The following is a 57,671-nucleotide window of genomic DNA, read 5'->3' as shown; positions in this document are numbered from 1 at the left end:
CGAGCGTGAAGGCGTACGAACTCGCCCGCGAGCGGGTGTCGGCGGTCAACGCCGACCTCCAGGAGTCGGTCTCCGGACTGCTGATCCTGCAGGCGTTCCGGCGCGAGCGCTCGGGCGCGCAGCGGTTCGCGGAGGGCAGCGACAGCTACCGCAAGGCGCGCACCCGCGGCCAGTGGCTGATATCGATCTACTTCCCCTTCGTGCAGTTGCTGTCGTCCGTCGCGGCGGCGGCCGTGCTGATCGTGGGCGCGCACCGGGTGGACGCCGGCACCCTCACGACGGGCGCGCTGGTCGCCTACCTCCTCTACATCGACCTGTTCTTCGCGCCCGTGCAGCAGCTCTCGCAGGTCTTCGACGGCTACCAGCAGGCCACGGTCTCGCTGGGCCGCATCCAGGAACTGCTCCAGGAGCCGACCTCGACGAAGGCCGCCGACGAACCGCTGGAGGTCCTCTCCCTGCGGGGCGACATCGCCTTCGAGGACGTCGACTTCGCCTACGGCTCCGCCGCCGAGGCAGACGCAGAGGAGGCGCTCAGCGCCGTCTCGCTGAGCATCCCGGCCGGACAGACCGTCGCCTTCGTCGGCGAGACCGGCGCGGGCAAGTCGACGCTGGTGAAGCTGGTCGCCCGGTTCTACGACCCGACGGGCGGGCGGGTGACGGTCGACGGCACGGATCTGCGCTCGCTCGACCTGACCTCGTACCGGCACCGGCTCGGCGTCGTCCCCCAGGAGGCGTACCTCTTCCAGGGGACCGTCCGGGACGCCATCGCCTACGGGCGCCCCGACGCCACGGACGCCGAGGTGGAGGCCGCGGCCCGCGCGGTCGGCGCCCACGACATGATCGCCACGCTCGACGGCGGCTATCTCCACGAGGTCGCCGAGCGCGGTCGCAACCTCTCCGCCGGCCAGCGCCAGCTGATCGCCCTGGCCCGCGCCGAACTCGTGGACCCGGACGTGCTGCTCCTCGACGAGGCGACGGCGGCGCTGGACCTGGCGACGGAGGCCCTGGTCAACCAGGCCACCGACCGCCTCGCCGGCCGCCGTACGACCCTCGTCGTCGCCCACCGTCTGACGACGGCCGCCCGTGCCGACCGGGTCGTGGTCATGGACCACGGCCGCGTCGCCGAGGACGGCACCCACGACGAACTCCTCCAACGGGGCGGCCACTACGCGGAGTTGTGGAGGACGTTCGTCGGAGCCCCGGAGGAGGAAGAGCCGGTTCCCTCATCGGCCTGAATTCAGCTCTTCGCCTTGATGTCGGAGATCTTCTTCGTGGCCAGGTCCGACTGCACGGTCAGATAGGTGTACGTGGGGTGCTGGGCGGAGCCCCAGGTGAGGCGCACCGTCGACCAGGTGTGGCCCGCGCCGCTGTCTCCCGCCGTCACCTTCCACGCCCGCGGCACGTCCTGCGCGCGCAGCACCCCGTCGGCGTGCTCGCGGCTCTCCCACTTGGCCAGGCGGGTGCGGAGATCCTTGGTCAGGTAGAAGGTGCGCAGCTGGGAGCCGAGGTGACCGCTTCCCTCCTCGGTGACCGCGTCGATGTAGGCGCCGTAGAAGTTCGCCACCCGGTCGTAGGCGGGACCGTTGGCGCCGCTGCGGGCGGGCGGGGGAGCGCTGGAGCCGGCGAACGCGGGCACGGAGGCACCCGCCGTGGCGAGGAGCGCCGCGGCGACGAGCGCGCCGACGGCCGTACGTGAACGTGACGTGCGGGACATGGATGAGTACCTTTCGTTCGGTTTTCTGACCGGTTGGACCCCGAACAAAGGGGTGTGGTTGCCCCAAACGCGGAAGAAAACCTCTCTCGGGTGAAGGCAACCATCCGATGTACGTCCTGCGTCCGTACACCAGTACGCTGAATGGCCGGGGGAGGACGACAGTGGACCGTGGTGGTGCGATACGCCGGCGCCTGGCGCTGGGGCTTGCGGTGTTGACCGCAGCGGGGCTGATGGCGTTGATGAGTCCGGGCAGCGCGCAGGCCGCCGACTCTTACTGCTCGGGGCGCAAGGTCAGAACGCTCAGTTTCTCGACCGGCTCCGTCCAGATCTACAAGCGCGACGGCTATGTCTGCGCGATGACCGTCCCGAAGAATCAGCAGTCCCGCAAACGGACGATGTCCGTCAGCGTGCAGGCGCGCGGCAGCCGACCCGTGGTCGACCGGGGCAACTTCTCGCATCACGCCGGCCCGGTGACCGTCCACGCGGGCCACCGCTGCGTCCGCGTCGAGGGCTCGGTCGGCTCGGGCTCGGTGAGCTCGAACTGGATCCTCTGCTGAACCAGCCGAGTGCTGAACCGGTCGAGTGCTTAACCGGCCGAGTGCCGAGTCGGCCGAGACACCGCCTTCCCATAGGGTTTTCCCCATCTCCCCTGGTGCGCCTGTGAGTTGCTCCGATAGCTTCCAGCGCACATCCGTTTCACAGGGGAGTGTGCATGCGCAAGGCGCTCAGATGGCTGCTGGCGCTCACGGTGCTCATAGGCACGTTGAGCACGGCCGGGGCGGCCACCGCCGCCCAGCCGGAGGCCGCACCAGGCACCACAAGCACGGACACCGACATCAAGGACCGGCTGCTCGCGATACCGGGCATGAGCCTGATCCAGGAGAAGCCGTACACCGGCTACCGCTTCTTCGTTCTGAACTACACCCAGCCGATCGACCACCGGCACCCGTCCAAGGGCACGTTCCAGCAGCGGATCACCGTGCTGCACAAGGACGTCTCCCGCCCGACGGTCTTCTACACCGGCGGCTACAACGTCTCCACGAACCCCGGCCGCCGTGAGCCCACCCAGATCGTGGACGGCAACCAGGTCTCGATGGAGTACCGCTTCTTCACCCCGTCCCGGCCCGATCCGGCCGACTGGTCGAAGCTCGACATCTGGCAGGCGGCGAGCGACCAGCACCGCATCTTCGAGGCGCTCAAGCCGATCTACCGCCAGAAGTGGCTCTCCACGGGCGGCTCGAAGGGCGGCATGACCGCCACGTACTACGAGCGCTTCTACCCGCGCGACATGGACGGCGTCGTCGCCTACGTCGCCCCCAACGACGTGGTGAACAACGAGGACTCGGCGTACGACCGCTTCTTCGAGAACGTCGGCACCAAGGAGTGCCGCGACAAGCTGAACGCCGTGCAGCGCGAGGCGCTGGTGCGGCGCGAACCGCTGGAGAAGAAGTACGAGGCGTACGCCGCCGACAACGGCTACACCTTCACCACCATCGGAAGCCTCGACAAGGCGTACGAGGCGGTCGTCCTCGACTACGTGTGGGGCTTCTGGCAGTACAGCCTGCTCTCGGACTGCGCCTCGATCCCGGCCGACGCGGCCCACGCCACCGACGACGCGATCTGGGACTCCGTCGACACCATCTCCGGCTTCTCGGCCTACGCCGACCAGGGCCTGGAGACGTACACGCCGTACTACTACCAGGCGGGTACGCAGCTCGGCGCGCCCACGATCCACTTCCCGACCATCGAGAAGAAGTACATCCGCTACGGCTACCAGCCGCCGCGGAACTTCGTGCCGCGCTCGATCCCGATGAGGTTCCAGCCGTGGGCCATGGCGGACGTGGACTCCTGGGTCCGCCACCACGCCGACCACATGCTCTTCGTCTACGGCCAGAACGACCCCTGGGGTGCGGAGCGCTTCCGCCTCGGCAAGGGCGCGCGTGACTCGTACGTCTTCACCGCCCCCGGTCTGAACCACGGTGCCAACGTCGCCGGGCTCGTCCCCGACGAGAAGGCACTCGCGACGGCCCGCATCCTGGAGTGGGCGGGTGTCGCCTCGGCGACGGTCCAGGAGAACCCGTCGGCGGCCAGGCCGCTCGCGAAGTTCGACGCGAAGCTGGACCAGCGCGACATCGAGCGCGAGCCCGCGCTGCGACCGTAACCCGGTTCACCGGCTGCAACCCGGTCCACCGGCTGCGTCCGCCCCTCGGCTACACGGGGCGGGCGCAGCCCACCGGTCTGCTGCCGCCCAGTTGGACGTAGAGGGCCGTGGACGACGGGCACTCGGCGCGGTCGACGACCGCCGAGGTCACCTTGTAGTCCGGGGGCTTCTTGCCCTTGCCGTCGCACGCGGTCTCCCGCACCTGCCCGTCACCGGAGTTGTAGACGCAGTCGCCGACGATGGTGCGGGGCCCGCCGCCTCCGCCCGGATCGCCGGGGTGCGGGGCCTCCAGCTTGCGCATGCAGGCGTAACCCTGGGGGACCACCCCGTCGCCGTTCTCGTCGGAAGCGGGCCGGGTCTCGCTGATGTGCAGCACGAAGTCCGTGGTCGCGGGGCACAGCGGCCCGTCGGCCACCTTGCCGTCGTAACGGGCGATCACCCGCGCGGCGGCCCGTTCGCTGCTGCAGGGCACCTCGGTGAAGCTGGTCGTCCCGAAGGAACTGCACTCGTCGACCGCGAGGAACACCGCCCCGTAGCCCGAGGGTTGCGTCGACGTCGTCCCCGCGCCGGGCTCGGCGCTCCCCGAGTCCGACCAGCGGTCGCACCCCGCGAGCGCGACGAGGACCAGCAGCAGCGCGCACACCACCCCAACGGAACGCCGACCCGACGAGCTGGCTCGCATGGCTTCCCCCCGATACCCCCGTCCAGCGTGACCCGTCGCGACGGGCACACGCCAGACATCCGGGGTGCTTTGCGCCCTTTGGGGGTGGTGCGCCGGGTGTGCGGCGTAGGGCCTGTACGTCAAACCCCCACCCGGGGCGGTACGTCAGCCCTTACCGGACCTAGTACGTCAATCCGTACCCGATCGGATACAGCGCCTCCGTCGGGTCGTCCGCCCGCTGCACCTCCACCGGCAGCCTCCCGCGGGGCCTCGCGCTGCCCGCGATCACGCGGGCGGCGGCGCGCAGTTCGACGTCCGTCCAGGAGTAGGTCGCCAAGTAAGCGCGCACATCAGGGAGTTGAGCCACATCGTACGGGTTGCGGATCGCGATCGCGACCACCGGGACGCCGGTGGCGACGAGCCGCTCGACGAGGGTCTTCTGCGACCCGGTCGCCGTCACGTTGTACGTGCCGACGACGACCGCGTCCACGCCCCCGGCCGCCACCACCGCGTTGTCGATGCTCGCCGCGGAGGGTGCCGTTCCGGTGGACAGTGCCGTCGCCGTGAACCCCAGCTCGGTGAGGGCGGTCGCGAGGACGGTCGTGGGCGGTCCGTCGGTACCGGACGGCGAGGCGGGATCGGCGCCGACGACGAGGACGCGCGGGGTGCTCCGGCGCGAGAGCGGGAGCAGGCGCTCCTCGTTGACCAGCAGCGTCGTCGTGCGCTCGGCGATCCGGTCGGCCGCCCTGCGGTGCGCGGCGGTGCCGACCGTGTGGTTGACGCCGGAGTCGCTGACGTACGGATTCTCCAGCAGGCCCAGCTTGGCCTTGAGGCGCAGGACGCGCAGGACGGACTCGTCGAGCCGGGCCTCGGTGAGCTCGCCGCCGTGCACGGCGTCCAGGACCGCGTTCCAGGCCACGTGGATGGACGGCGGATTGAGGAGCTGGTCGACACCGGCCTTGAGCGCCAGTACGGGGACGCGGTCGTCGCCGTACTTCGTCCGGACGCCCTCCATGCCGAGCGAGTCGGTCACCACGAGCCCGTCGTAGCCGAGTTCCTCGCGCAGGATGCCGGTGAGGATCGGGTGGGAGAGCGTCGCGGGGTCCCCGGACGGGTCGAGCGCCGGGACCATGATGTGGGCGGTCATGACCGAGTCGATGCCGGCGCGGACGGCGGCCCGGAAGGGCACGGCGTCGAGGGACGACCACAGCTCGCGGCTGTGCGTGATGACGGGGAAGCCGAAGTGGCTGTCGACGGCGGTGTCCCCGTGCCCCGGGAAGTGCTTCGCCGTGGCCGCGACCCCGACGCTCTGATAGCCCTTCACCTCGGCCGTCACCAGCCCGGCCACGGCGTCCGGATCGGCGCCGAAGGAGCGTACGCCGATGACCGGGTTGGCCGGGTTGACGTTCACGTCGGCGACCGGCGAGTAGTCCTGTCGGATGCCGAGGGCGCGCAGCTCGGCGCCGCCGAGGCGCCCGATCGTACGGGCGTCCTCCCGCGAGCCGCCCGCGCCCAGTGCCATCGCGCCCGGGAACAGCGTCGCGGGCTTGCCCACCCGAGCCACCGCTCCGTACTCCTGGTCGGTGGAGATGAGGACGGGCAGCCCGCGCGGCTGGTCGAGGGAGACCTTCTGGATGCCGTTCGAGAGGGCGGCGATCTGGTGCGGGTCACGGGTGTTGTGCGCCCAGGTGAAGTAGATGATCCCGCCGACGCGGTACCTGGCGATCAGCTCGGCGGCCGTCCTGACGCCGAGCTCCTCGAGGTTGGTGTCGATGTCGGCCTGGTCGGGCGCGGTGGCCGAGTGCCCGTACACCCGCATCACGAAGAGCTGGCCGACCTTCTCCTCCAGCGTCATACGGGAGACGAGCGCCCGGAGTGACGATTCGTCAGGTCTCTCCTCGGCCGCCCGGACGGAGGTGGTGCTCAAGGTCAGGGCCGCGGTGGTCCCGGCGGTGGCGGCGAGAACGGTACGTCTGGACGGTCTGGAAGAACTCGATGGCCCCACGTGCGCTCCTCCCTCATGAAGGAAACTTCCGAGGAGTCACGAATATCCGGGAAGTTTCTTCCAGTCAAGGGTGTGCACAGTATCCCGAGGAGGGGCCGTCACCGGCGCAGTTGGAGGGGGGCGCGCCGGTGACGGCGTGCTGCCGGCCGCAGGCGGCGGAGAGGGTGGTCAGCGTTCGCAGCCAGCAGCGAGGCCGACACCGCTCTGCGGAGACTCATCCGGCAGTATGCGGATTGGACGAACCGGTGCGGGTCGGGGTTCCCCGGTTTTCGCCGGTTCGGGGAATTGGTGCGGGTGGGGCGAATGGGTGGGACGGTTCGACACCGGGCTCGCACGGACAGGTCCATTTGGCGGACGTTCCCGCGCCGGACCGGGTCGGGCAGCGAGCATGAGGACATGGCCGTCGTCGACATCCCCGGTTCCAAGTCCATCACCGCGCGTGCGCTCTTCCTCGCGGCGGCGGCCGACGGGGTCACGACCCTCGTGCGGCCGCTCCGGTCGGACGACACGGAAGGCTTCACGGAGGGCCTGACCCGGCTCGGCTACCGCGTCGGCCGCACCCCGCACGCCTGGCAGATCGACGGCCGCCCTCAGGGCCCGGCGGCCACCGACGCCGACGTGTACTGCCGCGACGGCGCGACCACCGCCCGCTTCCTGCCGACCCTCGCCGCCGCCGGACACGGCACCTACCGCTTCGACGCCTCCCCGCAGATGCGCCGCCGCCCGCTGCTCCCGCTCACCCGCGCCCTGCGCGACCTCGGCGTCGACCTGCGGCATGACGAGGCGGAGGGCCACCATCCGCTGCGGATCGCGGCGGCCGGCGTGGAGGGCGGTGACGTGACGCTCGACGCGGGCCAGTCCTCGCAGTACCTGACCGCCCTCCTGCTGCTCGGCCCGCTGACCCGGAGGGGCCTGCGCATCACCGTCACGGACCTGGTCTCGGCGCCGTACGTCGAGATCACGCTCGCGATGATGCGGACGTTCGGCGCGTCCGTGCGCCGGGAGGGCGAGGTGTTCGTGGTCTCGCCCGGCGGCTACCGCGCCACCACCTACGCCGTCGAGCCCGACGCCTCCACCGCGAGCTACTTCTTCGCCGCGGCCGCCCTGACCGGGCGCGAGGTGACGGTCCCCGGCCTGGGCACCGGGGCGCTCCAGGGCGACCTGGGCTTCGTCGACGTACTGCGGCGGATGGGGGCGCGGGTGGAGGTCGGCTCCGGCGGGACGACGGTCGCGGGCACCGGCGAACTGCGCGGCCTCACGGTCAACATGCGGGACATCTCCGACACCATGCCGACGCTGGCCGCGATCGCGCCCTTCGCCTCGGGCCCGGTCCGCATCGAGGACGTCGCCAACACCCGCGTGAAGGAGTGCGACCGCCTGGACGCCTGCGCGGAGAACCTCCGGCGGTTGGGCGTACGGGTGGAGACCGGGGCCGACTGGATCGAGATCCACCCCGGTACGGAGCCCGTTCCGGGCGCGGAGATCAAGACGTACGGTGACCACCGCATCGTCATGTCCTTCGCGGTGACCGGACTCCGCGCGCCGGGCGGCGTCTCGTTCGACGACCCCGGCTGCGTACGGAAGACGTTCCCCGCCTTCCACGAGACCTTCGCCGCCTGGGCCGGCCCGCTGGGGTGATCAGCGAGGGGTGATCAGTGGGGGATGTCGTCGATCAGTTCGCGGGCGCCCTGGCGCAACAGGGCGACGGCGACCGACGTGCCGAGCGTCGCGGCGTCGAGGCGGCCCGCCCACTCGTGGGCGTTCAGTACGGTCTTGCCGTCCGGGGTGAACACGCAGGCACGCAGGGACAGTTCGCCACTGCGGTCGGCCTTCGCGAAACCGGCGATCGGTGAGTTGCAGTGGCCCTGGAGGACGTGCAGGAACATCCGCTCCGCCGTGGCCTCGCGGTGCGTGTTCGGGTCACCGAGGTCGCTGATCGTCTCGATCACGTCGGTGTCGCCCTCCCGGCACTGGAGGGCGAGGATGCCCGCCCCGATCGGCGGCATCATCGTCTCGGGCGACAGGATCTCCGTGATCACGTCCGCCCGGCCGATCCGCTCCAGCCCCGACACCGCCAGCAGCAGCGCGTCCGCCTCACCCGCCGCCAGCTTCTCCAGTCGCCGGTTGGCGTTCCCCCGGAACGGCACGCACTCCAAGTGCGGATGCGAGGCGGCCAGCTGAGCGCCCCGCCGTACCGACGAGGTGCCGATCCGCGTCCCCTGCGGCAGCTCGTCCAGCGTGAGCCCGCCCGGGTGCACGAGGGCGTCCCGGATGTCGTCCCGCGCCAGGAACGCGGCGAACATCGTCCCCGCCGGGAGGGGACGGTCCGCGGGGATGTCCTTGACGCAGTGCACCGCGAGATCGGCCTCACCGGCCAGCAGCGCCGCGTCGACCTCCTTGGTGAACGCGCCCTTCCCCTCGACCTTGGCCAGGTCGCCCATCCACTTGTCACCGGTCGTCTTCACGGGCACGACCTCGGTACGGATGTGCGGATGGAGCGCGCCCAACTCGGCACGGACGCGCTCCACTTGGGCCAGGGCCATGGGCGAGTCGCGGGAGACGATACGGATCAGTTCCGGTGCCGACATGCGCTCCACGATAGCCCGTCGGCGAGGGGCGGCGGGCCGCGGGACGCCCGCCCGGGCGTGTGCGCGCGTCGCCGGAACCGGTCCTAGGCGGAGTCGTTCAGCAGGCGCCCGAGGTGCTCCCGACCCGGTCCCAGCAGCTCAGGCAGCGGCGCGGCCTCCTCGTACCACCGCTTCTCGTACTCCCAGCACAGCCAGCCGTCCCAGCCCTCCCGGGAGAGGAGTTCCACACAGTCGGCGAGGGGCAGGACGCCCGCGCCGAGGGGGAGCGGGGTGGTGTCCTCGGCGGAGGCGATGTCCTTGACCTGGAGGTAGCCGAGGTAGGTGCACAGGGCCGCGTAGGTCTCCGCCGGCTCCTCGCCGCCGAGCCAGGTGTGCATGACGTCCCACAGCGAGCCCACGTGGTGGTGGCCGACCAGGCCCAGGATCCTGATCGCGTCCGCGCCGGTGCGGTGCGAGTCATGGGTCTCCAGCAGGATCCGTACGCCCAGGTCGGCGGCGTACTCCGCGGCCGTGCCGAGCCGCCGAGCCGCCGTCGCGTCCGCATCCTCGACACTCTGCTCGGGACTCGCGCCCGGGAAGACGCGTACGAACGGGGCGCCCAGGTCGTGGGCGAGGTCGAGGAGCTCCTTGATCTCGGCGACGACGGTGTCGTCGTCGCCCGGCGCCGCCACCCGCGCGTAGCCCGCCACGCCCAGGATCTCGATGCCGCCCGCCTTGAACTCGGCGACCACCTCGGCCCGCTCGGCCGCCCCGATCCCGGGGTGCACCGGCTCCTCGGGATGCGCGCGCAGCTCCACGCCGTGGTAGCCGTGCGCGGCGGCGAGTCGTACGACGTCGGGGATGGGGAGCCCGGGTACGCCGAGCGTGGAGAAGGCCAGCTTCATGTGCATGGACCCTACTCGCGTGCCGATGTCGGCCGTTGTCGATCAAAGGAGAGTCGACAGGAAAATCGGTGGCGGGTGGTTCGGGAGGTCCTTTTCCACAAGCACTACGACGTGCCCTTTGTGTCGCTAAGATGCCGAAATCACCGGCGTGCGGGGGGGAAGCATGCGACTTGACATCGAAGTGCTCGAAGACGACGGGAGACAGCTTCGCGCACTGCAGCGCTGGCTGATGCGGGATCCGGACACGGCGGGGGCGAGCCCTTCCCTGCGGGACCGTCAGGAACGACCGGGCACCATGGGCGGCGGCCTGGAACTGATCAACGTGGTGCTCAGCAACGCCGTGGGCCTCGGCGGACTGCTCCTCGCCGTCGCCAACTGGCGTCAGTCGCGGGGGAACGGGCCCGAGGTACGGGTGGAGCACCGGGGTGTCACCGTGACCGTGAGCGGAGCCGACCCGCGGCACATCGAGCGGTTGGTACGGCAGCTCACCGGGCCGGACTCCGGGGCCGACGACGGAACGCCGGATGCCGTGACGCCGGATGCCGTCACGCCAGCCCCTGGCATGCCCGACCGAGGCATGCTCGACCGACCCCGGACATGACCGAGACCACGACCGGGATCACGACCGACACATGACCGAACTCTCCAATCCGGCCCGCAGTCGGGCCCTGCTGATCGGTGCCCACTCCTTCACCGACCCGGATCTCGAACCGCTGCCCGCGGTCGCGCGCAACCTCGACCGGCTCGCCGAACTGTTGCGTGACTTCCTGGCGGGAGGTGATGGCATCTTGGCGACCGACAAGGCCGACCTGGCCGACGGCGACATCTGCACCGTCGGCGGTGCCTTCCCCGATGCGGTCGACTCGGCCGGGACCTTCATCAAGGACTACAAGAAGGCTGGCTACAAGACCCCTTACGGCCCGTTCGGCGGCTATGCCTATGACGCGACCCTGGCCCTGATCCACGCCTTCAAGTCAGTCCACGTCAGCCCCCTCGGCACGACTGTGCCCTCGACCAAACGCGAGAGCCTGCGAGCGGTGGTGGGAGACGTCGACTTCGACGGGGCGATGGGAAAGGTCCGCTTCGACGCGAACGGCGATGTCCTGTCCCCGGTGGTGACCGTCTACCGGATGAGTGGCGGCTCCTGGAAGGCGGTGAAAGCGTGACCTGTCACTCCTGAGCGCCGTGCAGATCCAACCGCCAGTCCTGGCCCAGCAGGTCCGCTCCGAACGAGCGGTGCGGTTTCTCGGCGACGAGGACGAAACCGTGGCGTTGGTAGATGCGGCGGGCGGCGGAGAGCACGTCGTTGGTCCACAGGACCAGGTCCCGGTAGCCGCCGTCCCGCGCGAAGTCGATGACGGCCTCGACCAGCCGGTCGCCGATGCGCAGCCCGCGCGCGTCGGGCTCGACGAGGAGGAGCCGGAGGCGGGCGGTCCCGGGCGCGTCGTCGCGCACGCACATCACGCAGCCCACCGGCCGGCCGTCCAGCTCGGCGATCCACACCCGCTCCAGGTGCGGATCGTGGTCCTCGGCGAAGTCCGCCACGATCCGGGCGACCAGGCCCTCGTAGTCGGCGTTCCAGCCGTACTCGGCGGCGTACAGCGCGGCGTTGCGCTGCACGATCCAGCCGAGGTCGCCGGGCCCGGGGTCGCGCAGGACGACGTCCTCGCTGCGTGGTGGGCGCCCGGAGGAGAGCAGCGTGCGCACGGTCCGCATCGCCTCGGCGAGCCGGGGGCGGTCGTCGGCCGGCACGGTCGCCAGCAGCGCCCCCACCGATTCCCGTGAGCGCTCGTCCAGCAGGGCCGCCGTGTCCCTGCCCTGTGTCGTGAGCGTGATACGGCGCCGCCGCGGGTCCCGCTCCGAGGGCGTCCGCTCGATCAGGCCGTCCTGCTCGAACTTGTTCAGGATGCGGCTCAGGTAACCGGCGTCCAGGGACAGTTCGCCGCGGAGGTCGGCGGCGTCGGTGCGGGGGGAGTGGGCGAGCTCGTACAGCACACGGGACTCGGTGAGGGTGTAGGGGGCGTAGAGGTGGCGGCCGTAGTCGAGGGCCCCGATGACGTTCGTGTAGAAGCGGTTGAAGGAGCGGATGTCCTGGACGGTCATGATCACTCAACCCCGGATGATCGGCTCGGCCGGTTCGGCTCTGGCTTTCTGGCTGGCTCTGGATAGTTGACTCAGTCAGAGGTAGTTGTCGAGCCTACGACTTCGGCCAAGCCTGGGCAACGGTCGGGCAACTCCCCGGCGTCCCCGGCGGGTACGCCGGACGAGTTCGTCCAGGGGCTGCCCATCGGAGGCGTTCGACCACACCTCGGCGCTGCAGTGGTCGCGACCCTTCCGAAGCCGACGCATCGCGGGCCCCGGTGGGTGGGTGGGTCGGGGCCGTGGCGGTGCGTCGAGCCCGTCGCCGCCGGATCAGACGTGGACCGGGCAAGCGAGCCGCTGCTCGATCCGAACGTAAGCGACGCGCTTGCGACGCACCGCCACGGCCCCTTCCGTGTGTCCCCGGCTGCGGGTGAGTGGGCATGGGGGTGGGGGCAGGGGCGCAGCCCCGCCCCCACCCAGGGGCGCGGGGAACTGCGCGCCAAGCCCCCACCGGCCTGCAGCCGAGAGCCCACCCGGGGGTCTGGGGGGGCGGAGCCCCCAGGTACTGATGGGACGGGTAGGGGCGGAGGGGGCGAAAACCCCACGTTCAGACTCGCGGCACCCCCGTGGACCCCCGCACCATCAACTCCCCCCGCACCGTCGCGATCCCGCCCGGCGGCGGCTCCTCGCGGCCCATCGCGATACGCCCGGCCCGAGCCCCCGCCTCCGAGAGGGGCAACCGCACCGTCGTGAGCGCGGGGACGGCGTCGATGCTGAAGGGAAGGTCGTCGAAGCCGACGACGGACACGTCGTCGGGGATACGCAGGCCCGCCTCACGCAGCGCGGCACACGCGCCGAGCGCGACGGTGTCGTTGGCGGCGACGACAGCCGTCAACGACGGGTCACGGCGCAGGAGTTCGAGGGTCGCCTCGTAGCCGGCGCGACGGTCGTAGCGTCCGTGCACCGTGCGGCGCGGATCGTCCTCGATGTCGTGCGCGGCGAGCGCGGCGCGGTGCCCCTCGAGGCGGTGCCGGGTCGTCGTCCGCTCCTCCGGGCCCGCGATGTAGCCGAGCCTGCGGTGGCCGAGCCCTATCAGATGCTCGGTGAGCTGTTGTCCGCCGCCCCGGTTGTCGAAGGTGAGCGCGATCGCCTCGGGGGCGTCGGGCGCGGGCGGCCGTCCGCACAGGACCACCTGGGTCCCCGCGTCCCCGAGTTTGCGCAGCTTCGCCGCGACCGCCGCCGCGTGCGGCGCGTCCTCGACGGCGCCGCCCGTCAGGACGACCGCGGCGGCGCGCTGGCGCTGAAGGAGCGTGAGGTAGGTCAGCTCGCGCTCCGGGGAGCCGCCGGTGTTGCACACGACCCCGAGCCGTTCGCCGCCCGCACGTCCCCCCGGTCCGCCGATCTCCGACTGGATCGCGGCCGCCATGATTCCGAAGAAGGGGTCGGCGATGTCGTTCACCAGGATGCCGACCAGGTCGGAGGTGGCGGCGGCCAGCGAACTCGCGGGTCCGTTCAGTACGTAGTCCAGGTCGTCCACCGCGCGCAGCACCCGCTCGCGCGTGGACGCCGCGACGGGATAGTTCCCGTTCAGCACCCGGGACACGGTCGCGGGCGAGACCTGCGCACGCGCCGCCACGTCCGCCAGGGTCACGGTCATCTCGTCGTCCTCCGGTCACGCATCTCGTAGCACCTCATCGTGCTTCTCGTGCTCGCTGTGCTCTTTGGCCTGCCGTACCCGTCGTACCCGGCGTACCTGTCGTGCTCGTATTGCTCGTAGTGCTCCATCCGACCGTGCCACGCCCCCTACGTCCAGCCGTCCGGACGGTCGAACATCTCGTCGTCCGTATGGTCTTGTCCAATCGGCTCGACAGAGGCTAACTTCTTCTTGTGTAGAAAGCGCTTGCTGTCACGTTCACCAGTGGGGCGTACGCGGCGCGGAACCCGCGTACGAAGGGAATCACGTGACACGCAAGACGGTGCGAATCGCCATGAACGGCGTGACGGGGCGCATGGGCTACCGCCAGCACCTCGTCCGCTCGATTCTCGCCCTGCGCGACCAGGGCGGCCTCGACCTCGGCGACGGCACGGTGCTGTGGCCCGAGCCGGTCCTCCTCGGCCGCCGCGAGCACGCGCTGAAGGCGCTCGCCGAGCAGCACGGCCTGGAGCACTGGTCGACGGACGTGGACGAGGTCCTCGCCGACCCGACCGTGGACATCTACTTCGACGCCCAGGTGACCTCCGCCCGCGAGGAGGCCATCAAGAAGGCCATCGCGGCGGGCAAGCACATCTACACCGAGAAGCCCACCGCCACCGGCCTCGACGGCGCCCTGGAGCTGGCCCGCCTCGCCCACGAGAAGGGCATCAAGCACGGGGTCGTGCAGGACAAGCTCTTCCTCCCGGGGCTGCTGAAACTCAAGCGGCTCATCGACGGGGGCTTCTTCGGGCGGATCCTGTCCATCCGCGGGGAGTTCGGGTACTGGGTCTTCGAGGGCGACTGGCAGAGCGCCCAGCGGCCCTCCTGGAACTATCGCGCGGAGGACGGCGGCGGCATCGTCGTCGACATGTTCCCGCACTGGGAGTACGTGCTCCACGAGCTGTTCGGCCGGGTCACCTCCGTCCAGGCGCTCACCGCCACCCACATCCCGCAGCGCTGGGACGAGCAGGACAAGCCGTACGACGCCACGGCCGACGACGCCGCGTACGGCGTCTTCGAGCTGGAGGGCGGCGCCATCGCCCAGATCAACTCCTCCTGGGCGGTGCGCGTCAACCGCGACGAACTCGTCGAGTTCCAGGTCGACGGGACGGAGGGGTCGGCCGTCGCCGGTCTGCGCAACTGCCGCGTCCAGCACCGGTCCGCCACCCCCAAGCCGGTCTGGAACCCCGACATCCCGGCCACCTACTCCTTCCGTGACCAGTGGCAGGAGATCCCCGACAACGCCGAGTTCGACAACGGCTTCAAGGCGCAGTGGGAGCTGTTCCTGCGGCATGTGTACGCCGACGCCCCCTACCACTGGGACCTCCTCGCCGGCGCCCGCGGCGTCCAGCTCGCCGAACTGGGGCTGAAGTCCTCGGCCGAGGGCCGCCGTCTCGACGTGCCGGAGATCTCGCTGTGACCCTTCGACTGCCGGACACGAACGGCGCGTTGAGGGCCTATGAGCCGCGTGCCGTCCCGCTCGCCCTCACCACCGGCGCGCCCTTCACCTCCCGTACGGTCTTCTCGGCCGCGCACGTGGTCGCCGACCCGTTCGCGGACGTCTCGCCCGACTCGGCCGCCGCCGTCGACTGGGACGCCACCCTCGCCTTCCGCCGCCACCTGTGGTCCCACGGGCTCGGCGTCGCCGAGGCGATGGACACCGCGCAGCGCGGGATGGGCCTGGACTGGGCGGGCGCGGCGGAACTCATCCGCCGGTCCGCGGCGGAGGCGAAGGCGGTCGGGGGCCGTATCGCGTGCGGTGTCGGCACCGATCAGCTCACCGGTCCGGCATCCCTGGAGGAGGTGCGGACGGCGTACGAGGAGCAGCTCGCCCTCGTCGAGGAGTCGGGGGCGCAGGCCATCCTCATGGCCTCCCGGGCGCTGGCGGCGACCGCGAAGGGGCCCGAGGACTACCTGGAGGTCTATGGGCATCTGCTCCGCCAGGCGGCCGAGCCCGTGGTCCTGCACTGGCTCGGCCCCATGTTCGACCCCGCCCTGGAGGGCTACTGGGGGTCGGGCGACCTGGACGCGGCCACGGACGTGTTCCTGGAGGTCATCGCCGCCCACCCGGACAAGGTCGACGGCATCAAGGTCTCCCTCCTCGACGCCCAGCGCGAGGTCGACCTGCGCTGCCGCCTGCCGCAGGGCGTCCGCTGCTACACGGGCGACGACTTCAACTACCCCGAGCTGATCGCGGGCGACGAGCAGGGCTTCAGCCACGCCCTGCTCGGCATCTTCGATCCGCTGGGTCCGCTCGCGGCGGAGGCGGTACGGGTGCTCGACACCGGTGACGTGAAGGGCTTCCGTGAGCTTCTCGACCCCACCGTCGAGCTCTCCCGCCATCTCTTCGAGGCTCCGACCCGGTTCTACAAGACGGGCGTTGTCCTGCTGGCGTGGCTGGCCGGGCACCAGGAACACTTCACCATGGTCGGCGGGCTCCAGTCGGCCCGCTCGCTGCCGCACTTCGCGCGGGCGTACGAGCTGGCGGACACCCTGGGCCTGTTCCCGAACCCGGAGCTCGCCGAGGCCCGGATGAAGACCCTGCTGGCTCTGTACGGAGTGACCTCATGAGCCGTCTCGCCCGTTTCTCCATCAACCAGATGACGGTCAAGCAGCTGTCGATGCCCGAACTGGTCGAGTCCTGCCTCGAGCTGGGGATCCCGGGCGTCGGACTCTGGCGTGAACCCGTCCAGTCGTACGGCCTGGACGCCACCGCCAAACTCGTCCGCGACGCCGGTCTGGCCGTCACCACGCTCTGCCGTGGCGGCTTCTTCACGGCGATCGACCCGCAGGAGCGGGCCCGCGCCCTGGACGACAACCGTGCGGCCGTCGACGAGGCCGCGACCCTCGGCACCGACACCCTGGTTCTGGTCTCCGGGGGGCTGCCGGCCGGCTCGAAGGACCTGCACGGCGCGCGGGAGCGGATCGCCGACGCGCTGGGGGAGCTGGGCCCGTACGCCGCCGAGCGGGGCGTGCGGCTGGCCATCGAGCCCCTCCACCCCATGTACGCCGCGGACCGTTGTGTGGTGTCCACCCTCGCCCAGGCCCTGGACCTCGCGGAACGCTTCCCGGCGGACCAGGTGGGCGTCACCGTCGACACGTACCACATCTGGTGGGACGACACGGCTCCCGCCCAGATCGCCCGGGCGGGCGCCGGCGGCCGTATCCACACCTTCCAGCTCGCCGACTGGACGACTCCGCTGCCCGAGGGCGTCCTCAACGGCCGCGGTCAGATCGGCGACGGTTCGATCGACATGCGGGAGTGGCGGGGGTACGTCGAGGCGGCGGGATATTCCGGGCCGATCGAGGTCGAGCTGTTCAACGACGGGCTGTGGGCGCGGGACGGGCGGGAGGTGCTGGCGGAGACGGCGGCGCGGTTCGTGGAGCACGCCGGGTAGCCCCGCGATCTCCTGGAGCATCCCGAAAAAATCTCGGAAGGCCGTGCAACCCTTCCCCCACCCAGCGTGTCGTACTTGGCATCAGGACTTCTGGAGGGGGATCCGGGGGGATCGCGGGGGTTCTGATGTCGGAGGGGAAATCCGAGGGGCCTGGTCGACGGACCGGGCCCCTCGAAGCATGTCGAACACCAACTAGAAGAAGACCCCGCACCGCAGCAGCACATTCGCGTACGGCCGTGCCTCTCCCGTGCGGACAATCAGCTTCGCGCCCGCCGACAGCGACTTCAGTTCCTCGTGCGGGACCGTCGACAGCGTGGGGAAACGGGCGTCCAGCAGGGCCGTCGCCTCCGGGTTCGCCCCGCGGACCTCGTGCGCGGCCGTGGCGCCCTCCACCACGAGTTCCTCCAGCAGCCCGTCGAGCACCTCGGCGAAGGACGGCACCCCGGCCCGGAAGGCCAGGTCCACGACGCGCGGACCGGCGGGGATGGGCATCCCGGCATCGCAGACGAGCACCCCGTCCCCATGGCCCAGCTCGGCCAGCGCGCCCGACAGATGGCGGTTCAGGATTCCGGCCTTCTTCATAGCGACGCGACCTCTTCGGCCGTCGGGAAGGACTCCTGCGCGCCGGCGCGGGTGACCGCCGCCGCACCGACGCGGGCGGCGTACGCGGCCGCCTCGGCGAGCGGCTCGTCGAGCCCGAGCCGCCACGCCAGCGCCGCCGTGAACGCGTCCCCCGCGCCCGTCGTGTCCACCGTCTCCACCTTCACCGACGGCACCCGCGCGGCGCCCTCGGCGGAGGCCACCAGCGCGCCCCGCGCGCCCAGCGTGATCACCACCGAGCGCGGGCCGAGGGCGAGCAGGGCGGACGCCCAGTCCTCCGGGGAGTCCCCGAGATCCGTGCCGACGATCACCCGCGCCTCGTGCTCGTTCACGATCAGCGGATCGCAGGCCGCGAGCACCTCGGCGGGCAGCGCGCGCGGCGGCGACGGGTTCAGTACGAAACGGCTGCCGGGAGCGAGATTCCGTACGACCTCCACGACCGTCTCCAACGGGATCTCCAGCTGCGCCGAGACCACGCGGGAGGCCGCCAGGAGGTTTCCGGCGGACCGCACGTCCTCGGGTGTGAGGCGGCCGTTGGCACCGGGCGAGACCACGATGCTGTTGTCCCCGGAGGGGTCCACCGTGATGAGCGCGACCCCGGTCGGCGCCCCGCCGACGAGCACGCCCGCCGTGTCGACCCCGGCCGCCCGCTGCGAGTCGAGCAGCAGCCGCCCGTGCGCGTCGTCGCCGACCCGGGCCAGCAGCGCCGTACGGGCTCCGAGGCGGCCGGCGGCGACCGCCTGGTTGGCGCCCTTGCCGCCCGGGTGGACGACGAGGTCGGAGCCGAGCACCGTCTCGCCGGCCGCGGGCCGCCGCTCGACCCCGATCACCAGGTCGGCGTTGGCCGATCCCACGACCAGCAGGTCGTAGTCGTACATGAACTTTCTCCCTATGAAGGTGAGTCGAAGCAACGGGGCGAGCCGCCCGGCGGCGCGCGGAGGTCGTCCGCGCCGCGCTGGCCGGGCGGCCCGCTCAGGTCATCCGCCGAAGCCGGTCACATTCTCCTTCGTGACCACCTTCACCGGCACCATCACCGTCTTCTCGACCTTCTTGCCCTCGGCGGCGTTCAGCGCGTTCTCCACCGCGATCCGGCCGAGTTCCGTCGGCTGCTGGGCCACGGACGCGTACATCGTGCCGTCCTTGACCGCCTTCAGGCCGTCCGGTTCGCCGTCGAAGCCGATGACCGAGACCGACGTGCCGGCCTTGGAGCCGAGCGCCTTGACCGCGCCGAGCGCCATCTCGTCGTTCTCGGCGAAGACGCCCTGGATGTCGGGGTGCGCCTGCAGCAGGTTCGTCATCACGTCGAGGCCCTTGGTGCGGTCGAAGTCCGCGGGCTGCCGGGCGACGACCTCGATGCCCGGGTAGGCCTTCAGACCCTCGGCGAAGCCCGCGCCGCGTTCACGGCTCGCGGACGTTCCGGCCAGGCCCTGCAGGATCACGATCTTGCCCTTGCCGCCCAGCTTCTCGGCCATCGCCTTGGCGCCGAGCTTGCCGCCCGCGATGTTGTCGGAGGCGACCAGCGCGGCCGTGTCGGCCTTGTTCACGCCCCGGTCCACGCCGACGACGGGGATGCCGGCCTTGTTCGCGGAGCGGACCGCAGGGCCCGCCGCGTCCGAGTCCACCGGATTGACGATGATCGAACCGAGTCCCGAACTGGTGAAGTTCTGGAGCTGGTTGGCCTGCTGCGAGGCGTCGTTCTGCGCGTCCGTGACCGTCAGGTCCACGCCGAGCTTCTTCGCCTCCTGCTGGGCACCGGACTTGATCTGTACGAAGAACGGGTTGTTCAGGGTGGAGAGGGACAGGCCCACCTTCTTCGTCGCCGACGAGGAGGAGCCGTTGTGCAGGAAGGACATCGCACCGACGACGGCCGCCGCGACCACGGCCGCGATGATGTACGTCGCGGCCTGCTTGCCCCTGCCGCCCGGCGCACCCGTCCCGGCGGCCACCGGAGTCGCCCCGGCCTTGCGCCGCAGCGTGTCCAGCAGCACCGCCAGCGCGATCACGACACCGATGACGACCTGCTGCCAGAAGGCGGAGACGGAGAGCAGGTTCAGACCGTTGCGGAGCACCGCGAGGATCAGTGCGCCGATCAGCGTGCCGGACGCCTTGCCGGTGCCGCCCGCCAGGGAGGCGCCGCCGATGACGACCGCGGCGATCGCGTCCAGCTCGTAGCCCTGCGCGGCCTGCGGCTGCGCGGAGGAGAGCCGGGAGGCGAGCACGATGCCCGCGGCGGCCGCGAAGAGGCCCGACAGGGCGTAGATCGCGAGCTTCTGCTTCTTCACCCGCAGACCCGAGAGGCGCGCGGCCTCCTCGTTGCCGCCGATCGCGTACATGGAGCGGCCGATGTAGGTACGGCCCAGGATCAGGGCGGTGATCAGGCCCATGACGACCATCACCAGGACCGGGACCGGCAGCCAGCCGCCGAGGGTGTCACCGAGGTGCGAGACCGATTCGGGGAAGGCGATCGGCGAGCCCTGCGAGATCACCAGGGACAGACCGCGGCCCACCGACAGCATGGCGAGCGTCGCGATGAACGGCGGCAGCTTCCCGTAGGAGATCAGGACGCCGTTGACCAGGCCGCACGCTATGCCGGTCGCGACCGCGAGGATCACCGCGATCCAGACCGGGACACCCTGGGAGGTCGCCATCCAGGCCAGGACGGTGGCGGACAGCGCGGCGACCGAGCCGACCGACAGGTCGATGCCCGCCGAGACGATCACGAAGGTCACACCGAAGGCGAGGATGGCGGTCACGGCCGCCTGGACGCCGATGTTGAGCAGGTTGTCCGTCGTCAGGAAGTCGCCGGACAGCGCCGACATCGCGATGACGAGGGCGATGAGCGCGGTGAGCGCCCCGTTGTCGAGCAGAAGGCGGCGGACCGCCGAGGCGCCACTCGCGCCCGTAGTGCTCTTGAGCGTGTCAGTGGCCACGGGAGCCCTCCACAGCGGTAACAGAATTGGTGGTCGGTGTGCTGACGGCGAGTGCCATCACGGAGTCCTGGGTCGCCTCGTCGGCGGACAGTTCGCCCGCGATCCGGCCCTGGGCCATCACCAGCACCCGGTCGCTCATGCCGAGCACCTCGGGCAGATCGCTGGAGATCATCAGGACGGCCGCGCCGGCGGCCGTCAGTTCGTTGACGAGCTGGTAGATCTCGACCTTGGCGCCGACGTCGATGCCACGGGTCGGCTCGTCGAGGATCAGCACCTTGGTGTCGGCCAGCAGCCACTTGCCGATGACGACCTTCTGCTGGTTGCCGCCGGAGAGTGTGCGCACGTGCTGGCCGAGACCGGCCATCCGGACGCCGAGCTGCTCGGCGATCCGCGCGGCGGCCGTCCGCTGGCCCTTGAGGTCGACGAGCCCGCCATGGGTCGCCGCCCGCATGGTGACCAGGCCGAGGTTCTCCTCGACGGAGGCGTCCAGGAGCAGCCCCTGGCCCTTGCGGTCCTCGGGGATGAGCCCGATCCCGGCCGCCATCGCCGCGTTCACGTCGTGCCGCCGCAACGCGGAACCGGCGACCTTGACGGCCCCCTTGTCGTACGGATCGGCCCCGAAGACCGCTCGTACGACCTCCGTGCGCCCGGCCCCCACGAGCCCCGCGATACCGACGACCTCACCGGCCCGCACCTCGAAACTCACGTCGTGGAAGACCCCGTCACGGGTCAGCCCCTCGACGGTCAGCAGGGCGCCCCCGGAGCCGTCGTCAGCAGTGGCCCGCACGCGTGGATACTGCTGCTCGATCGACCGTCCCACCATGAGCCGTACGAGCTCGTCCTCGGTGGTGGAGGCCGGGACCTGCCCGACGCTCTTGCCGTCCCGGATGACGGTGACCCGGTCCCCCAGGGCGGCGATCTCCTCCAGGTGGTGCGTGATGAAGACGATGCCGACACCGTCCTCGCGCAGCCGGCGCACGATGGAGAAGAGTTTTTCGACCTCTTCGGAGGTGAGCACCGCGGTGGGCTCGTCCATGATCAGCACGCGGGCGTTCAGGCTCAGCGCCTTCGCGATCTCGACCATCTGGAGACGCGCGATACCGAGTTCACGCACCCGCGCGCGCGGGGAGACGTTGACACCCACCCGCTCCAGCAGCTCGGCGGCCTCGGCCTCCATCCTCTTCCGGTCGATCAGCCCGTAGCGGCGCGGCTGCCGCCCCAGGAAGATGTTCTCGGCGACCGTCAGATCGGGAACGAGGTTGAACTCCTGGTAGATGGTCGCGATCCCGAGGCGCTCGGAGTCCTGCGCGCCGTGGACGCGCACCTCCTCGCCGTCGACGAGGACGCGCCCGGAGTCGGGCTGGTAGGCGCCCGAGAGCATCTTGATGAGCGTGCTCTTGCCGGCACCGTTCTCGCCGAGCAGCACATGCACCTCGCCGCGGCGCAGATCGAAGTCGACGCTGTCGAGCGCGACCACGCCGGGGAAGGTCTTTCGGATGCCCTCGATGCGCAGCAACTCGTCCTGGTTGCTCACGACTTACTCCTGTTCGTTACGGGGGAGTGCGGGGTGGGGGCCGGTTCGCCGCACGAGCGGCGGACGACGAGACGGGCGGCGAGGGTGACCGACTGCGGGGGCCGCCCCTCGATCCGGTCGACGAGCGCGCGTACGGCGGCCCGCCCCAGCTCGCCGGTCGGCTGGGCCACCGCGGTGATCGGCGGATCGGTGTGCACGAACCACGGGATGTCGTCGAACGCCGCGAGCGCGATGTCCTCGGGAACCCGCAGCCCGCGCGCGCGGATCGCGTCCAGCGCGCCGAGCGCCATCAGGTTGTCGGCGGCGAAGACGACCTCGGGCGGCTCGGGCAGGTCGAGGAAGCCCTCGGTGACCCGCCGTCCGCTCTCGGCCTGGAAGTCGCCCTGGCCTATGTAGGCGTCCGGGAGCGGCAGTCCGTGCTCGGCCATGGCCTCCCGGAAGGCCTCGACGCGCTCGCTGCCGGTGGTGGTCGCCGCGGGCCCGGCGATGATCGCGAGCCGGCGGTGTCCGAGCCCGTGCAGATGCGCCACGAGATCCCGGACCGCCGTCCGGCCGTCCGCCCGTACGACGGGCACGTCCACGCCCGGGATCCAGCGGTCCACGAAGACCATCGGCGTCCCCGCGCGCGCGGCGTCCAGCATCCCGGGGGAGCCGCCGTCGGCGGGGGAGACGAGCAGTCCGTCGATCCGCCGGTCCAGCAGGGTCCGTACGTGGTGGTCCTGGAGGTCCGGCCGTTCGTCGGCGTTGCCGATGATCACGCTGTAGCCGAGGGCGCGGGCCTCCTCCTCGACGGAGCGGGCCAGCTCGGTGAAGTACGGGTTGAGTACGTCGCTGATGACCAGGCCGAGGGTGCGGGTCTGGTCGGTGCGCAGGGAGCGGGCGACGGCGTTCGGGCGGTAGCCCAGGTTCTGTACGGCGGCCAGCACGCGGGTGCGTGCGTCTTCGCTGACCGACGGATGATCGTTCAGGACGCGCGAGACCGTGGCGACGGATACGCCGGCCTCGGCGGCAACGTCCTTGATGCTCGCCATCGCCGCTCCACCTCCTCGTGGAATCGATTACACGGAGGATTGGAATCGATTACACGAGCATTAATCAAGACCTCAACCACATGCCGAGACCGGATCGTGATGAACCGCGCTCGGATGAGCGGTGTGAGGTGGGGGCGGGGTGGGGGGTGGAGCACGGGGTGGAGCGGGGGGTGGAGCACTCGCCCCTTGCGGATCGCGGGTGCTCCTGTGGGGCTACTTCAGCCAGTCGGTGTAGTGCGTGGGGGCGATGCGGGCGCCCTTCTTGGTGGTGAGGACGTCGCCGTGGGCCGCGGCGAACATGCCGGCGGTGTCGTCGACGGTCACCGAGCGTTCGTCGCCCTTGAAGTCGAGGGTGATCCGACCCAGCTCGTCCAGCGGGTAGGTGTCGGGTCCGCCGACCTCGAGGGTGCCGCCCAGGGGTGATCCGGCCGCGACCTCGGCGACGGTCGCCGCGACGTCCGCCGCGGCGATCGGCTGGATGGGGGTGCGGGGCAGGCGGACGGTGTCGCCGTCGGCGGTCCAGGACAGGACGGCGTCGACGAACTCCATGAACTGGGTGGCGCGGACGATGGAGTACGGGACGGGGCCGGCCTTGAGGATGTCTTCCTGGAGGGTCTTGGCGCGGTAGTAGTCGAGCTCCGGCACCTGGTCGGTGCCGACGATGGACAGGATGACGAAGTGTCCGACGCCCGCGCGCTGGGCCGCGGCCAGGAGGTGGTCCATCGAGGTCCGGAAGAACGCGGCGGAGGTGTCGTCGAAGGTCGGGGAGTTGGTCAGGTTGACGACCACGTCGGCGCCGGCCAGCGCCGCGTCCACGCCCTGACCGGTGAGGACGTCGACCCCGGTGGACAGTGAGTGCGGCACCGCCTCGTGTCCGGCCGCGTTCAGGTTCCGCACGACCTGTGACCCGATCAGTCCGGTCCCGCCGATGACTGCGAACTTCATGAGGCGTCCTGCCCTTCACTCGTTGACACTCGTCGATCATTGTCCGTTATGAATCCTATGTATCTTTTAGGGTGATTCTGTGTCGTGCTGACTTCGATGGAAGAACCGGTGCCGGACTCGTCCAGTCGGTCCAGGGCGAGGCGGGCGGCGCACTGGCCGGCATCAGTGGCCGGCTGAACGGCAGCGAGGTACAGGTCCGCCCGCCGCCGTCTGCTGCTCTCTGCCGCTGCTGTCCGCCGCGGCGCCCCGGCTGTCAGTCGTCACAGGTACCTTCGGATCATGTCCAATCAGGCGGAGAACCGGCAGGTGCAACTGGCGGTTGTCGAGGGCGTGCTCGAGCGGATCACTTACGCCAACGAGGAGAACGGGTACACGGTCGCGAGAGTGGACACCGGCCGCGGCGCCGGGGATCTGCTCACCGTCGTGGGCGCACTTCTCGGCGCCCAGGTGGGCGAGTCGCTCCGGATGGAGGGCCGTTGGGGCTCCCACCCGCAGTACGGCAAGCAGTTCACGGTGGAGAACTACACGACCGTCCTGCCCGCCACCGTCCAGGGCATCCGCCGCTACCTCGGCTCCGGTCTGGTCAAGGGCATCGGCCCGATCTTCGCCGACCGCATCACCCAGCACTTCGGGCTGGACACGCTCCAGATCATCGAGGAGGAGCCCAAGCGCCTCATCGAGGTCCCCGGCCTAGGCCCCAAGCGCACCAAGAAGATCGCCGACGCCTGGGAGGAGCAGAAGGCGATCAAGGAGGTCATGCTCTTCCTCCAGACCGTCGAGGTGTCGACGTCGATCGCGGTGCGCATCTACAAGAAGTACGGCGACGCGTCGATCTCGGTCGTCAAGAACCAGCCCTACCGCCTGGCCGCCGACGTCTGGGGCATCGGCTTCCTCACCGCGGACAAGATCGCCCAGTCCGTCGGCATCCCGCACGACAGCCCCGAGCGCGTCAAGGCGGGCCTCCAGTACGCCCTGTCGCAGTCCGCCGACCAGGGCCACTGCTTCCTTCCCGAGGAGCAGCTGATCGCCGACGCGGTGAAGCTGCTCCAGGTGGACACGGGCCTGGTCATCGAATGCCTGGCGGAACTGGCGGAGCCGACCGAGGACGAGGACGAGCCCGGTGGCGTACGGGAGCCGGGCGTCGTACGCGAGAAGGTCCCCGGTCCCGACGGCGGCCCGGACACGGTCACGGCCGTCTATCTGGTCCCCTTCCACCGCGCCGAACTCTCCCTCTCGGCCCAGCTGTTGCGCCTCCTGCGCACCACCGAGGACCGGATGCCCGGTTTCCACGACGTGGCCTGGGACAAGGCGCTGACCTGGCTGAAGGGGCGTACGGGCGCGGAGTTGGCACCGGGGCAGGAGGAGGCCGTCCGGCTGGCGCTGACCAAGAAGGTCGCGGTGCTCACCGGGGGCCCCGGCTGCGGCAAGTCGTTCACGGTCCGCTCGATCGTGGAGCTGGCGCGCGCCAAGCGGGCGAAGGTGGTGCTCGCGGCGCCGACGGGCCGTGCCGCCAAGCGACTCGCCGAGCTGACCGGAGCGGACGCCTCCACCGTGCACCGGCTCCTGGAGCTCAAGCCGGGCGGGGATGCGGCGTACGACAAGGACCGGCCGCTGGACGCCGACCTGGTGGTCGTGGACGAGGCCTCCATGCTCGATCTCCTGCTCGCCAACAAGCTGGTCAAGGCGGTGCCGCCGGGCGCCCACCTGCTGTTCGTCGGGGACGTCGACCAACTCCCCAGCGTCGGCGCCGGCGAGGTCCTGCGCGACCTGCTCGCCGACCGGAGCCCGATCCCCTCCGTCCGTCTGACCCAGGTCTTCCGCCAGGCCCAGCAGTCCGGAGTGGTGACGAACGCGCACCGGATCAACTCCGGGCAGCATCCCGTCACCGACGGCATGAAGGATTTCTTCCTCTTCGTCGAGGACGAGACCGAGGAGGCCGGACGGCTCACCGTGGACGTGGCGGCACGGCGGATTCCCGCCAAGTTCGGGCTCGACCCGCGCCGGGACATCCAGGTGCTGGCGCCCATGCACCGCGGCCCGGCGGGTGCGGGCACCCTCAACGGCCTGTTGCAGCAGGCGATTACGCCAGGCCGCCCCGACCTCCCCGAAAAACGCTTCGGTGGCCGGGTCTTCCGGGTCGGCGACAAGGTGACACAAATCCGCAACAACTACGAAAAAGGGGAGAACGGCGTCTTCAACGGCACCGTGGGCGTGGTGACCTCGCTCGACTCCGAGGAGCAGCGTCTGACGGTGCTGACGGACGAGGACGAGGAGGTTCCCTACGACTTCGACGAACTCGACGAGCTGGCCCACGCGTACGCGGTGACGATCCACCGCTCCCAGGGCAGTGAGTACCCCGCGGTGGTGATTCCGGTCACCACCGGCGCGTGGATGATGCTCCAGCGCAATCTGCTCTACACGGCGGTCACCCGGGCCAAGAAGCTCGTCGTCCTGGTGGGCTCCCGCAAGGCGATCGGCCAGGCGGTCCGCACGGTGTCGGCGGGCCGCCGCTGCACGTCCCTCGCGTACCGCCTCGCCACGTGACCGACGTCCCTCGCCCCCGCCGCCCCTACCCGTCCCATCCCCACTTGGGGGCTCCGCCCCCAGACCCCCGATCGCCCTGAAGATGCGCGCAGCGCCCCTTCAGGGCGCGGGGAACTGCGCGACCAGCCCCCGCCGGCCCGCAGTTGAAAAGGATGCCCAACGGGGTCCGGGGCGGAGCCCCGGGGGATGGGAACGGGTAGGGGCGGCGGGGGCGAGAGACTCGCCCGGCACCGCTGAACGGCCCCTGAGCGACCGCGCCCACCCATCCCCACCGCGGGCATCACAAAAAATGATCGATCAAATGAGTCGCAAAGGTCACACAGCACTTCCGGAACCAGGGCGAAGGGGGGCAGGATGAGCAGGTTGGCGGCACTGAGTGCCGCCAATAGGCCCAATGGTCGACCCCGAGTGCACTCTCCAGGGCCAAATGGGGGATGGTAGAGACAGTCAGGGCACCTCGAAGAAGAGGCACAACGTCGGTGAGGGATGACGTGAGCGACAACTCTGTAGTACTGCGGTACGGCGATGGCGAGTACACCTACCCGGTGATCGACAGCACCGTCGGCGACAAGGGCTTCGACATCGGGAAGCTCCGCGCCCAGACCGGGCTGGTGACGCTGGACAGCGGGTACGGCAACACCGCCGCGTATAAATCCGCGATCACCTACCTCGACGGTGAGCAGGGCATCCTCCGGTACCGCGGCTACCCGATCGAGCAGCTGGCCGAGCGCTCCACCTTCCTTGAGGTGGCCTCTCTGCTGATCAACGGTGAGCTGCCGAACGTGGACGAGCTCTCCACCTTCAAGAACGAGATCACGCAGCACACCCTGCTGCACGAGGACGTCAAGCGCTTCTTCCAGGGCTTCCCGCGCGACGCCCACCCGATGGCGATGCTGTCGTCGGTGGTCAGTGCCCTGTCGACGTTCTACCAGGACAGCCACAACCCGTTCGACGAGAAGCAGCGTCACCTTTCGACGATCCGCCTTCTCGCCAAGCTTCCGACGATCGCGGCGTACGCCTACAAGAAGTCGATCGGTCACCCCTTCGTCTACCCGCGCAACGACCTCGGGTACGTCGAGAACTTCCTGCGCATGACCTTCTCGGTCCCCGCGCAGGACTACGAGCTCGACCCGGTCGTCGTCGCCGCGCTCGACAAGCTGCTCATCCTGCACGCCGACCACGAGCAGAACTGTTCGACCTCCACCGTGCGCCTGGTGGGCTCGTCGCAGGCGAACATGTTCGCGTCGATCTCCGCCGGCATCAGCGCGCTGTGGGGCCCCCTGCACGGTGGCGCCAACCAGTCCGTGCTGGAGATGCTGGAGGGCATCCAGGCCTCCGGCGGCGACGTCGACTCCTTCATCCGCAAGGTGAAGAACAAGGAGGACGGCGTCCGCCTGATGGGCTTCGGCCACCGCGTCTACAAGAACTTCGACCCCCGGGCGAAGATCATCAAGGCGGCGGCGCACGACGTCCTCTCGGCGCTCGGCAAGTCCGACGAGCTGCTGGACATCGCGCTCAAGCTGGAGGAGCACGCGCTCTCCGACGACTACTTCGTCTCGCGCAGCCTCTACCCGAACGTGGACTTCTACACCGGTCTGATCTACCGCGCCATGGGCTTCCCGACCGAGATGTTCACGGTCCTGTTCGCCCTCGGCCGCCTCCCGGGCTGGATCGCCCAGTGGCACGAGATGATCAAGGAGCCCGGCTCCCGCATCGGCCGCCCGCGCCAGATCTACACGGGCGTCGTCGAGCGCGACTTCGTCCCGGTCGAGGCCCGCTAGGCCCAGGTCACTCCCAAGAAAAACGGAAAGCGCCCTGCTACCGGTCCCCCCACGGGCCGGCAGTCAGGGCGCTTTCCTTGTCCCGGTGCGGATTCCCCCCACGGGATCCGGCCGGGCGTCTGTGGGACAGCGCCTGAATCGCTGCGAGCGTGCTGACGCGTTGCTCCCGGCCGACCGGGCTGACCGGACCGGCCGTGAGCAAAACGAGCAAAACTCTCTGTACTACTGCGGTGCTGATGTACTGCTGGGGTGCGGTCTGCCGGGACCCGTACCGACGGGAGGGCCGCTCAAAGCTCCCCGCTGCACGTGCCCCGGCAACGCAGTTCCGGGAACGTCCCCCAAGACATCCCCAGATGTCAGAGACGCCCCCCAAGACGTCTCCGGCATCGCCAACTTAGACTCACGAACCCCTTCGATGGTTACGTTCGCATCACTGTGATCTGCGTCTCTTGCGTATGTCCTGAAGATGCGCAAGAGACTGATATGGCAAATCGAGACCCAAGCGTAAGGAAGATGCGCGAGCCTTGTGAAGAGCTTATGTGAGGCTCCCGTTGGACTCTAGGGGGACTCTTACTCCGTCGTCATGAGAATGTCCTGAGTCGAAGGCTGTTCGTCACCACGAACACCGACGAGAAGGCCATCGCGGCCCCCGCGATCATCGGGTTGAGGAGTCCGGCCGCGGCGAGCGGCAGCGCCGCCACGTTGTATCCGAACGCCCACACCAGGTTCCCCTTGATCGTGGACAGGGTCTTGCGGGACAGCCGGATCGCGTCCGCCGCCACTCGCAGATCCCCCCGGACCAGCGTCAGGTCGCTCGCCTCGATCGCCGCGTCCGTGCCCGTCCCCATCGCGAGACCGAGGTCGGCGGTGGCGAGGGCCGCCGCGTCGTTCACCCCGTCGCCGACCATCGCCACGGTCCGCCCCTCGCTCTGGAGGCGCTTGACGACGGCGACCTTGTCCTCGGGCAGCACCTCGGCGATCACATCCCCGGGGTCGATGCCGACGGCACGCGCCACGGACCGGGCGACCGCCTGGTTGTCCCCGGTGAGCAGGACCGGTGTGAGCCCCAGGCCGCGCAGCGCGCGCACCGCCTCGGCGCTGGTCTCCTTGATCGCGTCGGCGACGGTTACGACACCGAGTGCCACCCCGTCCCGGGTGACCACGACGGCCGTACGTCCCTCCGTCTGTGCCTCGGCCTTGGCGCGGGCCAGCGCCTCCGGGAGCTCGCCTTCGTGGAGCCGTCCCACCTGGACGTCGTGACCCTCCACGCGCCCGCGTACGCCAAGTCCGGGGACGTTCTCGAAGTGCTCCACCGGGGGAAGGGCGCCAGTCCGCTCCTGAGCGCCCGCGGCGATCGCCCGGGCCACCGGATGCTCGGATGCGTGCTCCAGGGCACCTGCGAGCCGCAGGAGCTCCTTCTCGTCGGTGTCGGCGACGACGTACACCTCCCGCAGTGTCATCCGCCCCGTCGTCACCGTGCCGGTCTTGTCCAGGACGACCGTGTCGACGCGGCGCGTGGACTCCAGGACCTCGGGGCCCTTGATGAGGATGCCGAGTTGAGCGCCGCGACCCGTGCCGACCATCAGGGCGGTCGGGGTCGCGAGGCCGAGGGCGCAGGGGCAGGCGATGATCAGCACCGCGACGGCCGCGGTGAAGGCGGCGACCGTGTCGCCGGTGACGCCGAGCCACACCGCGAAGGTGCCGAGCGCGATCACCAGCACCACCGGCACGAAGATCCCGGAGATCCGGTCGGCGAGGCGCTGCACCTCGGCCTTGCCGTTCTGCGCGTCCTCGACGAGTCGGGCCATCCGCGCGAGTTGGGTGTCGGCGCCGACCCGGGTCGCCTCGACGACGAGCCGTCCGCCGGCGTTCACGGTCGCGCCGGTGACGCCGGAACCCACCGTCACGTCCACCGGCACCGACTCGCCCGTCAGCATGGCGGCGTCGACGGCGGAGGAACCCTCCACCACCGTCCCGTCGGTGGCGATCTTCTCGCCGGGCCGTACGACGAAGCGGTCGCCCGTCGCCATCCGCGCGACCGGGATACGGACCTCACGGCCGTCCCGTAGCACCGCGACGTCCTTGGCCCCCAGCTCCATCAGCGCCCGCAGCGCGGCTCCGGCCCGCCGCTTGGAGCGGGCCTCCAGATAGCGGCCCAGCAGGATGAAGGCGACGACACCCGCGGCGACTTCCAGATAGATCGTCGACGACCCCTCAGTACGCGAGACGGTGAGGTCGAACCCGTGCCGCATGCCCGGCATGCCCGCGTGCCCCCAGAACAGCGCCCACAGGGACCAGCCGAACGCGGCGAGCGTGCCGACCGAGACGAGGGTGTCCATGGTGGCCGCGCCGTGCCGCGCGTTGGTGAACGCGGCCCGGTGGAAGGGCAGCGCGCCCCAGACCACGACGGGCGCGGCGAGGGTCAGCGAGAGCCACTGCCAGTTGTCGAACTGCAGCGCCGGGACCATCGACATCAGGACGACGGGGAGGGCGAGCAGGGTCGACACGACGAGCCGTTCGCGCAGGGAGGCGAGTTCGGGGTCCTCGTCGGCGCCGACGGCGTCGGTGGCCCGTTCCGGCGTTTCGAGGCGCGGCGGCGGGGGTTCCTCGGCCGTGTATCCCGTCTTCACGACGGTGGCGATGAGGTCGGCGACCTGTACCCCCACCGGGTACGAGACCTTCGCCTTCTCCGTCGCGAAGTTGACCGTGGCGGTGACGCCGTCCATGCGGTTGAGCTTCTTCTCGACGCGGGCCGCGCAGGAGGCGCAGGTCATTCCGCCGATGGTGAGCTCCACCTCCGACGGCGCGGCTGTCGCGGTGATCGGGGTGGTCGCGGTGGTCTGGACCGTCTCGGCTATGGCCGGCTCGGGTGCTGCGGTGGTCATGGTCGGGCTCCAGGGAATGAGCCGGGCCGTACGGAGCCAGTATCAGCTGGTCGGTACGGCCCGGTGTGGAGAGCTGCGTGAAGTGCTGGGTGGTGCGGGGTGAACGGGTGATGCGCGTGATACGGGGAACTGGAAGGCGCGGGGGAGCGACTGCTGAGTGCGAGGCCGGTGACTCAGGCCTTGCCGGCGAGCTCGAAGCCCGCCTCGTCGACGGCGGCGCGCACGGCCTCCTCGTCGAGCGGCGCCGCGGAGACCACGGTCACCTCGCCGGTGGCGGCGACGGCCTTGACCGAGGTGACCCCGGGGATCTCGGAGATCTCGCCGGAGACGGAGCCCTCACAATGCCCGCAGCTCATTCCGCTCACCTGGTAGACGGTCGTGACGGAACCCGGGGTGTCGGTCTGCGTGGTCATGGCGTACTCCTCGTCGAGGCGTGTTGGGTTCGGGTGACTTGCTCAGGTGACCAACACTATACCCCTAGGGGGTATTTCTCCAAGCAAAGTCGCGGCGTGTCAGCGAACGCACCCAGCCGACCCCCGCGAGCGCGACGATGATCAGGCCACCCACCGAGAACAGCGTGAAGAGATGTTTCTGCTCGTCGGTGGGCCCCTGCAGGTGCCCCAGTCCGAACAGCGTCCGGTCGAGCCCCGTCGTGGTCAGCCGCGCGACCAGCCAGAGCGCGATGCCGTGTGTCGAGTCCCACAGGGCGTGCAGCAGCGACACGCCGACATAGGTGCCCGCCACCGGGCCGGCGTACTGGAAGCGCCCGTGCGGGTGGCGGTACGTGAGCAGCACCGCTCCCGTGATCGCCGTCCACAGGCCGTGCCCGAAGGGGGTGAGCAGCCCGCGCAGGATCTCCGTCTCCAGCAGTGCGGGCAGATCCAGTCCCTTGAGGGAGACGGCGGCGTTGAACGCGTACCCCGCGCTCTCCAGCGCCGCGAAGCCGAAGCCGACGCTCGCGCCGAGCACGAGACCGGCCCGCAGTCCCCGGAGCCGGGGGTGGCGGCGCAGGACGAACGCCAGTGCGGTCAGCTTCGCCGCCTCCTCGATCAGTCCGACGCCGACGCACCTCGACAGCGAGGGGTGGAGCAGGTGGTTCTCCATCACCGACGCGCCCAGCACCCCGAGTGTCCCGCCCGTCAGGAAGCAGCCGAGGATCACCTGGACGCCGAGGTCGCGGCCGTGGCGCTCGTACGCCCAGAGTGTGAAGACGACGGGCACCAGGAAGCTGCCGAGCAGGATCAGGGTGGGCAGCAGCGTGGTGTTCCTCGTCGTGTACGTGACGATCGCCGTCAGCGTCCAGAGCGCGAGCCCGCCGCCCAGGCAGCGTCGCCACAGTCCGGTGCGGATCTGGGGGTACGACGGCGGGGGCTGCTGGGGTCCGGGAATGCGGGCCCGGGGCGCACCGGGCGGCTGATTCTGGGTCACGGCTTGCCCCTTGGGCTCGGTCTGATTTATCCGAACCTTATGGCACATGTCCGCTATGTCGCAGTATGGGGTACTCCGCCGTGACCGGGGTGCGAGTGGCCGCGTTCGACGGCCGGGTCGCCGTGTGCGGTCAGGGGGTTGGGCCGAGCGTGGTCAGGAGGTTGGGGCCGTGAACTCCGCGGGGTCGGCGGTGAGGTCCGCCGGGGTGAGTGTCCTGTCGCGGATCAGCGGCTCCAGGTAGCGGAGCAGGACGTCCTTCAACTCTCGGATGTACGCCTCGCGCTCGGCTCCCTGGTTCGAGAGGACCAGCTCCAGGCCGGCCTTGTAGATGCCCAGGCACACGTGCGCGACGCGCGTGACCTCGGTGGCGGGCGCGTCGGACATGAGGGAGGAGAGCAGCCCCTCTATCCGCGAGATCAGGGTCGCGTGCAGGGCGTCGTGCTCCTCGGCGATCCGGCCCGGGATGTCGGGGCCGTGCATCAGCGCGAAGAACACGGGGTGGTCGCAGTTGAAGGCGATGAACCGGTCGACCGCGGCGCCCACGGCCTCCTCCAGCGGGGTCGTGGGGTCGACCGGGGCCAGTGCCTCGCCGTACGTGTCGCGCATCTCGTGCATGAGCCGGTCGCCCAGCTCGATCGCGATGGCCTCTTTGTTCGGGAAGAACTGGTACAGCGTGCCCGGTGAGACGCCCGCCTCGCGGGCGATGGCGTTGGTGCTGGCGGCGGTGTAGCCGGTGGTGCAGAAGACGGAGGCGGCGGCCTCCAGCAGCTGGGCGATCCTGCGCTCACCGCGGGCCTGCCGTCGGCGGGGCCGCTCGTCGACGGTCTGCGCGTCGATGGTCTGCGCGTCGGCGGTCTGTGTGTCGACGGTGTGCCTGTCGGCGGTCCGCTGCGTCTCGGGCTTGTCGGGCACGAGTTATCCCCAGCTCTCCGAACGTGATTGACAAACACGAGCGGTCGCTCGCATTCTAGTGAAACGCGAGCGATCTCTCGTGTTTGCCATTCTATGGCAATGGTCGACCCCTGCCGCCTGCGCACATGACCGGATGGTTGGACGGACGCCGCCGCGCGGACAGGGGGTCATGGTGAAGGGGACACCGCACGATGACCGAAGTCAACAGCGCGGATGACGGCCACGGGAGCGGCGCGGGGCGCGGGAGGGGCGCGAGCGTCGACGCGAGCGCGGGCGACGAGCCGCAGGTGGGCGGAGGCCCGTCGGAGAGCGGAAGTCCGCCGGGGAAGAGCGGTCCGCGGGCGGGTGGCGGCCGACGGGTGAGCGACGGCCGAGGGGTGAGCGACGGTCAGCGGGTGAGTGGTGGTCCGCGAACCGGTCGCGGTGTCCGGGTCGGTGGCTGGACCCGGTTCGTGACCGCGCGCCCCCGGCTCTCCCTGTTCGTCGCGCTGCTGCTCACCGCGCTCGCCGTGGTCGCCGGCAGTGGGGTCGCCGACCGGCTGGGCAGCGGCGGCTGGCAGGACCCGACCGCCGAGTCGACGTACGCGACCAAGGCGCTGGAGCGGGAGTTCCCCGCCTCGCAGCCCAATCTGCTGCTCCTGGTCGACTCGGGGCGTGCCACGGTCGACGCTCCCTCGGTCGCGGCCGAGGCGAAGCGGCTCGCGGCGCGGCTCGCCGGCGAGCGGGGTGTCACGGGGGTCGGTTCGTACTGGGCGTCGGGCGCACCGGCGCTGAAGGCGAAGGACGGCCACGAGGCGCTGATCGCCGCGCGGATCACGGGCGACGAGAAGACGGCGAGCGAGACCCTGGACCGCTTGGCGCCCTCCTACCGAGGGGCGCACGGGCCGGTCGAGGTCAGGGTCGGCGGCCCGGTCGCGGTGCAGCACGAGATGCAGACGACCATCCGCGAGGACCTGACCCGGGCCGAGATGATCGCCCTGCCGGTGACCCTCGTGCTGCTGGTGATGGTCTTCGGCAGCGCGATCGCGGCCCTGCTGCCGCTCGGCGTGGGCATCGTCGCGATCCTGGGCACGAACGCGGTACTGCGCGGCCTCACCGAGTTCACCGACGTCTCGGTCTTCGCGATGAACCTCACCACGGCCTTGGGACTCGGCCTCGCCATCGACTACGCCCTGTTCATCGTCCGCAGGTTCCGCGAGGAGCTGGCCAAGGGCGCCGTGCCTTCCCCGAGCTCTCCAGCGCGTTCGAGCCGGGAAGACGCCATCAGGGCCATCGCCACGACCCTGCGCACCGCGGGCCGCACGGTCCTCTTCTCCTCCCTCACGGTCGCCGTCTCCCTGGCCGCGATGCTGCTCTTCCCGCAGTACTTCCTGCGTTCCTTCGCCTACGCGGGCATCGCCGTGGTGCTGCTGGCCGCGGCCGCCGCCCTGGTCCTGCTCCCGGCGGCGCTGGTGCTGCTCGGCCACCGGGTGAACTCGCTGGATCTGCGCCGCCTGTTCCGGCGCGGAAGGCCGGCGGCGAGCGCGGACGGGGCCGCCTGGGGGCGCATGGCCGCACTCGTCATGCGCAGGGCGCCGGTCTTCGCCGTCGCCACCACCGTCGGGCTGATCGTGCTCGGACTGCCCTTCCTGGGCGTGAAGTTCGGCACCGCGGACGACCGTCAGCTGCCCTCGGGCGCCGAGTCCCACGTCGTCCAGCAGCACATACGGGACGGCTTCCCGGGCAGCCCCGGTGGTGCCCTGGAGGTGCTCGCGGAGGGCCGGGCGACCGAGGCCCAGTACACGGCCTACAAGGACCGGATCGCCGCGCTGCCCGAGGTGCTGCGGGTGGACGGGCCCCTGGCGCAGGGCGACTCGGCCTACTTCACGGTGCTGCCGAAGGGCGAGGCCGTCGGCGACGGAGCCCAGCGGCTGGTGCGCGAACTGCGGTCGACGCAGGCCCCGTTCGACACGGCGGTGACCGGTACGGCGGCGGTCCTGGTCGACTCCAAACACGCGATAGCCGACCGGCTCCCCTGGGCCGCGGGCTTCATAGCGATCGTCACCCTGCTCCTGGTCTTCCTCCTCACCGGCAGCGTGCTGATCCCGATCCAGGCGGTGCTGCTCAACGCGCTCAGCCTGACGGCGATGTTCGGCGCGGTGGTCTGGGTCTTCCAGGACGGCCATCTGTCGGGCCTGCTCGGCTTCACCAGCCCAGGATCGATAGAGACGACGCTCCCCGTCCTCATGTTCTGCGTCGCCTTCGGTCTCTCCATGGACTACGGAGTCTTCCTGCTCTCCCGGATAAAGGAGGAGTACGACCACACGGGCGACCACCGGGAGGCGGTCCGCTTCGGCCTCCAGCGCACCGGCGGACTGATCACCGCGGCCGCGGTCATCCTCGCCGTGGTGATGGTCGCGATCGGCACCTCACGCGTGACCAACACCAAGATGCTCGGCCTGGGTATCGCGCTCGCCGTGCTGATGGACGCGATGGTCGTCCGCAGTCTGCTGGTCCCGGCGGTCATGCGCCTCACGGGCCGCGCGACCTGGTGGGCACCAGGGCCGCTGCGGCGCTTCCACGACCGGTTCGGACTGAGCGAGGGCGAGGCGGAGCCGGACGGCCCCCGGCAGGCGGACGACCGGGAGCACGACAGGGAGCACGACAGGGAGGGCGGCAGGGAGGACGACCGGGAGCGGGACAAGGTCGAGACGCGCGGATAGCGTTCGCCCCGGAAGGGTGATCTTCGGGCGGAGGGGCCAGACGGATGCGGGCAGTGGTGTTCGAGCGGTACGAGGAGCCGGCCGAGGTGCGCGAGGTGGCGGACCCGGTGCCCGCGGAGCACGGGGTGGTGGTGCGGGTCGAGGCCACCGGGCTGTGCCGCAGCGACTGGCACGGCTGGATGGGGCACGACCCGGACATCACACTGCCGCATGTGCCGGGCCACGAACTCGCGGGGACCGTCGAGGCGGTCGGTGCGCGGGTGACCGGCTGGCGCCCCGGCGACCGGGTCACCGTCCCGTTCGTCTGCGCCTGCGGGACGTGTCCCTCCTGCGCGGCGGGTGACCAGCAGGTGTGCGAGCGGCAGACCCAGCCGGGGTTCACCCACTGGGGTTCCTTCGCCCAGTACGTGGCACTCGACCACGCCGAGGTGAACCTGGTGGCGGTGCCGGACGAGCTGTCCTTCGCGACGGCGGCGTCGCTGGGCTGCCGGTTCGCCACGGCGTTCCGCGCGGTGGTCGCGCAGGGCCGGGTGGCGGCGGGGGAGTGGGTCGCGGTGCACGGCTGCGGAGGCGTGGGACTGTCGGCGGTGATGATCGCGGCGGCGGCCGGGGCGCGGGTCGTGGCCGTGGACCTCGCACCCCAGGCCCTGGACCTGGCACGGAAGTTCGGCGCGGTGGAGGTCGTGGACGCCTCGCGGGTCGGGGACACGGCGGCGGCGGTCCGGGAACTGACCGGCGGCGGTGCCCACCTCTCCCTCGACGCGCTCGGCTCCCCGGTCACCTGTGCGGCCTCGGTGAACGGCCTGCGCCGCCGGGGGCGCCACGTCCAGGTCGGTCTGCTGCCCGAGGACCCCGCGGTTCCGATGGCCCGGGTGATCGGCCTTGAACTCGAACTCCTGGGCAGCCACGGCATGCAGGCACACGCCTACCCCCGCATGCTCGAACTGGTCCGCGCCGGGGTGCTCCGCCCCGACCTCCTGGTCACCTCCACCATCCCGCTGGACGCGGTCCCCGCGGCCCTGGCGGCGATGGGGACGGCGCCGGGGGCGGGGGTGACGGTCATCGAACCGTGGAGCTGAGCCCGGACAGGGGCTGTGCCCCGCACCGGGCGAGGGGCGGGGCACAGCGCGTGGGCGCGGCGAGTGGGCACCGTGAGTGCGTGTGGCGAGCGGGGCGGGGCCCGTGGTCAGTCTCTTCGACCGCGGTTACCGGGGCGGGAGGCAACCCAGGCGCGGACGGTGTCCGCGTACCAGTAGGGCTTCCCGCTCTCCACGTGGTCGGGCGGCGGCAGCAGTCCGTGCTTGCGGTACGACCGCACGGTGTCCGGCTGCACCTTGATGTGCGCCGCGATCTCCTTGTACGACCAGAGCCTACGGTCGGTCATGAGTGGCACCTCCCTGCGCGCGTCGCGGCGGCGGCCGGGGGGTGGCCATCGGGGGAGCCGGGCGCTGCGCTGGCGATCACAAAGCCTGCGCTCGTTGAACGACACAGAGTGACCGCAGGGCAGGGCCTGTTGGCCGGGTGTGACACAAGACCTGCGTACACGCGACATGTGTGACAGGGCGGTGGTTTTTGTGACACGCGTGACGCATTCGCGCCGAGGGGACCGTAGAGCCGAGGAGACCGTCGAGACGTATGCGCGGCGGGGGGCCGGTGGCGGGCCGGGTGCGTCGTGCGTACGTGAGCGGTGGGTCGGACCCACTCCAGGTCCGGCCCACCAGCTCCCCGCATCCCCCTCGGAAGCCGTCCGCGTCCCCCCGTCGGATCAGCCGCCGGATGTTCAGCCTGCAATCAACGGAGCCCACCGGTCTTGGAAAAAATCGCACCCCGGTCACTTTGATCGCTCCGGTCGGGGGAGAGCACCAGGCTGGTCGCCTCCCCGGCCATCCGATCGGCCCCCGGCGGACCGGGCCGTGGAACGGGCTGAACTCCGCGGGCCGCCGTGAACTCCCGCGGTGTGCACCCCGTCATCGCCCGGAACTCGCCGCTGAGGTGGGCCTGGTCGTAGAACCCGCAGGCCACCGCCGTCTCCGCCTGTGAGCGTCCCGCGGCGAGCAGCCGCCGGGCCCGTTCCAGGCGCAGCACCCGGGCCGCCGCCTTGGGGCCGAGCCCGATCTGCTCCCGGAAACGATTCTCCAACTGCCGTACGCTCCAGCCGACGTCCTCGGCGAGCCGGGCCACCGGCATCGCGCCCCAGGTCCGTTGCAGCTGCGCCCACGCCCGCACCACCCGTGCCGAACCGGGCGTCCCCGCCGAGCGCCAGCGCACGAGGACGTCGTCCAGCAGTTCGAAGCGTTCCGGCCATCCCGGCAACGCGGCCAGCGCGGCGGAGAGTTCACCGACGCTCCGCAGCCGGGGCCCGCCCGGGCCCGCGTCCCGCGAGCCCAGTCCATGCGGGAGTTCGTCGGGATCCAGGGTGCGGTCGGCGAGTTCGTACTGCGGTGTGCCGAAGAGGGTGAACGCGGCCCAGGGGGCGAGCAGCACCTCGATGCCCGCCAGCCGTCCGTCGTGTTCGCCGACGGCCGCGGTGGTGGCCGGTCCCGAGAACACCGACCTGAGGGTGACGGGGGGACGGCCCACGCGTGAGATGCGCAGGGGCTGTTCGAAGCCCAGCAACAGGGTCGCCGCGCCGATCGGCGCCTCCAGCCTGCGCCGCGGCCGGTCGAGCGCGAGCCGGATCCCGCGGTAGCTGATCACCCCGGGCCGCAGTCGTGGATGCGGCCGTGCGAGGGCCGTCTCCCAGGCACCGCCGGGACCGTGCCCCGCCCGCGAGACGATTCGCGTCACCATCGGCCCTCCCGCCGCCGCCCGCACCCGGGGAACCCCCATGGTGCAACGCGGCACGGCGACGCCGGAAGGCCCGCCGAGCCCCGGGCTCTCGACGGGCCCCACGGCTCCCCGCGGAGGGTCAGGCTCCGCGGGACACTATGAAGCGGTCACGCCGGACGGTCAGGCTCCGCAGGACCTCAGGAACGCCCGGGTGCGCTGGGCGATCGGCAGCGGCTTGTCCGGCGGGCACGGGTACATGTCCTGCTCGACGATGGCGAAGAGTTCGACGTCGAGCTTCTGGGCGGCGGCGAGGACGGGCTCGAGCGCCGGTACGCCGGACGGCGGTTCGCACATCACGCCCTTGGCCACGGCGGGCCCGAACGGCACCTCGTTCGCCCGCACCTCGGCCAGGACCAGCGGATCCACCTGCTTGAGGTGGAGGTAGCCGATGCGCTCCCCGTAGGTCTCGATGAGCTTGACGCTGTCGCCGCCGCAGTACGCGTAGTGGCCGGTGTCCAGGCACAGCGACACCAGGGAGGAGTCGGTCGCGTCGAGGAAACGCGTGACGTTCTCCTCGCTGTCGATGTGCGTGTCCGCGTGCGGGTGGACGACGATCTTCAGCCCGTAGCGCTCCCGCACCTCATGGGCGAGCCGCTCGGTCTGAGCGGTCAGATTGCGCCACTGCGTCGGCGTCAGCGCGCTGTCCTCCAGTACCGCGCCCGTCTTGTCGTCCCGCCAGAACGCCGGGATGACGACGAGGTGCTCGGCGCCCATCGCCTGGGTGAGCGCGGCGATGTCCGAGACGTGCGCCCAGGTGGCGTCCCACACCTCGGGACCCCGGTGCAGCCCGGTGAAGACGGTGCCGGCCGACACGGTGAGCCCGCGCCGCGCGGTCTCCTCCTTGAGCACCGCCGGATCCGTGGGCAGGTAACCGTAGGGGCCCAGCTCGATCCACTCGTACCCGGACTGGGAGACCTCGTCGAGGAAGCGCTGCCAGGGGACCTGCTGAGGGTCGTCGGGGAACCAGACGCCCCAGGAGTCCGGAGCCGAACCGATCCGGATGCGGGACAGTGAGGACTGAGGTGATGCCTGCGGTGACAACGACGTCATGGGCGTCAGCTTCGGGCGGCACGAGGGAGGTGTCAAGGCCTGGTCCGAATGTCCGGACAAACTGTTGACAGGGCTCCCCGCGCGGCGCTAGACCTTGGGGGAGCCGAAGCGAAGGGAAGTCGATGGCGTACGACCTGATCACCATGGGGCGGATCGGTGTGGACCTCTACCCGTTGCAGACGGGGGTCCCGCTGGCCCAGGTGACGTCCTTCGGGAAGTTCCTGGGCGGCTCGGCGACGAACGTCGCGGTGGCCGCGTCCCGGCTCGGACGGCGTACGGCGGTGATCACGCGCACCGGTGACGACCCCTTCGGCGCGTACCTCCACGAGGCGCTGCGCGGCTTCGGCGTGGACGACCGCTGGGTCACCCCGGTCGCCGGGCTGCCCACCCCGGTGACGTTCTGCGAGATCTTCCCGCCCGACGACTTCCCGCTGTACTTCTACCGGCAGCCCAAGGCCCCGGACCTGGAGATCGACGCGCACGACCTCGACCTGGACGCCGTCCGTGAGGCGCGCATCTTCTGGGTGACCGGGACCGGCCTGAGTGAGGAGCCCAGCCGGACGGCGACGCTCGCCGCGCTCGCCCACCGCGCCAAGTCCGCCACGACGGTCTTCGACCTCGACTGGCGGCCCATGTTCTGGAAGAGCACGGCCGGGAACACCCCCGAGGACTCCGCCCGAGCCTTCTACGCCGAGGCCCTGCGCCACACCACCGTCGCCGTCGGCAACCTCGACGAGGTCGAGATCGCCACCGGCGTCCGCGAACCGCACGCGGCGGCCGAGGCCCTCCTCAAGGCGGGCGTCGAACTCGCCGTCGTCAAACAGGGCCCCAAGGGCGTCCTCGCCGTCCACCGCGACGGCACGTCGGCCGAGGTCCCGCCGCTCCCGGTGACGGTCCTCAACGGCCTCGGCGCCGGTGACGCGTTCGGCGGTTCCCTCTGCCACGGCCTGCTCGCCGGCTGGGACCTGGAGCGGATCATGCGGCACGCCAACGCGGCCGGTGCCATCGTCGCCTCCCGGCTGGAGTGCTCCTCCGCGATGCCGACCCCCGAAGAGGTCGAGGACGCGCTCATGGCGGGAGCGGTCCGATGAGGGCGGGACGCGTGGGACACGAGGGCGGAGACCCCGTGCTGCCCCCGGCTCCCTCCGCGCCGCTCCGAACCGTCGACACGGCGGAGCTCGTCCGGCTCCGCGCCCACCGCCCCGAAGCCATCGCCGAGGCCGCCGCGCGCCGCCCCCGCCGCCCCCTCGTGGGCGACAACGGGCGGCTGATGATCATCGCCGCGGACCATCCGGCCCGCGGGGCGCTCGCCGTCGGCGACCGCAAGTTCGCCATGGCGAACCGCGCGGACCTGCTGGAACGGCTCTGCCTCGCGCTCTCCCGTCCCGGCGTCGACGGCGTCCTCGCGACCGCCGACATCCTCGACGACCTGCTGCTCCTGGGCGCCCTCGACCACAAGGTGGTCCTCGGCTCGATGAACCGCGGTGGCCTCCAGGGCGCCTCCTACGAGCTGGACGACCGATTCACCGGCCACCGTCCGCAGGACATCGAACGGCTCGGCTTCGACGCGGGCAAGCTGCTGCTGCGCATCGACTACGACGATCCGGGCTCGCTCGACACCCTCGAATCCACGGCCCGCACGATCGACGCGATGGCGGAGCGTCATCTCCCGGTCTTCGTCGAACCGTTCCTCAGCCGCCGCACCCCCGGGGGCAGGCTGGTCAACGACCTGAGTGCCGAGGCCGTCATCAAGTCCATCGCCATCGCCAGTGGTCTGGGCGGCAGTTCGGCGTACACCTGGCTGAAGGTCCCCGTCACCGACAACCCGGACGACATGGCCCGGGTCATGGAGACCTCCACCCTGCCCGCCGTACTGCTCGGCGGCGATGTCGGCGAGGACCAGGAGAGCGCGTACGAGAAGTGGCGCGGCGCGCTCCAACTGCCCACCGTGCAGGGCCTGGTCGTCGGCCGCTCGCTGCTCTACCCGGCCGACGGGGACGTGACCGCCGCGGTGGACACCGCCGTAGGACTGCTGTGAGGACCCGATGACGGACCCCAGGACGCACTCGACGACGGACGTGCCCCGGAGCGACGGCCTGTACGTGCCCAAGGGCGCCACCGCCGGCGGGCTGTACGCCGTCGACATCGACCCCAAGTACGCCGGCTGGACCCACAGCAGCCTGCGCGTGGTCGAACTCGGACCGGGCGGCACCCACACCTTCACCACCGGCGACAGCGAGTGGATCGTGCTTCCGCTCGGTGGCGCCTGTACGGTGCGCATAGAGGACGAAGAGTTCCAAATCCTGGGCAGGGAAAGCGTGTTCGCGGGGGTCTCCGACTTCGCGTACGTGCCCCGTGACGCCCGGGCCCAGATCGCCTCCGGTGCGGGAGGCCGCTTCGCCCTGGCAGGAGCGAAGTGCGAGCGCCGACTCCCCGCCCGCTACGGCCCCGCGCCGGAGGTCCCCGTCGAAGACCGAGGCAGTGGCAACTGCGCACGTCAGGTGCGCAATTTCGCCTCCGCCGACGCCTTCGAGTGCGACAAGCTCATCGCCGTCGAGGTCATCACCCCCGGCGGCAACTGGTCCTCGTATCCGCCGCACAAGCACGACGAGCACCGGCCCGGTGTCGAGTCGGAGCTGGAGGAGATCTACTACTTCGAGATCGACGGCCCGAACGGATTCGGCTATCAGCGCGTATTCCCTTCGCGCGAGGGCGGATCCGACGTCCTCGCCGAGGTCCGCACCGGCGATGCCGTCCTCGTCCCCGACGGATGGCACGGCCCGTCCATCGCCCAGCCCGGCCACACCATGTACTACCTGAACGTGATGGCCGGACCGGGCGAGGACAGGGAGTGGCGGATCTGCTTCCACCCGGGACACCTAGAGAGCACAGAGGGATACCGATGACCTCAACGACGAGGCTGACGGTCGCACAGGCGCTGGTGCGCTTCCTGGCCGCCCAGTACACGGAGCGGGACGGTGAGCGGCAGCGGCTGATCGGCGCGACCTGGGGCATTTTCGGTCATGGCAACGTCGCCGGACTCGGCCAGGCACTGATCGAGTACGCCGACGAGATGCCGTACCACCAGGGCCGTAACGAGCAGTCGATGGTGCACGCGGCGGTCGGCTACGCACGCCAGTCCAACCGGCTGTCGGCGCACGCCGTGACCACCTCCATCGGACCCGGCGCCACCAACCTCGTCACCGGCGCCGCGCTCGCGACGATCAACCACCTCCCGGTGCTCCTGCTGCCCGGCGACATCTTCGCGACCCGCCCCGCCGACCCGGTCCTCCAGCAGCTCGAGGTCCCCTACGCGGGCGATGTGTCGGTCAACGACTGTCTGCGCCCGGTGTCGAAGTACTTCGACCGCGTCACCCGGCCCGAGGCGCTGATCCCCGCCGCCCTGCAGGCCATGCGCGTGCTCACCGACCCGGTCGAGACCGGCGCCGTCACGCTCGCGCTGCCGCAGGACGTGCAGGCGGAGGCGTACGACTGGCCGGAGGAGTTCTTCCGGGAGCGGACCTGGACCGTGCGCCGTCCGGCGGCCGACGCCTCCGAGTTGGCCGCCGCCGTCACGGCGATCCGTGAGGCCCGGCGCCCGCTGATCGTCGCGGGTGGCGGGGTGCACCACAGCCGTGCCGAGGACGTGCTCGCCGAACTCGCCGCCGCCACCGGCATCCCCGTCGCCTCCACGCAGGCGGGTAAGGGATCACTGAAGTGGGACCACCCGCAGGACGTCGGCGGCGTGGGCCACACCGGCACGGCGACCGCGGACGAGCTCGCCCGCACTGCCGACCTGGTGATCGGCGTCGGTACCCGCTACACCGACTTCACCACCGCCTCCGGCACCCTCTTCACCGCCTCGAACGTCCGCTTCCTGAACCTCAACATCGCGCCGTACGACGGCCACAAGCTGTCGGGGATCCCGCTGATCGCGGACGCGCGGGCCGGGCTTGAAGCGCTCACCGAGGCGCTGCTGCTGCACGGGCACCGCGTCGAGCCCGCGTACGCCACCGAGTACACGGACGACAAGGAGCGCTGGGAGTACCGCGTCGACGCGGCGTACGAGGCCGAGGACATCGACATCCGGCCCACCCAGCCGCAGGTCCTCGGCGTCCTCGACGAGCTCGTCACCGAGGACGACATCCTGATCAACGCGGCCGGCTCGCTCCCCGGCGACCTGCACAAACTGTGGCGGGCCCGGTCGCGCGACCAGTACCACGTCGAGTACGGCTACTCGTGCATGGGCTACGAGATCCCGGCCGCGATCGGCGTCCGGATGGCGGCCCCCGACCGGCCCGTGTGGGCGCTGGTCGGCGACGGCACCTACCTGATGATGCCGACCGAGATCGTCACCGCCGTGCAGGAGGGCGTCGCGATCAAGGTCCTCATACTCCAGAACCACGGGTACGCCTCCATCGGCGGCCTCTCCGAGTCCGTGGGCGCCGAGCGGTACGGCACCGCCTACCGCTACCGCTCCGAGGACCGTACGTACACGGGGGCGCCGCTGCCCGTCGATCTCGCCGCCAACGCGGCCAGCCTCGGCATGCGGGTGCTGCGCGCGAAGACCGTCCGTGACCTGCGGGCGGCCCTTGCCGAGGCGCGCGCCGCGGACACTCCCACATGTGTCTACGTGGAGACACAAACGGCAGACACTGTGTCGGGCGCGCCCCCGGCCCAAGCCTGGTGGGATGTACCTGTGGCCGAGACCGCGACCCGATCGTCGGCGGTCAAGGCACGTGAGGAGTACGACCGGCACGTCGCCGCCCGACGCCGCCATCTGTGAAGGAGTTTTTGGCCATGACGAAGACCGTCAACCACTGGATCGGTGGCAAGACCGTCGAGGGTGCGTCGGGTACGTACGGGCCGGTCACCGACCCGGCGACCGGTGCCGTGACCACACAGGTCGCCTTCGCGACCGTCGACGAGGTGGACGCCGCGGTCGCCGCCGCCAAGGACGCGTACGTGACCTGGGGCCAGTCCTCGCTGGCCAAGCGGTCCACGATCCTCTTCAAGTTCCGGGCGCTGCTCGACGCGAACCGGGACGCGATCGCCGAGCTGATCACCGCCGAGCACGGCAAGGTGCACTCGGACGCGCTCGGCGAGGTGGCGCGCGGTCTGGAGATCGTCGACCTGGCGTGCGGGATCACCGTGCAGCTGAAGGGCGAGCTGTCGACCGAGGTGGCCTCCAAGGTCGACGTGGCGTCGATCCGGCAGCCGCTGGGCGTCGTCGCGGGCATCACGCCGTTCAACTTCCCGGCCATGGTGCCGATGTGGATGTTCCCGATCGCCATCGCGTGCGGCAACACCTTCGTGCTGAAGCCCTCCGAGAAGGACCCGTCGGCGTCCATGAAGGTCGCCGAGCTGCTCGCGGAGGCCGGTCTGCCCGACGGCGTCTTCAACGTCGTCCACGGTGACAAGGTGGCCGTCGACCGCCTCCTGGAGCACCCGGACGTCAAGGCGGTGTCCTTCGTCGGCTCGACCCCGATCGCCCGCTACATCCACACCACGGCCTCCGCGAACGGCAAGCGTGTGCAGGCCCTGGGCGGTGCCAAGAACCACATGCTGGTCCTCCCGGACGCCGACCTGGACGCGGCCGCCGACGCCGCGGTGTCGGCCGCCTACGGTTCCGCCGGCGAGCGCTGCATGGCCATCTCCGCCGTCGTCGCGGTCGGCTCGGTCGGCGACGTGCTGGTGGAGAAGATCCGCGAGCGCGCCGAGAAGATCAAGATCGGCCCCGGCAACGACCCGACCTCCGAGATGGGTCCGCTGATCACGGCCGTGCACCGCGACAAGGTGGCGTCCTACGTCAAGGGCGCGGCGGCGCAGGGCTCCGAGGTCGTCCTCGACGGCACCGGGTACACGGTCGAGGGGTACGAGGACGGCCACTGGATCGGCCTCTCGCTGCTCGACAGGGTGCCGGTGACCTCGGACGCGTACAAGGACGAGATCTTCGGCCCGGTGCTGTGCGTGCTGCGTGTGGACACCTACGAGGAGGGTGTCGCCCTCATCAACGCGTCGCCCTTCGGCAACGGCACCGCGATCTTCACCCGGGACGGCGGCGCGGCCCGCCGCTTCCAGCTGGAGGTCGAGGCGGGCATGGTCGGCGTGAACGTGCCGATCCCGGTGCCCGTCGGCTACCACTCGTTCGGTGGCTGGAAGGACTCCCTCTTCGGGGACCACCACATCTACGGCAACGACGGCACGCATTTCTACACCCGCGGCAAGGTCGTCACCACCCGCTGGCCGGACCCGGCCGACGCCCCGACGGGCGTGGACCTGGGCTTCCCGCGCAACCACTGAGCGACCCGCCGGTGCCCCGCCCTCTGACCGGGGGGCGGGGCACCGCCGTGTTCGCGTGCTCAGCTCTGCTGCTGGGCGGCGGCCCTCAGCTCCTCGGTCATGTCACCGGTCCGCGCGGCGGGCGGAGCCTCGACCCCGGCCGTGGCGCCGAACTTCGCGAAGTCCATGGTGACCCTCATGTTGCTGATCTCCTGCGCCAGCCGGACCGGCAGGCCCTCGGCGTCGACCCAGATGTCCGTGGTGATCGAGTCGGCCATGGTGAAGAACGAGTCCAGGAGGGCGTTCTCGCCGTCGAAGGCCTCCTCCAGCCTGCCCTTGTGCGCCCGGTCGATCACGGGGGCGTAGTGGGTGGCGCTCCGCCCGTTCACGGGCGCCCGGCCGAGGTCCTTCACGTCGGTGGCGTGCCTGAGCGCCTGCAGGGAGGCCGTCGGACTGCTGCCGCCGTGGTGCCCGCTGAACTTCGCGGAGCCCTTCTCGCCGAACACCGCCGGCCCGTCGACCTTCATCCACTCCTTGCCCTTGAGCGGGCCGGAGGGCTGCGGGTCGACGCCGTAGTAGTAGGCGCCGTCGACGAACACCATGCGGATGGTCGCGGACGCCGTCAGATCCCGCATGTCGACGGCTTCGGCGGCCGTCATGACGTCGAAGGCGTACCCGCCGCGCCAGGAGTAGGTGCCCGTCATGGTGACGGGAGTGCTGCCCGGGCCCATGTCCATGGTCTCGTCGTGGCTGACCGCCCCGGCGGTCTTCTTCGTGGCCCCCGCGCCGCATCCGGTCATCCCGGCCGTCCCGGAGTGCGGACCAATCCTGGTGAATTTCGAGGCCTCGACTGCGGTTCTCGTCATGAGGTGATGAAACGGATACCATAGGCAGTTTGTTGTTATGACCTTCGAAAGCAAGGTCACAGTTCGATGAGTCTTGATGATTGCAACATGTAGGCGTCGGGGCCTGGGAAAGCGATGTGACCTGCGTCGCTTCGCCGGTGCGGATTCCGTAGGTAAACGGCCATTGACGCAACGGTTTCCGTCAAGGTTCCATCAACGCCGGGAGCGGACGACGAGATGAACGACGCGAGCCGCCGGAGGCGATAGCGCTCCCGACCGAATCACCTGACGCACGAGTCGTCTTCTGACGCATGAGTCGATCGGAACCGCTTCATGACCGACACGCTCCGCCCTGTCGAGCAGGCCCTCCCGGACGCCGCCCCCACGGCCTCCGGGAGCCCCCAAAAGCTCAAGCGCTCCATCGGCATCGTCGGCGGCACCCTGCTGACGCTCTCGTGCGTGACGCCCGCCTCCACGCTCTTCGTGGTCGTACCCGACCTGTTCTCGTCCCTCGGTACGGCGACCGCGCTCACCATCGCGATCGGCTCGCTGCTCTGTATCGCCGTGGCGTTCTGCTACTCGGAGCTGGGCACCCTCATCCCCAGCGCGGGCGGCGAGTACGCCATGGTGTCGACGATGGCCGGACGACTCGCGGGCTGGCTGGTCTTCGTGCTCTCCCTCCTCGTCGTCATGATCGTGCCGCCGGTGATCGCGATGGGCACCGCGGACTACCTGGCGCCGATCGTGCACCTCAACCCGTCGATGGCGGGCGCGGGCGTGATGCTCCTGGCCACCCTCGCGGGCCTGCTCGACCTGCGGGCCAACGCCTGGATCACCGGCGTCTTCCTCGTCCTGGAGGTCATCGCGGCGGCCGTCGTGGCGGTGCTGGGCTTCACGCACAGCCGGCGCGGCGTGGGCAGCCTCACCTCGATGCAGGTGGCGGGCTCCGGCGGTCACACGGACACCGTGACAGCCATGCTGGTGGTCTCGGGGCTCGCGATCGCCCTCTTCATCACCCAGGGCTTCTCGACCGCGGTCTACCTCTCCGAGGAACTGGAGAACCCGCGCCGCAACGTCGCCCGTACGGTCCTGGCCACCCTCGCCATCTCGACCGTGATCATCCTGGTCCCGGTCGTCGCGATCACCATGGGTGCCTCGGACCTGTCCACCCTCACCGGCGGCGACATCAGCAGCATGGTCACCGCCTGGTCCAACTCCGCCGTCGGCACCTTCGTCAGCCTCTGCGTCGCCCTCGCGATCATCAACGCGGGCATCGTCATGGTCATCCAGAACTCCCGGGTGCTGTTCGCCTCCGCCCGTGACAAGGCCTGGCCCGAGCCGATCAACCAGAGCCTCTCCCGCCTCGGCCGCTTCGGCTCCCCGTGGGTCGCCACCCTCCTGGTGGGCGTCCCCGGCGCCCTCCTGTGCTTCGTCAACCTGGACACCCTGTACGGCGTCACGGGCGTCTCGGTGACGGCCATGTACCTGCTCGTCGCGGTCGCCGCCCTGCTCGCCCGGCGCGGCCAGCACCGCCACACCCCGGCCTGGCGCATGCCGCTGTGGCCCGCGATGCCGGTGCTCCTGATCGCGGTCCTCGCCTACATCCTGAGCCAGCAGGAGGCGACGTACCTGCTGTGGACCGGCGGCATCACAGCCGTCGCCACCCTCTACTGGGCCTTCTACCTCCGCCCGCGCCGCGAGACCCGCTGGCTGGTGTCGATCCCGGAGGACGTCCAGGCCTGAGCCCTCCGGGGTGCACGCGAAGTCCCACGTCACCACCGCGCTCGTGAAGATGCCCGAGCGGGCTCGTACCACGGGCGCGGTATACGGGAGGGGCCTCGTACGCCCGGAGGAGGGGTGCGGGTTCAGACCGGCGGCTGCCTTCGTTGTCGGTGGCGGCCCGTACCGTTGACACATGGATCTTCGACTGCCCCGACTGCGCGGGCCCGCACGGCGAGGACGCCGACGGTGGTTCGCCGCCGCGGCCGCCGTCGTCGTGCTCGCCGGCGCCGGTACGTGGACCGCTGTCGCCTCGGACGACGGGCCGGCTGTCCACCGCACCGACCGTGTGATGACCACGGGCGCCGGGGTGAACATCGACACGTCGTTCTTCACCGCGGGCTCCGGCCGCCGCCCCGCCGTGCTCCTCGGGCACGGCTTCGGCGGCAGCAAGGACGACATGCGGCGGGAGGCGGAGCAACTCGCCCGCGACGGATACGCGGTGATGACCTGGTCGGCGCGCGGCTTCGGCCGTTCCACCGGCAAGATCGGGCTGAACGACCCCAAGGGCGAGGTCGCCGACGTCTCCAAGCTCATCGACTGGCTGGCCAAGCGGCCCGAGGTCCGGCTCGACAAGAGCGGCGACCCGCGCGTGGGAGTCGCCGGAGGCTCGTACGGCGGAGCGATCTCCCTGCTGGCCGCCGGGTACGACAAGAGGGTCGACGCGATCGCCCCCTCGATCACGTACTGGAACCTGGCGGACGCGCTCTTCCCGAACGACGTGTTCAAGAAGCTCTGGGCCGGCATCTTCATCAACACCGGCGGCGGCTGCGACCGCTTCGAGGCGCAGCTGTGCGCGATGTACAACCGGGTGGCGGAGTCGGGGAAGCCGGACGCCCAGGCGCGCGCCCTGCTGGAGCAACGCTCGCCGTCCGCCGTCGGCGACCGCATCAAGGTGCCCACGCTCATCCTGCAGGGCCAGACCGACTCCCTCTTCCCGCTCGGCCAGGCCGACGCGATGGCCAAGGCGATCCGGGCCAACGGCGCGCCCGTGGACGTCGACTGGATCGCCGGCGGGCACGACGGCGGCGACCCGGAGACGAGCCGCGTCGAGGCCCGTGTCGGCTCCTGGTTCGACCGCTATCTGAAGGACGACAAGAACGCCGACACCGGTCCCGCCTTCCGCATCACCCGCACCGGCGGCATCGACTCCACCGACGGCGCCGCGCGGCTGCGGGGCGCGAGCGGGGACGTCTACCCCGGCCTGGAGAGCGCCGAGCGCGCCATCGCGCTGAGCGACGGCCGACGCGAGCAGACCTTCCAGAACCCCGCGGGCGCGAGTCCGCCCGCGATCTCCGCCCTCCCCGGACTCGGCGGCACCGGCGGCCTGTCCCAGCTGTCCGCGCTCGGGCTCGGAGTGTCCCTCGACTTCCCGGGCCAGTACGCGCGGTTCGACTCCTCGGCGCTCCGCGGCGACCTGCGGATCACCGGGGCGCCGACCGTGACCGTCCACGTCCGGTCGAGCACCGACGACGCGGTCCTCTTCGGGAAGGTGTACGACGTCGGGCCGGGCGCCACCCAGCCGGTACTGCCCTCGCAGCTGGTGGCGCCCGTGCGGGTGACCGGCGCGAAGGCGGGCAAGGACGTCACGATCGTGCTGCCCGCAGTCGACCACGAGATCCAGAAGGGCCACCGGCTGCGCCTGGTCCTCGCCTCGACGGACCTCGGCTACGCCTCACCGGCGGCCCCGGCGACGTACACGGTCTCCCTGAAGAGCGACCTGCACGTGCCCACCGCGCCCGGCGTGAAGACCGCCGCCGCCGCGCTGCCCTCCTGGGTGTGGTGGCTGCCCCTGGCCGGCGCGCTCGCCGCCGCCGCACTCCTGCTGACCGGTCGTCGCCGTACGGCCCCGGTCGCACCCGACCCCGAGCTCGCCGAAGTCCCGCTCCAGATCACCGACCTGAGCAAGCGGTACGCGAAGTCGGCGGACCGGTACGCGGTACGGGACCTGTCGTTCCGCGTGGAGAAGGGCCAGGTCCTGGGCCTGCTGGGACCGAACGGCGCGGGCAAGACGACCACGCTGCGCATGCTGATGGGCCTCATCAAGCCCGACGGCGGCGAGATCCGCGTCTTCGGGCACGCGATCCGGCCCGGCGCCCCGGTGCTCTCCCGGGTCGGGGCGTTCGTCGAGGGCGCGGGCTTCCTGCCGCACCTCTCGGGCCGCGAGAACCTGGAGCTGTACTGGCAGGCGACGGGCCGTCCGGCCGAGGACGCCCACATGGAGGAGGCGCTGGAGATCGCGGGCCTGGGCGACGCGCTGGCCCGCGCGGTCCGCACCTACTCCCAGGGCATGCGCCAGCGCCTGGCCATCGCCCAGGCGATGCTGGGTCTTCCGGACCTCCTCATCCTCGACGAGCCGACCAACGGTCTCGACCCGCCCCAGATCCGCGAGATGCGCGAGGTCATGATCCGCTACGCCGCCGCGGGCCGCACGGTCATCGTCTCCAGCCACCTGCTGGCCGAGGTCGAGCAGTCCTGCACCCACCTGGTGGTCATGGACCGCGGCCGGCTGATCCAGGCCGGCCCGGTGAGCGAGATCGTCGGCTCCGGCGACACCCTGCTCGTGGGTACGGGTGAGCCCGTGGAGGGGCCGGTCGTCGAGAAGGTCGGCGCGCTGCCCGGCGTGGCCTCGGCCGTCGCCGCCGAGGGCGGGCTGCTGGTCCGCCTCGACGAGGGCGGCAGCGCCGAACGCCTGCTCGTGGAACTCGTACGACTGGAAGTCCCCGTGCGGTCGGTGGGCCCCCACCGTCGGCTGGAGGACGCGTTCCTCACCCTGATCGGAGGTGCCGCATGAGCACGCTCGTCGAACGGGCCGAGACGGCGGACGGCTACCGGGCGCGGCACACGCTGCCGCTCCGCGTAGAGCTGCTGCGGCAGTTGAAGCGGCGCCGCACGCTCGTCATGGGCGCGATCCTCGCGGTGCTGCCCTTCGTCCTCGTCGTCGCGTTCGCGATCGGCGGTGACCCGGGCTCGCGCAACGGGCAGGTCACCCTGATGGACACGGCGACCGCGTCGGGCGCCAACTTCGCCGCGGTGAACCTCTTCGTCTCCGCGGGCTTCCTGCTGGTCATCCCCGTCGCGCTGTTCTGCGGGGACACGATCGCCTCCGAGGCGAGCTGGTCCTCGCTGCGCTATCTGCTCGCGGCCCCCGTACCGCGGGCCCGGCTGTTGTGGTCCAAGCTCACCGTCGCCCTCGGCCTCAGCCTCGCCGCCATGGTGCTGCTGCCGATCGTCGCCATAGCGGTGGGCACGGCGGCGTACGGCTGGGGGCCGCTGGAGATCCCCACCGGCGGCGCGCTCTCCGCCGGCACCGCGGCCCAGCGGCTCCTCGTGGTCATCGCGTACGTCTTCGTGTCCCAACTCGTCACGGCGGGGCTCGCGTTCTGGCTGTCCACCAAGACGGACGCGCCCCTGGGCGCGGTCGGCGGCGCGGTCGGCCTGACGATCGTGGGGAACGTCCTGGACGCGGTCACCGCCCTCGGCCACTGGCGCGACTTCCTGCCCGCACACTGGCAGTTCGCCTGGGCCGACGCCATCCAGCCCAACCCGGAGTGGGGCGGCATGATCCAGGGCACCGCGATTTCGATAACGTACGCCCTCGTCCTGTTCGCCCTGGCCTTCCGGGGTTTCCGGCGCAAGGACATCGTGTCGTAGATCTCCGGAGCGTCACCTACCGGTCTCGACGACCGCCCTTCGTGGCCGCTTCGAGATCCATCCGCAACGCTCCGTAGCGCACATCCGGGCCCCCTCGGGCGTCACAGTCACAGACGTCGGCCCAACGACGTCGGCAGACAGCCGGCGAACAGGCGACTCACCGAGGGGGCACGGATGACACTGACGGGGAACGACGAACACACAGGGCGACCGCGGCGGCAGCCGAGGATCGGGCGACCGTGGCGACCGGTCGCCGCCCTGATCGGCCTGACGCTCGCGGGCGGCCTGCTCCTCACCGGCTGCGGCGCGAGCGACAGCAACGGCTCCTCGACGGACGGTTCGAACAAGTCCGGCGGACGCGGGTTCCCGCAGCCCGCCCCGAACCGGACCTCCGGCACCTCCCAGGGCGAACAGAAGGACACGCCGACGGGCGACGCGAACCGCGAGTTCGCGCCGTCCCCCGACTACCTCTCCACCTTCGCCCTCGACGTCGACACCGCCTCCTACGGCTACGCCCGCCGCGCCCTCGCCGACGGCCGGCTGCCCGAGGCGTCGACCGTCCGCCCCGAGGAGTTCGTCAACAGCTTCCGGCAGGACTACCGGCGCCCCGACGGCAACGGCTTCTCGGTCACCGTCGACGGTGCCCGCACCCGGGAGAAGGACTGGTCGCTGGTTCGCGTCGGCCTCGCCACCCGCGACGCCTCCCAGAGCGGTGAGCGCCCGCCCGCCGCGCTCACCTTCGTCATCGACATATCCGGCTCCATGGGCGAGCCCGGCCGACTCGACCTCGCCAAGGACGCCCTCGGCGTGATGACGGACCGGCTGCGCGACGACGACTCGATAGCCGTGGTCACCTTCAGCGACGAGGCCCGGACCGTGCTCCCGATGACCCGCCTCGGCCACCATCGCGACCGCATCTACGACGTGATCAGGGGACTGGAACCGACGGAGTCGACCAACCTCGGCGCGGGCGTGCGCACCGGGTACGCCACGGCCGTCAAGGGCCTGCGCGAGGGCGCCACCAACCGCGTCGTGCTGATCTCCGACGCCCTCGCCAACACCGGCGAGACCGACGCGGACGCCATCCTCGAGAACATCTCCACCGCCCGCCGCGAACACGGCATCACCCTCTTCGGCGTCGGCGTGGGCAGCGAGTACGGCGACGCCCTCATGGAGCGCCTCGCCGACAAGGGCGACGGCCACACCACGTACGTCTCGACCCTCGAGGACGCCCGCAAGGTCTTCTGCGAGCAGCTCCCGCAGAACATCGACCTCACGGCCCGCGACGCCAAGGCACAGGTCGCCTTCGACCCTCAGACCGTCAAGCAGTTCCGGCTGATCGGATACGACGACCGTCAGGTCGCCGACGAGGACTTCCGCAACGACCGCGTGGACGGCGGCGAGGTCGGACCCGGCCACACGGTCACCGCCCTCTACGCGGTCCGCACCAGGCCCGGCGCCTCCGGCCACCTCGCCACCGCGAGCGTCCGCTGGCTCGACCCCGAAACCCGCGCCCCGCACGAGGAGTCCGGCCAACTGGAGACCGGCTCCCTCGACGAGGACCTGTGGACCTCCTCCACCCGTCTCCAGGTCGACGCCGTGGCCGCGTACTTCGCCGACGACCTGCGCACGGGCGACGACAAGGCGAACCCGCTCCCCGGCGCCCTCCCGCTGGGCGAACTCGCCGACCGCGCCCACCGGGTGGCGTCCGCCGCGGAGGACAAGGCGGTGGACGACCTGGCGGACGCGGTGGAGCGGGCGAGTGGACTCATGGGATAGCGGCGGCGGTAAGGACTTGGCGGCAGTGTGCGGCGTACTGGCCGGGCCCGGAGTCCTTGCGCGTCCCGAGAACGCCATCAGCACTGGCTCCTCGTCGCCCGCAAGCTCAACCCGTTCTTCCAGGCGGCCGGAGGCGGTCTCCCGTGCCGAGTCCGTCCGTGCGTTCACTCCAAGGCGGTGTACGGGAAGTGAGCGGCGAAGGGTGGTTCGCCGAGTACGCCAAGAGGGCCACCGAGTACGCGAAGAGCGGGCCGCCGAGGTGCTCGGCGGCCCGCTCTCGCGGTGCTGGGATCAGCTGTTGTTCGTGCCGTTGCCCGACAGGACCGGGATGTCGTCCAGGATGTGCGACAGCGGTTCGTCGCCCTTGGCCTGGGTGGAGTTCTCGACGCACTGCTGGTTCTGCGGGGCCGACAGGACCGGGATGTCCTGGACGGCGATCGGGACGACGCCGACGAGCGAGCCCACGTTGGCCTTGGCGGGCAGGCCGACGCAGGGCTTGTTCAGCGAGCCCTGGATGAGCGCCATCTGCGGGCTCATGCTGCCGTAGGTCGCCGAGTTGCCGAACGACTGCGAGGCGCCGTAGCCGCTGACGGACGTCGTGCCACCGTCGTCGCCGATCGCCAGGGCCTGGGGGGCGGCCGCGGCCGAGATACCGGCGACAGAAGCGGCGATAGCCGCGGTTGCCCACAGCTTCTTCATGTTCATTCCCTTCGGAAAGCGGACTCCTGTTGGGGAGCTGCATGATCATCAACTGGGCAGACCGCCCAAGGGTTGCGGGTAGTGCCCCATTTGGCCCAGCATGCGGGGTGTTCGTCCCGTCGCCCGACACGCCAGTGAGCTCCTCTGAACCGACACGTAGTGGTCGATCTGGCCGACGTGTGGCGGATCAGGTCCGGGCGGCGCCGAGCAGCGTGCGGCCGATCCGCGCCATCGCCACCGCATCGGTCAGGACGTGCCTGCCCCGTGGCCTGTGCGGCGCCGCGACCAGGAACCCCGTTGTCGAGTTTCGCCGGACACGGCGGGGCCTTCTCTTCGACACGTGACTCGTGACGTGACTCGGCAAGTGAATGGTCACGTAAAGAAGATGGGCCGGCGGGCCGCCGAGAGTTCTGCGGCCCGCCGACGGAAAGCGTGCTACTTGTTGCCGACACCGTTGCCGGACAGGACCGGGATCTGGTCCAGGATGTGCGAGAGCGGTTCGTCGCCCTTGGCCTGGGTGGAGTTCTCGACGCACTGCTGGTTCTGCGGGGCCGACAGGACCGGGATGTCCTGGACGGCGATCGGGACGACGCCGACGAGCGAGCCCACGTTGGCCTTGGCGGGCAGGCCGACGCAGGGCTTGTTCAGCGAGCCCTGGATGAGCCCCATCTGCGGGCTCATGTTCCCCGTGGTCGCCGAGTTGCCGAACGACTGGGTGGCACCGGCGCCGCTGACGGACGTCGTCCCACCGTCATTCCCGATCGCCAGGGCCTGCGGCGCGGCAGCAGCGGAAGCGCCGACGGCGCAAACGGTGACCGCGGCGGCGGTCATAACCTTCTTGATCACTGGCTGGATCCATTCTGAAGAAACCCCGTCCATCGGAGCGCTTTGGTTCAACCGCCGCGGATGCCCTTGGTTGCTCCCATTCACCCTGATGGCCCAATAGGGCTGATCGGGTGAATCACCGAAACCAGTCCAGGATCGCCGGGTTGATTGCGAGAGCAGGTCGATGACGACCGCGGCACCACGTCCGCCGGTGGGCGCGACGTCAAGCAGTCGTTCAGATCCTGTCGGCCTCGCAGAAGGTATTTAAGGGAACCGTTCCTTCGCGTATGGGTGTTCGTGTGCACGTCGGTGCCGATTCGAGTACAGGGCGATTCGAGTGAATTCCCAAGCGGCGCACGTTCTTTAGTTTCTTCGGACGGTCCTCCATCGTTTACAGACTGCAGGTCGTGGTGCGAGCCGCTCAAGGTGTGCTCGCTCGGTTTCGGCCGTCATAGGGCCATGACCGCAGAGAAGGGAAATTACGTGAAGCACAAGAAGAGCGCTGTTGTTGTCGCCGGCGCGATCATGGCCCTGGGGATGGGTGCCCCGGCCTTCGCGGACGCCGGTGCCCAGGGTTCCGCCGTCGGCTCGCCGGGTGTCCTCTCGGGCAATGTGATTCAGGTCCCCATTCACGTCCCCGTCAACGTGTGCGGCAACACCGTCGACGTCATCGCCCTGCTGAACCCGGCGTTCGGCAACAGCTGCGCCAACGGCTGACGCGACAGCACCAGCCTTCCCGGCTGGATCACGGTCGGCCTTGGGTCGCTCTTTCGGCTCCAAGGCCGGCTTTCCTCACTTCTTTCAAGCAGGAAGACAACGAGATTGCGACAGAACCTGAGTAGGGGAATGGTCGTGGCCGCGGCCGCGACGAGCATCCTGTCCCTGTACGGCACCCCCGTGTTCGCGGACTCGCACGCGGACGCCAGCGCTACGGACTCGCCCGGCGTCGCGTCGGGCAACAGCGTTCAGGTTCCGGTGCACGTACCGGTGAACGCCTGCGGCAACACTGTCAACGTGATCGGCGCGCTCAACCCGACCTTCGGGAACTCCTGCACCAACGGCTCGGGTTCGCAGGGCGGCTCCTCCGGCTCCTCGGCGTCCGGCAGGACCCAGGGCTCGCCCGGCGTCCTGTCGGGCAACCATGCCCAGGCCCCGGTGGACGTTCCGGTGAACGCGTGCGGCAACTCGGTCGACGTCATCGCCCTGCTGAACCCGGCGTTCGGCAACAGGTGCGGTAACGAGCCTGGGGGCAACGTCAACACCCCGCCGGTGACGCCTCCGACCGTCCCACCAGTGACGCCTCCCAGCACCACGCCTCCGACGGTCCCGCCGGTGACGCCTCCGACCGTCCCGCCGGTGACGCCTCCCAGCACCACGCCTCCGACGGTCCCGCCGGTGACGCCTCCGACCGTTCCGCCGGTGACGCCTCCGACGGTCCCGCCGGTGACGCC

General features: G+C 70.7%; 47 protein-coding genes (1 of these 47 only partly in view). 24 read left to right on the top strand and 23 right to left on the bottom strand.

Annotated elements, in window-relative coordinates; genetic code table 11:
* Positions 1-1,235 carry the 3' end of an ABC transporter ATP-binding protein gene (locus tag KVT44_RS08825; RefSeq protein WP_099922532.1) on the top strand. 2,512 nt of this gene lie to the left of the window's left edge, so the window shows 1,235 of its 3,747 coding nt (coding positions 2,513-3,747); its start codon lies off the left edge, out of view; its stop codon occupies positions 1,233-1,235.
* Positions 1,236-1,237: 2 nt separating this feature from the next.
* On the opposite strand, the gene KVT44_RS08820 is transcribed toward KVT44_RS08825, so the two are convergent.
* A complete protein-coding gene (locus KVT44_RS08820) occupies positions 1,238-1,714 on the bottom strand; it encodes a hypothetical protein (RefSeq protein WP_075029231.1) in 477 nt (158 codons plus the stop codon).
* Positions 1,715-1,821: 107 nt separating this feature from the next.
* Here KVT44_RS08820 and KVT44_RS08815 point away from each other — a divergent pair, with 107 nt between their 5' ends.
* Complete coding sequence (locus tag KVT44_RS08815; RefSeq protein ID WP_229888820.1) at positions 1,822-2,271, top strand: hypothetical protein; 450 nt, start codon at positions 1,822-1,824, stop codon at positions 2,269-2,271.
* A gap of 155 nt (positions 2,272-2,426) precedes the next feature.
* The gene (locus KVT44_RS08810; RefSeq protein ID WP_217566615.1) at positions 2,427-3,875 is read left to right on the top strand and encodes a S28 family serine protease; all 1,449 of its coding nucleotides are present in this window, start codon (positions 2,427-2,429) and stop codon (positions 3,873-3,875) included.
* A gap of 49 nt (positions 3,876-3,924) precedes the next feature.
* Here the strand turns inward: KVT44_RS08810 and KVT44_RS08805 are convergent, their stop codons facing one another.
* Entirely contained in the window at positions 3,925-4,557 is a 633-nt protein-coding gene (locus KVT44_RS08805) for a hypothetical protein (protein ID WP_217566614.1), read from the bottom strand.
* A gap of 160 nt (positions 4,558-4,717) precedes the next feature.
* Positions 4,718-6,541: a glycoside hydrolase family 3 protein gene (locus tag KVT44_RS08800; RefSeq protein ID WP_217566613.1), complete on the bottom strand. Its 1,824-nt coding sequence runs from the start codon at positions 6,539-6,541 to the stop codon at positions 4,718-4,720.
* 396 nt (positions 6,542-6,937) lie between these two features.
* Here KVT44_RS08800 and aroA point away from each other — a divergent pair, with 396 nt between their 5' ends.
* Positions 6,938-8,179 (top strand): 3-phosphoshikimate 1-carboxyvinyltransferase, encoded by a 1,242-nt coding sequence (aroA, locus tag KVT44_RS08795; RefSeq protein WP_217566612.1) that lies wholly within the window; start codon positions 6,938-6,940, stop codon positions 8,177-8,179.
* 14 nt (positions 8,180-8,193) lie between these two features.
* Here aroA and hemC read toward each other — a convergent pair whose 3' ends face one another.
* The gene (gene hemC, locus KVT44_RS08790) at positions 8,194-9,129 is read right to left on the bottom strand and encodes a hydroxymethylbilane synthase (protein WP_054230788.1); all 936 of its coding nucleotides are present in this window, start codon (positions 9,127-9,129) and stop codon (positions 8,194-8,196) included.
* An 83-nt stretch (positions 9,130-9,212) separates the two neighbouring features.
* Complete coding sequence (locus KVT44_RS08785; protein WP_099925659.1) at positions 9,213-10,013, bottom strand: sugar phosphate isomerase/epimerase; 801 nt, start codon at positions 10,011-10,013, stop codon at positions 9,213-9,215.
* 163 nt (positions 10,014-10,176) lie between these two features.
* Here KVT44_RS08785 and KVT44_RS08780 point away from each other — a divergent pair, with 163 nt between their 5' ends.
* Positions 10,177-10,614, top strand: a complete 438-nt coding sequence (locus KVT44_RS08780) for a hypothetical protein (RefSeq protein ID WP_217566611.1) — start codon at positions 10,177-10,179, stop codon at positions 10,612-10,614.
* 31 nt (positions 10,615-10,645) lie between these two features.
* Positions 10,646-11,179 carry a hypothetical protein gene (locus tag KVT44_RS08775; RefSeq protein WP_217566610.1) on the top strand — a complete coding sequence of 178 codons (534 nt, stop codon included), beginning with the start codon at positions 10,646-10,648 and terminating at the stop codon, positions 11,177-11,179.
* 4 nt (positions 11,180-11,183) lie between these two features.
* Here KVT44_RS08775 and KVT44_RS08770 read toward each other — a convergent pair whose 3' ends face one another.
* Both KVT44_RS08770 and KVT44_RS08765 read right to left on the bottom strand, forming a co-directional pair.
* The gene (locus KVT44_RS08770; RefSeq protein ID WP_217566609.1) at positions 11,184-12,116 is read right to left on the bottom strand and encodes a bifunctional helix-turn-helix transcriptional regulator/GNAT family N-acetyltransferase; all 933 of its coding nucleotides are present in this window, start codon (positions 12,114-12,116) and stop codon (positions 11,184-11,186) included.
* Positions 12,117-12,702: 586 nt separating this feature from the next.
* On the bottom strand, positions 12,703-13,752 hold the full coding sequence (locus KVT44_RS08765) for a LacI family DNA-binding transcriptional regulator (RefSeq protein ID WP_099922543.1): 1,050 nt from the start codon (positions 13,750-13,752) through the stop codon (positions 12,703-12,705).
* A gap of 304 nt (positions 13,753-14,056) precedes the next feature.
* On the opposite strand from KVT44_RS08765, the gene KVT44_RS08760 reads away from it, so the two are divergent.
* Genes KVT44_RS08760 through KVT44_RS08750 form a run of 3 tightly spaced genes read left to right on the top strand, consistent with a single transcriptional unit; the run spans position 14,057 to position 17,186 of the window.
* Positions 14,057-15,208: a Gfo/Idh/MocA family protein gene (locus KVT44_RS08760; protein ID WP_217566608.1), complete on the top strand. Its 1,152-nt coding sequence runs from the start codon at positions 14,057-14,059 to the stop codon at positions 15,206-15,208.
* Complete coding sequence (locus tag KVT44_RS08755) at positions 15,205-16,359, top strand: dihydrodipicolinate synthase family protein (RefSeq protein ID WP_217566607.1); 1,155 nt, start codon at positions 15,205-15,207, stop codon at positions 16,357-16,359. Before KVT44_RS08760 ends, KVT44_RS08755 begins: the two co-directional genes overlap by 4 nt.
* Positions 16,356-17,186, top strand: coding sequence for a sugar phosphate isomerase/epimerase (locus tag KVT44_RS08750; RefSeq protein WP_217566606.1), 831 nt, complete (start codon positions 16,356-16,358; stop codon positions 17,184-17,186). Before KVT44_RS08755 ends, KVT44_RS08750 begins: the two co-directional genes overlap by 4 nt.
* A gap of 192 nt (positions 17,187-17,378) precedes the next feature.
* Here the strand turns inward: KVT44_RS08750 and rbsD are convergent, their stop codons facing one another.
* From rbsD to KVT44_RS08720, 6 genes are all read right to left on the bottom strand, one after another.
* A complete protein-coding gene (rbsD, locus tag KVT44_RS08745; protein WP_099922547.1) occupies positions 17,379-17,768 on the bottom strand; it encodes a D-ribose pyranase in 390 nt (129 codons plus the stop codon).
* Positions 17,765-18,664, bottom strand: coding sequence for a ribokinase (locus tag KVT44_RS08740; RefSeq protein ID WP_097225818.1), 900 nt, complete (start codon positions 18,662-18,664; stop codon positions 17,765-17,767). The genes rbsD and KVT44_RS08740 overlap by 4 nt, the downstream gene beginning before the upstream one ends.
* A 99-nt stretch (positions 18,665-18,763) precedes the next feature.
* A complete protein-coding gene (locus KVT44_RS08735) occupies positions 18,764-20,716 on the bottom strand; it encodes a substrate-binding domain-containing protein (protein WP_217566605.1) in 1,953 nt (650 codons plus the stop codon).
* Positions 20,706-22,250 (bottom strand): sugar ABC transporter ATP-binding protein, encoded by a 1,545-nt coding sequence (locus KVT44_RS08730; protein WP_217566604.1) that lies wholly within the window; start codon positions 22,248-22,250, stop codon positions 20,706-20,708. Before KVT44_RS08730 ends, KVT44_RS08735 begins: the two co-directional genes overlap by 11 nt.
* Entirely contained in the window at positions 22,247-23,281 is a 1,035-nt protein-coding gene (locus KVT44_RS08725) for a LacI family DNA-binding transcriptional regulator (protein ID WP_099922550.1), read from the bottom strand. Before KVT44_RS08725 ends, KVT44_RS08730 begins: the two co-directional genes overlap by 4 nt.
* 213 nt (positions 23,282-23,494) lie before the next feature.
* Positions 23,495-24,226: an SDR family oxidoreductase gene (locus KVT44_RS08720; protein ID WP_217566603.1), complete on the bottom strand. Its 732-nt coding sequence runs from the start codon at positions 24,224-24,226 to the stop codon at positions 23,495-23,497.
* Positions 24,227-24,505: 279 nt separating this feature from the next.
* Here KVT44_RS08720 and KVT44_RS08715 point away from each other — a divergent pair, with 279 nt between their 5' ends.
* Complete coding sequence (locus KVT44_RS08715) at positions 24,506-26,770, top strand: ATP-dependent RecD-like DNA helicase (RefSeq protein WP_099922552.1); 2,265 nt, start codon at positions 24,506-24,508, stop codon at positions 26,768-26,770.
* Positions 26,771-27,261: 491 nt separating this feature from the next.
* Positions 27,262-28,551: a citrate synthase gene (locus KVT44_RS08710; RefSeq protein ID WP_054231840.1), complete on the top strand. Its 1,290-nt coding sequence runs from the start codon at positions 27,262-27,264 to the stop codon at positions 28,549-28,551.
* A 581-nt stretch (positions 28,552-29,132) separates the two neighbouring features.
* On the opposite strand, the gene KVT44_RS08705 is transcribed toward KVT44_RS08710, so the two are convergent.
* The 4 genes from KVT44_RS08705 to KVT44_RS08690 form a co-directional block, all read right to left on the bottom strand.
* Positions 29,133-31,436, bottom strand: coding sequence for a cation-translocating P-type ATPase (locus KVT44_RS08705; RefSeq protein ID WP_217566602.1), 2,304 nt, complete (start codon positions 31,434-31,436; stop codon positions 29,133-29,135).
* A gap of 173 nt (positions 31,437-31,609) precedes the next feature.
* Complete coding sequence (locus KVT44_RS08700; RefSeq protein WP_054231838.1) at positions 31,610-31,849, bottom strand: heavy-metal-associated domain-containing protein; 240 nt, start codon at positions 31,847-31,849, stop codon at positions 31,610-31,612.
* A 64-nt stretch (positions 31,850-31,913) separates the two neighbouring features.
* Positions 31,914-32,864, bottom strand: coding sequence for a PrsW family intramembrane metalloprotease (locus KVT44_RS08695; RefSeq protein ID WP_217566601.1), 951 nt, complete (start codon positions 32,862-32,864; stop codon positions 31,914-31,916).
* Between the two features lie 153 nt (positions 32,865-33,017).
* Positions 33,018-33,701 (bottom strand): TetR/AcrR family transcriptional regulator, encoded by a 684-nt coding sequence (locus KVT44_RS08690; RefSeq protein WP_217566771.1) that lies wholly within the window; start codon positions 33,699-33,701, stop codon positions 33,018-33,020.
* 266 nt (positions 33,702-33,967) lie between these two features.
* Between KVT44_RS08690 and KVT44_RS08685 the strand changes: the two genes are divergently transcribed.
* Entirely contained in the window at positions 33,968-36,478 is a 2,511-nt protein-coding gene (locus KVT44_RS08685) for an MMPL family transporter (RefSeq protein ID WP_254649133.1), read from the top strand.
* A gap of 44 nt (positions 36,479-36,522) precedes the next feature.
* Complete coding sequence (locus KVT44_RS08680; protein WP_217566600.1) at positions 36,523-37,557, top strand: zinc-dependent alcohol dehydrogenase family protein; 1,035 nt, start codon at positions 36,523-36,525, stop codon at positions 37,555-37,557.
* Positions 37,558-37,664: 107 nt separating this feature from the next.
* Here KVT44_RS08680 and KVT44_RS08675 read toward each other — a convergent pair whose 3' ends face one another.
* From KVT44_RS08675 to KVT44_RS08665, 3 genes are all read right to left on the bottom strand, one after another.
* The gene (locus KVT44_RS08675) at positions 37,665-37,862 is read right to left on the bottom strand and encodes an AlpA family transcriptional regulator (RefSeq protein WP_054231835.1); all 198 of its coding nucleotides are present in this window, start codon (positions 37,860-37,862) and stop codon (positions 37,665-37,667) included.
* Between the two features lie 407 nt (positions 37,863-38,269).
* Positions 38,270-39,268: an AraC family transcriptional regulator gene (locus KVT44_RS08670; protein ID WP_217566599.1), complete on the bottom strand. Its 999-nt coding sequence runs from the start codon at positions 39,266-39,268 to the stop codon at positions 38,270-38,272.
* A gap of 159 nt (positions 39,269-39,427) precedes the next feature.
* Entirely contained in the window at positions 39,428-40,357 is a 930-nt protein-coding gene (locus tag KVT44_RS08665) for a sugar phosphate isomerase/epimerase (RefSeq protein WP_217566598.1), read from the bottom strand.
* 122 nt (positions 40,358-40,479) lie between these two features.
* On the opposite strand from KVT44_RS08665, the gene iolC reads away from it, so the two are divergent.
* Genes iolC through mmsA form a run of 5 tightly spaced genes read left to right on the top strand, consistent with a single transcriptional unit; the run spans position 40,480 to position 46,660 of the window.
* Positions 40,480-41,448: a 5-dehydro-2-deoxygluconokinase gene (iolC, locus tag KVT44_RS08660; protein ID WP_217566597.1), complete on the top strand. Its 969-nt coding sequence runs from the start codon at positions 40,480-40,482 to the stop codon at positions 41,446-41,448.
* Positions 41,445-42,395: a deoxyribose-phosphate aldolase gene (locus KVT44_RS08655; protein ID WP_254649132.1), complete on the top strand. Its 951-nt coding sequence runs from the start codon at positions 41,445-41,447 to the stop codon at positions 42,393-42,395. The genes iolC and KVT44_RS08655 overlap by 4 nt, the downstream gene beginning before the upstream one ends.
* A gap of 7 nt (positions 42,396-42,402) precedes the next feature.
* Positions 42,403-43,263, top strand: a complete 861-nt coding sequence (gene iolB / locus KVT44_RS08650; protein ID WP_217566596.1) for a 5-deoxy-glucuronate isomerase — start codon at positions 42,403-42,405, stop codon at positions 43,261-43,263.
* Positions 43,260-45,143, top strand: coding sequence for a 3D-(3,5/4)-trihydroxycyclohexane-1,2-dione acylhydrolase (decyclizing) (gene iolD, locus KVT44_RS08645; protein ID WP_217566595.1), 1,884 nt, complete (start codon positions 43,260-43,262; stop codon positions 45,141-45,143). The genes iolB and iolD overlap by 4 nt, the downstream gene beginning before the upstream one ends.
* A 14-nt stretch (positions 45,144-45,157) precedes the next feature.
* Positions 45,158-46,660, top strand: a complete 1,503-nt coding sequence (gene mmsA / locus KVT44_RS08640) for a CoA-acylating methylmalonate-semialdehyde dehydrogenase (RefSeq protein WP_217566594.1) — start codon at positions 45,158-45,160, stop codon at positions 46,658-46,660.
* A gap of 59 nt (positions 46,661-46,719) precedes the next feature.
* Here the strand turns inward: mmsA and KVT44_RS08635 are convergent, their stop codons facing one another.
* Positions 46,720-47,505 (bottom strand): hypothetical protein, encoded by a 786-nt coding sequence (locus KVT44_RS08635; RefSeq protein WP_217566593.1) that lies wholly within the window; start codon positions 47,503-47,505, stop codon positions 46,720-46,722.
* A 312-nt stretch (positions 47,506-47,817) separates the two neighbouring features.
* Here KVT44_RS08635 and KVT44_RS08630 point away from each other — a divergent pair, with 312 nt between their 5' ends.
* The 4 genes from KVT44_RS08630 to KVT44_RS08615 all read left to right on the top strand — a co-directional run bounded on the left by KVT44_RS08630 (position 47,818) and on the right by KVT44_RS08615 (position 54,696).
* Positions 47,818-49,227 carry an APC family permease gene (locus KVT44_RS08630; RefSeq protein ID WP_099922563.1) on the top strand — a complete coding sequence of 470 codons (1,410 nt, stop codon included), beginning with the start codon at positions 47,818-47,820 and terminating at the stop codon, positions 49,225-49,227.
* 172 nt (positions 49,228-49,399) lie between these two features.
* A complete protein-coding gene (locus KVT44_RS08625; RefSeq protein ID WP_217566592.1) occupies positions 49,400-52,057 on the top strand; it encodes an alpha/beta fold hydrolase in 2,658 nt (885 codons plus the stop codon).
* A complete protein-coding gene (locus KVT44_RS08620) occupies positions 52,054-52,917 on the top strand; it encodes an ABC transporter permease (protein WP_217566591.1) in 864 nt (287 codons plus the stop codon). Before KVT44_RS08625 ends, KVT44_RS08620 begins: the two co-directional genes overlap by 4 nt.
* Before the next feature lie 174 nt (positions 52,918-53,091).
* Positions 53,092-54,696, top strand: coding sequence for a VWA domain-containing protein (locus KVT44_RS08615; protein ID WP_217566590.1), 1,605 nt, complete (start codon positions 53,092-53,094; stop codon positions 54,694-54,696).
* A gap of 291 nt (positions 54,697-54,987) precedes the next feature.
* On the opposite strand, the gene KVT44_RS08610 is transcribed toward KVT44_RS08615, so the two are convergent.
* Both KVT44_RS08610 and KVT44_RS08605 read right to left on the bottom strand, forming a co-directional pair.
* Positions 54,988-55,395, bottom strand: a complete 408-nt coding sequence (locus KVT44_RS08610) for a rodlin (protein ID WP_099925661.1) — start codon at positions 55,393-55,395, stop codon at positions 54,988-54,990.
* Positions 55,396-55,830: 435 nt separating this feature from the next.
* The gene (locus KVT44_RS08605) at positions 55,831-56,241 is read right to left on the bottom strand and encodes a rodlin (protein ID WP_099922567.1); all 411 of its coding nucleotides are present in this window, start codon (positions 56,239-56,241) and stop codon (positions 55,831-55,833) included.
* A gap of 438 nt (positions 56,242-56,679) precedes the next feature.
* Between KVT44_RS08605 and KVT44_RS08600 the strand changes: the two genes are divergently transcribed.
* Together KVT44_RS08600 and KVT44_RS08595 are read left to right on the top strand one after the other, a co-directional pair.
* Positions 56,680-56,937 carry a chaplin gene (locus KVT44_RS08600; protein ID WP_099922568.1) on the top strand — a complete coding sequence of 86 codons (258 nt, stop codon included), beginning with the start codon at positions 56,680-56,682 and terminating at the stop codon, positions 56,935-56,937.
* 129 nt (positions 56,938-57,066) lie between these two features.
* The coding region (locus tag KVT44_RS08595) for a chaplin (protein ID WP_217566769.1) at positions 57,067-57,671 on the top strand (605 nt) is incomplete at its 3' end.

Source organism: Streptomyces sp. GbtcB7, from assembly GCF_019091445.1.
Classification (GTDB): domain Bacteria; phylum Actinomycetota; class Actinomycetes; order Streptomycetales; family Streptomycetaceae; genus Streptomyces; species Streptomyces mirabilis.
Note: the sequence above shows the minus strand (reverse complement) of the source record. Positions and strands in the feature narration are given on the sequence as shown.

Excerpts from the sequence above, each read along its gene's own strand:
- KVT44_RS08820 (WP_075029231.1), bottom strand. The coding sequence starts at position 1,714 with ATGTCCCGCACGTCACGTTCACGTACGGCCGTCGGCGCGCTCGTCGCC.
- KVT44_RS08815 (WP_229888820.1), top strand. The coding sequence starts at position 1,822 with ATGTACGTCCTGCGTCCGTACACCAGTACGCTGAATGGCCGGGGGAGG.
- KVT44_RS08810 (WP_217566615.1), top strand. The coding sequence starts at position 2,427 with ATGCGCAAGGCGCTCAGATGGCTGCTGGCGCTCACGGTGCTCATAGGC.
- KVT44_RS08805 (WP_217566614.1), bottom strand. The coding sequence starts at position 4,557 with ATGCGAGCCAGCTCGTCGGGTCGGCGTTCCGTTGGGGTGGTGTGCGCG.
- aroA (WP_217566612.1), top strand. The coding sequence starts at position 6,938 with ATGGCCGTCGTCGACATCCCCGGTTCCAAGTCCATCACCGCGCGTGCG.
- hemC (WP_054230788.1), bottom strand. The coding sequence starts at position 9,129 with ATGTCGGCACCGGAACTGATCCGTATCGTCTCCCGCGACTCGCCCATG.
- KVT44_RS08785 (WP_099925659.1), bottom strand. The coding sequence starts at position 10,013 with ATGAAGCTGGCCTTCTCCACGCTCGGCGTACCCGGGCTCCCCATCCCC.
- KVT44_RS08780 (WP_217566611.1), top strand. The coding sequence starts at position 10,177 with ATGCGACTTGACATCGAAGTGCTCGAAGACGACGGGAGACAGCTTCGC.
- KVT44_RS08775 (WP_217566610.1), top strand. The coding sequence starts at position 10,646 with ATGACCGAACTCTCCAATCCGGCCCGCAGTCGGGCCCTGCTGATCGGT.
- KVT44_RS08770 (WP_217566609.1), bottom strand. The coding sequence starts at position 12,116 with ATGACCGTCCAGGACATCCGCTCCTTCAACCGCTTCTACACGAACGTC.
- KVT44_RS08765 (WP_099922543.1), bottom strand. The coding sequence starts at position 13,752 with ATGACCGTGACCCTGGCGGACGTGGCGGCGCGTGCGCAGGTCTCGCCC.
- KVT44_RS08750 (WP_217566606.1), top strand. The coding sequence starts at position 16,356 with ATGAGCCGTCTCGCCCGTTTCTCCATCAACCAGATGACGGTCAAGCAG.
- rbsD (WP_099922547.1), bottom strand. The coding sequence starts at position 17,768 with ATGAAGAAGGCCGGAATCCTGAACCGCCATCTGTCGGGCGCGCTGGCC.
- KVT44_RS08740 (WP_097225818.1), bottom strand. The coding sequence starts at position 18,664 with ATGTACGACTACGACCTGCTGGTCGTGGGATCGGCCAACGCCGACCTG.
- KVT44_RS08725 (WP_099922550.1), bottom strand. The coding sequence starts at position 23,281 with ATGGCGAGCATCAAGGACGTTGCCGCCGAGGCCGGCGTATCCGTCGCC.
- KVT44_RS08720 (WP_217566603.1), bottom strand. The coding sequence starts at position 24,226 with ATGAAGTTCGCAGTCATCGGCGGGACCGGACTGATCGGGTCACAGGTC.
- KVT44_RS08715 (WP_099922552.1), top strand. The coding sequence starts at position 24,506 with ATGTCCAATCAGGCGGAGAACCGGCAGGTGCAACTGGCGGTTGTCGAG.
- KVT44_RS08705 (WP_217566602.1), bottom strand. The coding sequence starts at position 31,436 with ATGACCACCGCAGCACCCGAGCCGGCCATAGCCGAGACGGTCCAGACC.
- KVT44_RS08700 (WP_054231838.1), bottom strand. The coding sequence starts at position 31,849 with ATGACCACGCAGACCGACACCCCGGGTTCCGTCACGACCGTCTACCAG.
- KVT44_RS08685 (WP_254649133.1), top strand. The coding sequence starts at position 33,968 with ATGACCGAAGTCAACAGCGCGGATGACGGCCACGGGAGCGGCGCGGGG.
- KVT44_RS08680 (WP_217566600.1), top strand. The coding sequence starts at position 36,523 with ATGCGGGCAGTGGTGTTCGAGCGGTACGAGGAGCCGGCCGAGGTGCGC.
- KVT44_RS08675 (WP_054231835.1), bottom strand. The coding sequence starts at position 37,862 with ATGACCGACCGTAGGCTCTGGTCGTACAAGGAGATCGCGGCGCACATC.
- KVT44_RS08670 (WP_217566599.1), bottom strand. The coding sequence starts at position 39,268 with ATGGTGACGCGAATCGTCTCGCGGGCGGGGCACGGTCCCGGCGGTGCC.
- KVT44_RS08665 (WP_217566598.1), bottom strand. The coding sequence starts at position 40,357 with ATGACGTCGTTGTCACCGCAGGCATCACCTCAGTCCTCACTGTCCCGC.
- iolC (WP_217566597.1), top strand. The coding sequence starts at position 40,480 with ATGGCGTACGACCTGATCACCATGGGGCGGATCGGTGTGGACCTCTAC.
- KVT44_RS08655 (WP_254649132.1), top strand. The coding sequence starts at position 41,445 with ATGAGGGCGGGACGCGTGGGACACGAGGGCGGAGACCCCGTGCTGCCC.
- iolB (WP_217566596.1), top strand. The coding sequence starts at position 42,403 with ATGACGGACCCCAGGACGCACTCGACGACGGACGTGCCCCGGAGCGAC.
- iolD (WP_217566595.1), top strand. The coding sequence starts at position 43,260 with ATGACCTCAACGACGAGGCTGACGGTCGCACAGGCGCTGGTGCGCTTC.
- mmsA (WP_217566594.1), top strand. The coding sequence starts at position 45,158 with ATGACGAAGACCGTCAACCACTGGATCGGTGGCAAGACCGTCGAGGGT.
- KVT44_RS08635 (WP_217566593.1), bottom strand. The coding sequence starts at position 47,505 with ATGACGAGAACCGCAGTCGAGGCCTCGAAATTCACCAGGATTGGTCCG.
- KVT44_RS08630 (WP_099922563.1), top strand. The coding sequence starts at position 47,818 with ATGACCGACACGCTCCGCCCTGTCGAGCAGGCCCTCCCGGACGCCGCC.
- KVT44_RS08625 (WP_217566592.1), top strand. The coding sequence starts at position 49,400 with ATGGATCTTCGACTGCCCCGACTGCGCGGGCCCGCACGGCGAGGACGC.
- KVT44_RS08620 (WP_217566591.1), top strand. The coding sequence starts at position 52,054 with ATGAGCACGCTCGTCGAACGGGCCGAGACGGCGGACGGCTACCGGGCG.
- KVT44_RS08615 (WP_217566590.1), top strand. The coding sequence starts at position 53,092 with ATGACACTGACGGGGAACGACGAACACACAGGGCGACCGCGGCGGCAG.
- KVT44_RS08610 (WP_099925661.1), bottom strand. The coding sequence starts at position 55,395 with ATGAAGAAGCTGTGGGCAACCGCGGCTATCGCCGCTTCTGTCGCCGGT.
- KVT44_RS08600 (WP_099922568.1), top strand. The coding sequence starts at position 56,680 with ATGACCGCAGAGAAGGGAAATTACGTGAAGCACAAGAAGAGCGCTGTT.